This is a genomic window from Flavihumibacter sp. CACIAM 22H1 (genome assembly GCF_001601815.1).
Lineage (GTDB): Bacteria > Bacteroidota > Bacteroidia > Chitinophagales > Chitinophagaceae > Flavihumibacter.
The window spans coordinates 16,470-64,733 of the sequence record NZ_LUKG01000012.1 but is presented as its reverse complement, the minus strand read 5'-3'; the positions used below and the strand labels follow the sequence as shown (position 1 = coordinate 64,733).

General features: G+C 45.4%; 41 protein-coding genes and 1 pseudogene. 30 read left to right on the top strand and 12 right to left on the bottom strand.

The genetic code is table 11. The features are described from left to right. From A1D16_RS05815 to A1D16_RS05795, 5 genes and pseudogenes are all read left to right on the top strand, one after another. Positions 1 to 211: pseudogene (locus tag A1D16_RS05815) on the top strand (hypothetical protein); the annotation flags it as partial. 138 nt (positions 212 to 349) lie between these two features. Further along, complete coding sequence (locus A1D16_RS05810) at positions 350 to 1,087, top strand: GDSL-type esterase/lipase family protein (protein ID WP_290708343.1); 738 nt, start codon at positions 350 to 352, stop codon at positions 1,085 to 1,087. A 12-nt stretch (positions 1,088 to 1,099) separates the two neighbouring features. After that, on the top strand, positions 1,100 to 3,388 hold the full coding sequence (gene bglX / locus A1D16_RS05805; RefSeq protein ID WP_290708342.1) for a beta-glucosidase BglX: 2,289 nt from the start codon (positions 1,100 to 1,102) through the stop codon (positions 3,386 to 3,388). A 30-nt stretch (positions 3,389 to 3,418) separates the two neighbouring features. Then, positions 3,419 to 4,213, top strand: a complete 795-nt coding sequence (locus A1D16_RS05800) for a DUF1080 domain-containing protein (RefSeq protein ID WP_290708341.1) — start codon at positions 3,419 to 3,421, stop codon at positions 4,211 to 4,213. A 24-nt stretch (positions 4,214 to 4,237) separates the two neighbouring features. Further along, entirely contained in the window at positions 4,238 to 4,855 is a 618-nt protein-coding gene (locus A1D16_RS05795; RefSeq protein WP_290708340.1) for an HAD family phosphatase, read from the top strand. Between the two features lie 177 nt (positions 4,856 to 5,032). Here A1D16_RS05795 and A1D16_RS05790 read toward each other — a convergent pair whose 3' ends face one another. Then, positions 5,033 to 5,293 (bottom strand): hypothetical protein, encoded by a 261-nt coding sequence (locus tag A1D16_RS05790; RefSeq protein WP_290708338.1) that lies wholly within the window; start codon positions 5,291 to 5,293, stop codon positions 5,033 to 5,035. Between the two features lie 114 nt (positions 5,294 to 5,407). Between A1D16_RS05790 and A1D16_RS05785 the strand changes: the two genes are divergently transcribed. From A1D16_RS05785 to A1D16_RS05735, 11 genes are all read left to right on the top strand, one after another. After that, a complete protein-coding gene (locus tag A1D16_RS05785) occupies positions 5,408 to 5,956 on the top strand; it encodes a ribosome maturation factor (protein ID WP_290708337.1) in 549 nt (182 codons plus the stop codon). An 11-nt stretch (positions 5,957 to 5,967) separates the two neighbouring features. Further along, positions 5,968 to 7,215, top strand: a complete 1,248-nt coding sequence (nusA, locus tag A1D16_RS05780) for a transcription termination factor NusA (RefSeq protein ID WP_290708336.1) — start codon at positions 5,968 to 5,970, stop codon at positions 7,213 to 7,215. A 56-nt stretch (positions 7,216 to 7,271) separates the two neighbouring features. Further along, the gene (gene infB / locus A1D16_RS05775; RefSeq protein WP_290708335.1) at positions 7,272 to 10,322 is read left to right on the top strand and encodes a translation initiation factor IF-2; all 3,051 of its coding nucleotides are present in this window, start codon (positions 7,272 to 7,274) and stop codon (positions 10,320 to 10,322) included. 99 nt (positions 10,323 to 10,421) lie between these two features. Beyond that, positions 10,422 to 11,780 carry a peptidylprolyl isomerase gene (locus A1D16_RS05770; RefSeq protein ID WP_290708334.1) on the top strand — a complete coding sequence of 453 codons (1,359 nt, stop codon included), beginning with the start codon at positions 10,422 to 10,424 and terminating at the stop codon, positions 11,778 to 11,780. Between the two features lie 67 nt (positions 11,781 to 11,847). Next, complete coding sequence (locus A1D16_RS05765) at positions 11,848 to 14,622, top strand: PAS domain S-box protein (protein ID WP_290708333.1); 2,775 nt, start codon at positions 11,848 to 11,850, stop codon at positions 14,620 to 14,622. Then, the gene (locus tag A1D16_RS05760) at positions 14,553 to 15,614 is read left to right on the top strand and encodes a PAS domain-containing protein (RefSeq protein WP_366206501.1); all 1,062 of its coding nucleotides are present in this window, start codon (positions 14,553 to 14,555) and stop codon (positions 15,612 to 15,614) included. The genes A1D16_RS05765 and A1D16_RS05760 overlap by 70 nt, the downstream gene beginning before the upstream one ends. Further along, on the top strand, positions 15,611 to 16,252 hold the full coding sequence (locus A1D16_RS05755; protein WP_290708332.1) for a response regulator transcription factor: 642 nt from the start codon (positions 15,611 to 15,613) through the stop codon (positions 16,250 to 16,252). The genes A1D16_RS05760 and A1D16_RS05755 overlap by 4 nt, the downstream gene beginning before the upstream one ends. Then, positions 16,249 to 16,929 (top strand): uracil-DNA glycosylase family protein, encoded by a 681-nt coding sequence (locus A1D16_RS05750; protein WP_290708331.1) that lies wholly within the window; start codon positions 16,249 to 16,251, stop codon positions 16,927 to 16,929. The genes A1D16_RS05755 and A1D16_RS05750 overlap by 4 nt, the downstream gene beginning before the upstream one ends. A gap of 152 nt (positions 16,930 to 17,081) precedes the next feature. Then, a complete protein-coding gene (locus A1D16_RS05745; RefSeq protein WP_290708330.1) occupies positions 17,082 to 18,506 on the top strand; it encodes an MATE family efflux transporter in 1,425 nt (474 codons plus the stop codon). 14 nt (positions 18,507 to 18,520) lie between these two features. Next, the gene (locus tag A1D16_RS05740; protein ID WP_290708329.1) at positions 18,521 to 19,570 is read left to right on the top strand and encodes an AI-2E family transporter; all 1,050 of its coding nucleotides are present in this window, start codon (positions 18,521 to 18,523) and stop codon (positions 19,568 to 19,570) included. An 87-nt stretch (positions 19,571 to 19,657) separates the two neighbouring features. Further along, positions 19,658 to 20,491 carry a murein L,D-transpeptidase catalytic domain family protein gene (locus A1D16_RS05735; protein WP_290708328.1) on the top strand — a complete coding sequence of 278 codons (834 nt, stop codon included), beginning with the start codon at positions 19,658 to 19,660 and terminating at the stop codon, positions 20,489 to 20,491. 73 nt (positions 20,492 to 20,564) lie between these two features. Here A1D16_RS05735 and A1D16_RS05730 read toward each other — a convergent pair whose 3' ends face one another. Next, complete coding sequence (locus A1D16_RS05730) at positions 20,565 to 21,230, bottom strand: hypothetical protein (protein ID WP_290708327.1); 666 nt, start codon at positions 21,228 to 21,230, stop codon at positions 20,565 to 20,567. Further along, entirely contained in the window at positions 21,230 to 22,714 is a 1,485-nt protein-coding gene (gene rpoN / locus A1D16_RS05725) for an RNA polymerase factor sigma-54 (RefSeq protein WP_290708326.1), read from the bottom strand. Before rpoN ends, A1D16_RS05730 begins: the two co-directional genes overlap by 1 nt. Positions 22,715 to 22,832: 118 nt before the next feature. Between rpoN and A1D16_RS05720 the strand changes: the two genes are divergently transcribed. Beyond that, a complete protein-coding gene (locus A1D16_RS05720; RefSeq protein WP_290708325.1) occupies positions 22,833 to 23,198 on the top strand; it encodes a hypothetical protein in 366 nt (121 codons plus the stop codon). A 1-nt stretch (position 23,199) separates the two neighbouring features. Here A1D16_RS05720 and A1D16_RS05715 read toward each other — a convergent pair whose 3' ends face one another. The 3 genes from A1D16_RS05715 to A1D16_RS05705 are packed head-to-tail and all read right to left on the bottom strand — an operon-like array spanning position 23,200 to position 26,023. Next, on the bottom strand, positions 23,200 to 24,471 hold the full coding sequence (locus A1D16_RS05715) for a family 10 glycosylhydrolase (RefSeq protein ID WP_290708324.1): 1,272 nt from the start codon (positions 24,469 to 24,471) through the stop codon (positions 23,200 to 23,202). Between the two features lie 14 nt (positions 24,472 to 24,485). Continuing rightward, on the bottom strand, positions 24,486 to 24,941 hold the full coding sequence (locus A1D16_RS05710) for a MarR family transcriptional regulator (RefSeq protein ID WP_290708322.1): 456 nt from the start codon (positions 24,939 to 24,941) through the stop codon (positions 24,486 to 24,488). 56 nt (positions 24,942 to 24,997) lie between these two features. Then, a complete protein-coding gene (locus tag A1D16_RS05705; protein ID WP_290708321.1) occupies positions 24,998 to 26,023 on the bottom strand; it encodes an SPASM domain-containing protein in 1,026 nt (341 codons plus the stop codon). A 44-nt stretch (positions 26,024 to 26,067) separates the two neighbouring features. On the opposite strand from A1D16_RS05705, the gene A1D16_RS05700 reads away from it, so the two are divergent. Beyond that, on the top strand, positions 26,068 to 26,862 hold the full coding sequence (locus tag A1D16_RS05700) for a glycoside hydrolase family 25 protein (protein WP_290708320.1): 795 nt from the start codon (positions 26,068 to 26,070) through the stop codon (positions 26,860 to 26,862). Positions 26,863 to 26,884: 22 nt separating this feature from the next. After that, entirely contained in the window at positions 26,885 to 27,112 is a 228-nt protein-coding gene (locus A1D16_RS05695; RefSeq protein WP_290708319.1) for a hypothetical protein, read from the top strand. Here the strand turns inward: A1D16_RS05695 and A1D16_RS05690 are convergent. After that, entirely contained in the window at positions 27,109 to 28,668 is a 1,560-nt protein-coding gene (locus tag A1D16_RS05690) for a hypothetical protein (RefSeq protein ID WP_290708318.1), read from the bottom strand. The two genes, A1D16_RS05695 and A1D16_RS05690, sit on opposite strands and share 4 nt — an antisense overlap. A 518-nt stretch (positions 28,669 to 29,186) precedes the next feature. Between A1D16_RS05690 and A1D16_RS05685 the strand changes: the two genes are divergently transcribed. Together A1D16_RS05685 and A1D16_RS05680 are read left to right on the top strand one after the other, a co-directional pair. Next, the gene (locus tag A1D16_RS05685; RefSeq protein ID WP_290708317.1) at positions 29,187 to 31,823 is read left to right on the top strand and encodes a zinc-dependent metalloprotease; all 2,637 of its coding nucleotides are present in this window, start codon (positions 29,187 to 29,189) and stop codon (positions 31,821 to 31,823) included. Positions 31,824 to 32,008: 185 nt separating this feature from the next. After that, on the top strand, positions 32,009 to 32,542 hold the full coding sequence (locus A1D16_RS05680) for a hypothetical protein (RefSeq protein WP_290708316.1): 534 nt from the start codon (positions 32,009 to 32,011) through the stop codon (positions 32,540 to 32,542). Here the strand turns inward: A1D16_RS05680 and A1D16_RS05675 are convergent. Beyond that, a complete protein-coding gene (locus A1D16_RS05675) occupies positions 32,537 to 33,325 on the bottom strand; it encodes a hypothetical protein (RefSeq protein WP_290708315.1) in 789 nt (262 codons plus the stop codon). The two genes, A1D16_RS05680 and A1D16_RS05675, sit on opposite strands and share 6 nt — an antisense overlap. Positions 33,326 to 33,426: 101 nt before the next feature. On the opposite strand from A1D16_RS05675, the gene A1D16_RS05670 reads away from it, so the two are divergent. The 4 genes from A1D16_RS05670 (at position 33,427) to A1D16_RS05655 (ending at position 39,873) form a co-directional block, all read left to right on the top strand. Then, a complete protein-coding gene (locus tag A1D16_RS05670; protein ID WP_290708314.1) occupies positions 33,427 to 34,080 on the top strand; it encodes a WYL domain-containing protein in 654 nt (217 codons plus the stop codon). A gap of 99 nt (positions 34,081 to 34,179) precedes the next feature. Next, on the top strand, positions 34,180 to 36,135 hold the full coding sequence (locus tag A1D16_RS05665) for an alpha-L-fucosidase (RefSeq protein ID WP_290708313.1): 1,956 nt from the start codon (positions 34,180 to 34,182) through the stop codon (positions 36,133 to 36,135). Between the two features lie 116 nt (positions 36,136 to 36,251). Continuing rightward, positions 36,252 to 37,457, top strand: a complete 1,206-nt coding sequence (locus A1D16_RS05660; RefSeq protein WP_290708312.1) for a vWA domain-containing protein — start codon at positions 36,252 to 36,254, stop codon at positions 37,455 to 37,457. A gap of 70 nt (positions 37,458 to 37,527) precedes the next feature. Further along, positions 37,528 to 39,873 carry a UvrD-helicase domain-containing protein gene (locus A1D16_RS05655; protein ID WP_290708351.1) on the top strand — a complete coding sequence of 782 codons (2,346 nt, stop codon included), beginning with the start codon at positions 37,528 to 37,530 and terminating at the stop codon, positions 39,871 to 39,873. Between the two features lie 3 nt (positions 39,874 to 39,876). Here the strand turns inward: A1D16_RS05655 and A1D16_RS05650 are convergent, their stop codons facing one another. Next, entirely contained in the window at positions 39,877 to 40,077 is a 201-nt protein-coding gene (locus A1D16_RS05650) for a hypothetical protein (protein ID WP_290708311.1), read from the bottom strand. A gap of 98 nt (positions 40,078 to 40,175) precedes the next feature. Next, positions 40,176 to 40,985, bottom strand: a complete 810-nt coding sequence (locus A1D16_RS05645; protein WP_290708310.1) for a hypothetical protein — start codon at positions 40,983 to 40,985, stop codon at positions 40,176 to 40,178. 188 nt (positions 40,986 to 41,173) lie between these two features. Here A1D16_RS05645 and A1D16_RS05640 point away from each other — a divergent pair, with 188 nt between their 5' ends. After that, positions 41,174 to 41,617 (top strand): hypothetical protein, encoded by a 444-nt coding sequence (locus A1D16_RS05640; RefSeq protein WP_290708309.1) that lies wholly within the window; start codon positions 41,174 to 41,176, stop codon positions 41,615 to 41,617. Positions 41,618 to 41,711: 94 nt separating this feature from the next. Then, positions 41,712 to 43,871 carry a hypothetical protein gene (locus A1D16_RS05635; RefSeq protein ID WP_290708308.1) on the top strand — a complete coding sequence of 720 codons (2,160 nt, stop codon included), beginning with the start codon at positions 41,712 to 41,714 and terminating at the stop codon, positions 43,869 to 43,871. Here the strand turns inward: A1D16_RS05635 and A1D16_RS05630 are convergent. Next, complete coding sequence (locus tag A1D16_RS05630; protein WP_290708307.1) at positions 43,866 to 44,216, bottom strand: ArsC/Spx/MgsR family protein; 351 nt, start codon at positions 44,214 to 44,216, stop codon at positions 43,866 to 43,868. The two genes, A1D16_RS05635 and A1D16_RS05630, sit on opposite strands and share 6 nt — an antisense overlap. 83 nt (positions 44,217 to 44,299) lie before the next feature. Between A1D16_RS05630 and A1D16_RS05625 the strand changes: the two genes are divergently transcribed. After that, positions 44,300 to 44,722, top strand: coding sequence for a nuclear transport factor 2 family protein (locus A1D16_RS05625; protein WP_290708306.1), 423 nt, complete (start codon positions 44,300 to 44,302; stop codon positions 44,720 to 44,722). Between the two features lies 1 nt (position 44,723). Here A1D16_RS05625 and A1D16_RS05620 read toward each other — a convergent pair whose 3' ends face one another. Beyond that, on the bottom strand, positions 44,724 to 47,144 hold the full coding sequence (locus tag A1D16_RS05620) for a TonB-dependent receptor (protein WP_290708305.1): 2,421 nt from the start codon (positions 47,142 to 47,144) through the stop codon (positions 44,724 to 44,726). A 222-nt stretch (positions 47,145 to 47,366) separates the two neighbouring features. On the opposite strand from A1D16_RS05620, the gene A1D16_RS05615 reads away from it, so the two are divergent. Further along, on the top strand, positions 47,367 to 47,852 hold the full coding sequence (locus A1D16_RS05615) for a sigma-70 family RNA polymerase sigma factor (RefSeq protein ID WP_290708303.1): 486 nt from the start codon (positions 47,367 to 47,369) through the stop codon (positions 47,850 to 47,852). Beyond that, a partial coding sequence (locus A1D16_RS05610; protein WP_290708302.1) for a hypothetical protein occupies positions 47,845 to 48,264 on the top strand: 420 nt, incomplete at its 3' end. The genes A1D16_RS05615 and A1D16_RS05610, both read left to right, overlap by 8 nt.

Sequence of the window (48,264 nt, the reverse complement as noted above, 5' to 3'; positions counted from 1 at the left end):
CATCCATATGCCAACCGGCAAATTTGCTCTTTCAGGTTTTCGTGTTTTTGGTAAAGGAAAAGGAGCAGTGCCCGAAAAGGTGAAAACATTTTTGGTGTTACGGACAGAGAAAGACAAACGCAGTGCTTATATAAAATGGTCGCCTGTAGATAATGCGTATGCGTATAATATTTATTATGGGACGATCCGGATAAATTATACAACTGTATAATGGTGCACGAAGGAAACGAATACTATTTTAAAGGAATGGATAAAGAGAAAATTTACTATTATAGTATCGAAGCAGTTAATGAAAATGGTGTTTCGGAAAAAACTTCGGTACAAAAAGTAAATTAAATTTTATTCTGTTATGCAACCAGTAAACAGTTATTTAACGCGTTGGGCAGCCTTTGTATTACTGCTTTTTATAAATAAGGCAGTAGGTGCACAGGAGCTGCCGCCCCTGGTGGAAGAAGGGAAAGCACCTGTATTGTCCTTCCATTCCGGCAAAGCTTTTTATAAGGATATACAGGATTTCAAGGCGGCAGATAGTGTAAAAATGCCACCAGCCAATGCAATTCTTTTAATCGGAAGTTCTTCGTTTACCTATTGGCGTGATGTGTCGGCTTATTTCCCCGGTTATACCATTCTTAACCGTGGTTTTGGGGGGTCAACCCTGCCCGATCTGATCCGTTACCAGGATTTTATCATCTATCCGTATAAACCAAAACAAGTGCTTATTTACTGTGGCGAAAATGATTTTGCCTCGTCCGATTCAGTAGATGTAACCACGGTAGTAAACCGGTTCAAACAATTGTTTTGGGATATTCGGGTACGCTTACCCAAGGTGCCGATCAGTTATGTGGCTATGAAACCCAGCCCTAGCCGGTACCGGTTATTACCCAAATACATAGAAGGTAACCGACAGATCAGGACCTTCCTGGCCACCCAGAAACTGACCTCCTTTATTGACGTGTTTCCTGCTATGCTGGGGCCGGATGGTCGTCCGATTGGCAAACTATTTACTGCAGACAGTTTGCATATGAATGCCGAAGGGTATGCCATCTGGCAGAAGATAATCAGACCGTATTTAAAAAAAGGCAACTAAAAAACTAACACTATGCGACCCGCTATTACTGCTTTACGCCCGGTTTTATTCCCCGCAATGGTATTGCTGTTACTACAGCATCCTGTTTTTGCTCAACAGAAAATGAACCAGTTTATAACTGGGTTGATGGCAAAAATGACGGTTCAGGAAAAGATTGGCCAGTTGAACCTGGTAGTTGGTGGTGAAGCTACTACGGGTTCGGTGGTTAGTACAGGTGTGGAGGAAAAGATTAAACAGGGAAAAGTGGGCGGAATTTTTAGTGTGTCCAGTCCGCAGCGGATCCGTCGTATCCAGGAACTGGCGGTTCAGCAAAGCCGGCTCAAAATTCCAATCATTTTTGGGATGGATGTGATCCATGGCTATCGTACCATATTCCCCATTCCATTAGGATTGGCTGCGTCCTGGGATATGCAACGGATTGAAGAATCGGCCCGCATAGCAGCCCAGGAAGCCACAGCAGATGGGTTGAACTGGACCTTTTCACCAATGGTGGATATTTCTCGCGATCCCCGCTGGGGAAGAATTTCAGAAGGTTCCGGAGAAGATCCCTTTTTGGGTTCAGCAATTGCTGCGGCCATGGTACGAGGTTACCAGGGTAAAGACCTTTCGGCCGATAATACCCTGCTGGCCTGCGTAAAACATTTTGCGTTATATGGTGCCGCAGAAGCTGGTCGGGATTATCATTCGGTTGATATGAGCCGTATCAGAATGTTCAATGAATATTTTCCTCCCTATAAAGCGGCTATTGATGCAGGCGTAGGTACGGTAATGAGCTCATTTAATGATGTGGAAGGCATTCCTGCCAGTGGTAACAAATGGCTGCTTACTGATGTGCTGCGCAAACAATGGGGCTTCAAAGGCATGGTGGTATCGGATTATACCTCAGTAAATGAAATGATCGATCATGGCCTGGGTGATCTGAAAGCCGTATCGGCACTTTCCCTGAAAGCCGGCCTTGACATGGATATGGTAGGGGAGGGATTTCTGACCACCCTGGAAGCCTCCCTGAAAGAAGGAAAAATTACGCTGGCTGAAATTGATCGTGCCTGCCGATTGGTGCTGGAGGCAAAATATAAACTCGGGCTATTTGAAGATCCTTTCCGGTATTGTAACGAGGCGCGGGCACAACAGGAAATTTTTTCTGCCAAACACCGGGGCATTGCCCGCGCAACTGCGGCACGCTCATTTGTACTCCTGAAAAACCAGGGAGTATTACCCCTGGCCCGGAAAGGAAAAATTGCATTGGTAGGTCCACTGGCAGACGCTAAAGAAAATATGGTAGGTACCTGGTCTGTATCGGCCGATGTATCCAAAGCTACCTCTCTGCTGGCCGGTTTAAAGGAAGTGGCTGGTACAGGGGTAGAAATCGGTTACGCGAAGGGGGCTAATGTAACGGAAGATTCGGCGTTGGAAGCCCGTACCAGTGTATTTGGCAAACCCTGGCAGCGCGATGCCCGCCATCCCGACACCCTGCTTGCAGAAGCCGTAAAACTGGCCCAGTCTGCGGATGTGATAGTAGCTGCCTTGGGAGAACTGGCTGAATTTACGGGCGAATCGTCCAGCAGAACGGATCTCAACCTGCCGAACAGCCAGAAAAAACTGATAGATGCCCTGTTGGCCACCGGCAAACCGGTAGTGATGGTATTGTTTACCGGCCGGCCGCTTACCATTGTGGAAGAAGATAAAAAGCTTCCCGCCATATTAAACGTGTGGTTCGGTGGTTCGGAAGCCGGGTATGCAATTAGTGACGTATTGTTTGGAGATGTAAACCCATCTGGTAAGCTGCCGGCCACTTTCCCGCGGAATGTAGGACAGATTCCTATCTATCATAGCTATAAAAGCACAGGCCGTCCGCTTGTAGGAGATGAATTTCAGAAATTTCGCTCCAATTACCTCGATGTTTCCAATACGCCGCTTTATCCGTTTGGCTATGGACTAAGTTATACCAGGTTTGATTACAGCCCGGTTAAACTGAGTAAAACCCGGTTAAAAGGTGCTGAAAAACTGGTAGCATCCGTTCGGGTTACCAATAGCGGGAAATATGCCGGTGAAGAAGTGGTACAACTTTACCTGCGTGATCTGGTAGCTACCAACACCCGGCCACTGAAAGAATTAAAAGGGTTTCAGAAACTGCTTTTGCAGCCGGGCGAAACAAAGGAGGTACGTTTCGAAATTACCACCGAACTGCTAAAATTTTACGATAATAAACTCCGCTACGATTGGGAACCAGGTGAATTCACTGTATTTATAGGAACTAATTCGCGTGATGCGGCGGCGGCCAACTTCACCTGGTTACGCTAACCCGGTGCAGAAATAATGTACCTTCGCCGTATGAACCGTTACCGGCTTTTTTCAATTGTTCCGATTGCCTTGTTGGTATTCGTCTGTTCTTTTTCACAGCATGGAAGCGATGAAAAAAAATGGATTGAACTCTTTAATGGCAAGCATATCCGAAACTGGATCGTGAAAGTCAACCACCATGAAGTGGGGGTGAATTTCGGAAATACCTTTCGGGTAGAAGACGGGTTGATCAAAGTGCGGTATGATCAATACGGGGCATTTAATAACCAGTTCTCACATCTTTACTTTAAGCGTCCATTTTCACATTACCACTTGCTGGTGGAATATCGGTTTACCGGTAAATTCAAAGAAGATGCACCGGGTTACACCTATCGTAACAGTGGTGTGATGATGCATTCCCAGGATCCCCGGACCATGCTGAAGGACCAGGATTGGCCGATTTCCATAGAAATGCAGTTTCTGGGTGGCCTTGGAGACGGTAAACCTCGCCCCACTGGAAATCTTTGTACACCCGGAACAGATGTAGTTTATGAAGGCAAAATTGATCCCCGGCACTGCATAGATTCCCGCTCCCATACCTATGATGGCGACCAATGGGTAACCGCAGAAGCCATAGTGTTGGGCGATAGTCTGATCAAACATATTATCAATGGCGATACGGTGCTGCAGTATTCCAAACCCCAGGTGGGCGGCGGCGTTGTAACCAATTTTGATCCCAAGTATAAAGTGGATGGAACGCCGTTGAAAAAAGGGTATATCGCATTACAATCCGAGGGACAGGAAATAGATTTTCGAAGGGTGGCGATCCGGATCTTAAAGCGCTAAACCAGGATGCCGTACCTTAGTAATATGGAAAAAATAGAAACCATCATCCTGGATCTGGGCGGCGTTTTGCTAAATATCAGCTTTGAAGCCACCGAAAAAGCCTTTGAGTCGATCGGACTTACCAATTTCCACCAATATTTTTCGCAATACAAAGCTTCCCCCCTGTTTGAGCAGCTGGAAACCGGTGTTGTTTCGGAGCAGGAATTCTATTCCTATTTCCGTAAGGAAACCAAGTTGCAGGTAGACGATGAAGCCATTACGAAAGCATGGAATGCTATGTTGCTGGATTTTCCGCCGGAGAGGATTGAATGGTTACGGGGACTGGAAGATCGTTACCGGGTGTTTCTATTCAGTAATACCAATAGCATTCACCACGAAGCATTCCAGTTGAAATTCAGTGCCGAGTTCCCTGGTAAACCCTTTGACCTTCATTTCGAAAAAGCCTATTACTCACATATACTTGGAAAGCGCAAGCCCTATATCGATGCTTTCCAGGCATTGATCAGCGATGCGGGTATTAACCCAGCGACCACCGTTTTCATAGATGATACCAAAACCAATGTAGAGGCAGCTGAAAAAGCGGGTATGAAGGGGATTTTTTTAACCAATGGGCAAACTGTGTTGGAGTTGGGGTTGGGGTAGGTGGAAAGGAGATGCTGGTTGGTTCAGACAGGTACAGACCTGCAATAGGCCTGTTTTTTATTTAATTATTGTAGATGGTTTTGAGGGTTGGCACAACAAATTTTAGCAGCATATCCCGTCTTACTGCCTAATATGACCCAATAAAATATTAAAATATTATTTAATAATATCCTGCCCTTATTCCCCTCTCACCTCCTCGAATTCAATATAATCCCCTTTCGACGGGGCAGGGCGCTGGCTGTGCGAGGCATTGGGTGAACCGGTAGAATTGTTTGGCTGGTATTGCCCCTGTTGTTGCATGCGGGCTTCCATTTCTTCCTGGGCGGCTTTGAATTGGCGACGAACGGACCTGGTAGCACGGGTAACCGGAATAACAAATCCAACAATGAATTTATAAGCGATGTAGGCCAATAACAGTAATAATACAGTTTTTAACATAGCCGTGTAAAGGTACAACCTCTGGCCAGATCATTTTTGTTAATCTTGCCCTTCCGATCAGGCGCAGCACCGGGGAGCAGCACATTTGGATCGTATGCATGTTTTACCTTACATTTGCATCGGAAAAAGAAGCAAGAGAAGGGAACGGAAGCGTTCCCTTCTTCTATTTTCGAAATTGACAAATCAGGCAGTGTGGTAAATGAAACGTATATCCAGGCAGTAGCGCAGTTCATGAAGGAACTGCTGGAAGGAGACGAGGATTGCTTTTTGGTGGAAGTGAAAATCAAACCCACCAATAATTTCAAAGTATTCCTGGATGCTGATTCGGGCATTTCCATTGCCAGGTGTATCAATTTTAACCGGGCGCTGTACAAGAAAATTGAAGAAGCGGGCTGGTTTCCGGAAGGTGATTTTTCGCTGGAAGTATCCTCGCCGGGCCTGGATGAGCCGCTGAAACTTTGGAGGCAGTACAAGAAAAACATCGGCAGGATGGTAGACATCACCCTCCTGGATGGCAGCCATCTCACCGGGAAATTGCTGGAAGTAACCGAAGATGGTTGTGTAGTGGAAGAAACAAAAGGGAAAAACAAAAAAAAGGAAGTGATTACCCACTCCCTCTTATTTGAGCATATAAAACAAACAAAAATTCAGGTAGTATTCTAAATAACACTACTATGGCAAGTATCAATTTGATTGAAGCATTCCAGGATTTTAAAGAGGCGGAGAACATTGATCGTCCGACTATGATGAAAGTAGTTGAAGACGTATTCAAAACCCTTCTCCGGAAGAAATATGGAAGTGATGAGAATTTTGACGTAATCGTGAACGCTGAAAAAGGGGACCTTGAGATCATTCGCCGCCGGATGATTGTAGACGATGGCGCCGTGGAAGACCCACTGGCCGAGATCGCCTACTCGGAAGCCCGGAAAATTGAACCCGATTACGAAGTTGGGGAAGAATTGTACGAAGAAGTGGAGATCCTGGATTTTGGCCGCAGGGCTATCCTGGCTGCCAAACAAACCCTTGCCAGCCGGATCAGTGACCTGAAAAAGAATGTACTGGTAAAAAAATATGGCGATCGGGTCGGAGAAATCATTAATGCAGAGGTTTACCAGGTTTGGAAAAAGGAAATTCTGCTGCTGGATGAGGAAGGAAATGAGCTGATTCTGCCCAAAAGCGAGCAGATTCCGCAGGATTATTTCAAAAAAGGGGAGACCATCCGGGCCGTTGTAAAAAAGGTGGAATTAAAAAATAATTCACCCGTAATCATTTTATCGCGCACCAGTCCGTCTTTCTTAGCTAAATTGCTTGAAATTGAGGTACCGGAGATCTTTGATGGATTGATAGTTATCAAGAAAATTGTCCGCGAACCAGGCGAAAGAGCCAAAGTAGCGGTAGAATCCTACGACGACCGCATTGACCCGGTAGGGGCCTGTGTGGGTATGAAAGGAAGCCGCATCCATGGTATCGTTCGGGAATTAAAGAACGAAAACATAGATGTGATCAACTACACCAATAATCAGCAGCTCCTCATCCAAAGAGCCCTGACACCGGCCAAGATTACCAGTATGGAACTGGACAACGAAAAGCACCATGTGAATGTCTTCCTTAAACCTGACCAGGTATCCCTGGCCATTGGTCGTAAGGGCGTGAATATCAAGCTGGCACAGGAATTGACCAGCCTGACTATTGACGTATTCCGCGATAATGAGGGAGAACCCGAAGAATACGATATCGACCTGGATGAATTCAGCGACGAAATCGAAACATGGATCATTGATGAATTAAAACGCATTGGTTGCGATACCGCACGCAGCGTTTTGGATCTTACAGTGGACGAACTAGAGAGAAGAACTGACCTGGAGCGTGAAACAATTGAAGATGTGAAGAAAGTGCTTCAGGCTGAATTCGAAAAAGAATAAGTTTCGAACAAAGAAAACAAAATAAGGTCTGCATGGGGCAGACGCAATAAGTACGAATGGCAGAAACAACAACACCTAGATTGATGGCCGCCGCCAAGGAATTTAACGTTGGGAAGGACACCCTCGTAGAATTTCTGGTGAGCAAAGGTTTTGATCGCGATGAACTGAAACCCACTTCCAAACTCACTGAGGACATGTACAATGCCTTGCAGCGAGAGTTCCAGGGAGATAAAGTGGCTAAGATCAAGAGCGATCAGATCGACCTGCCCAAAGGCAGTGTGCAGGAAAAGAAGAAGAAAGAAGAAGAAGAATTGCTCTTCCGTAAGGAAACTAAGAAAACAGAAGCCCCTGCCGAAAAACCGGCGGTGGAAGAAGCTGCACCTGCAGTTGAAGCTGAACAGCCTGTAAAGGAACAGCCGAAAGAAACGGTGAAGGAAGAGCTGACCCTGCCCGTTACACCGGTGGTGGCGGAAGTTCCTGCACAGCCGGAACCAATTGCTCCGAAAGAAAAGCCTGAACCTAAACAGGAGGAGCCGGCACCCGCAGAAGAGCCCGTTAAACCCAGCAGCCCGGCTATTGAAGGGCCGAAGATCATAGACAAAATTGACCTGTCTGCCATTGACTCGTCTACCCGTCCTAAGAAACTGGTAAAAAAGCAGGAGCCCAAAGAAGCACCTAAGGCACCAGAAAAAGAGGCGCCTAAAGAAACGGAGCAGCCGGTTATTGCTAAAAAAGAAGAAAACGCCCCGGTAAAACAACCCGAAACACCGGTTACCGGTCCTGAAGAAGCGGTGCAACAGCCGCCGGCAATTGAAAATATACAGGCAGAACGACTAACCGGGCCGAAAATCATGGGTAAAATCCAATTACCGGTAGATAGTGATACGCGGCCGAAGCCGGCAGCTGCCGGTCCGGGTGGAAATGCCAGCCAGGATGAAAAACGCAAGCGGAAACGTATTCCGATTGATAAAAAAGGTGAAAATATTACCCGCCAGCAGGCCAGTGGCCAGCAACAGGGAGGTGGATTCCGTGGTGGTCAGGGGCAAGGTGGCCAGGGACAAGGTGGTAACCGCTTCCAGCGCCCCGGCCAGGGTGGCCATCAGGGCGGACGCGGTGGTCAGCAAGGCGGTGGCAACCGCGGTGGTGCACACCAACGGAACCAGCCACGCGAGGTAAAAGAAATTGATCAGAAAGAAATCCAGGAAAAAATACGCCAGACACAGGCTAAAATGGCCGGTGGTAGCGGAAACCAGAAAGGCGGACGGGGTATGAAAACCCGTCGACTGCGCGAAAAACGTGCCGGTATGGCCGAAATGGAAGGCGCGGAAGCACAGGATATGTCACTACAGGTAACCGAGTTTATCAGTGTAAGCGAATTGGCTGCCCTGATGGACGTAAGTTATGCCGAGGTGATCGGAAAATGTATGGGACTGGGTATGATGGTATCCATCAATCAGCGCCTTGATGCAGAAGTAATTGAACTGGTAGCCAGCGAATTCGGCTTCAACGTGGAGTTTATCGGGGTGGATGATGCCGATGCCATGGATGAAGAGGAAATTGTGGACGATCCGGAAGATCAGAAACCGCGCTGGCCGATTGTTACCATCATGGGCCACGTTGACCATGGTAAAACATCCCTGCTCGATTATATCCGGAACGCCAATGTGGTAGGTGGTGAAGCCGGCGGTATTACACAGCACATCGGTGCCTATACCGTAGACCTTCCGAATAACAAAAAAATCGCCTTCCTGGATACACCCGGGCACGAAGCCTTTACGGCCATGCGTGCACGTGGTGCCAAGGTTACTGATATTGCGGTAATTGTGGTGGCAGCCGACGATGCGGTGATGCCGCAAACAAGGGAAGCTATTTCCCACGCCCAGGCAGCGGGTGTACCAATGATTTTTGCCATCAACAAAATCGATAAAGACGGCGCTAATCCGCAGAAAATATACGAGCAATTAGCTGGTATGAACATCCTGGTAGAAGAATGGGGTGGTAAATTCCAGAGCCAGCAATTGAGTGCCAAAAGCGGGTTGAATGTAGACCTGCTGCTGGAAAAAATTCTGCTCGAAGCCGAATTGCTGGAACTAAAAGCCAACCCCGACCGGGAAGCCAACGGTACCATTATCGAAGCATCACTGGATAAAGGACGCGGATACGTGGCTACTGTACTGGTTCAGAATGGTACCCTAAAACAGGGCGACCTGGTAGTATCGGGCCAGTATTTTGGACGGGTTAAAGCCATGTTCAATGAGCGGAACAAAAAACTGGACGCAGCTCTCCCTTCTACCCCGGTATTGATCCTCGGGCTGAATGGTGCGCCGCAGGCAGGTGAAACCTTCCGCGTATTTGAAGATGAGTCCGAAGCAAAAGAAGTAGCCAGCAGAAGAGCACAGATTCTGCGCGAACAGGGAATACGCACGAAGAAACATATTACCCTGGATGAAATCGGACGACGACTGGCACTGGGTAACTTTAAACAGCTTAACCTCATTATCAAAGGTGACGTGGATGGATCGGTGGAAGCCCTTTCCGATTCCCTGATCAAACTCAGCACGGAAGAAATTGCCGTAAACGTGGTACACAAAGCCGTAGGCGCTATTACCGAAAGCGATGTATTGCTGGCAACCGCTTCCGATGCTATCCTCATCGGCTTTAACGTGCGGGCCTCTACGCAGGCAGCCCGCTTGGCTGATAACGAAGGTGTTCAGATCAAAACCTATTCCATCATCTATAACGCCATTGAGGAAATCAAGAGCGCTATGGAAGGCATGCTGGAACCCAAGGTGCAGGAAAAAGAAGTGGCCACCGTGGAAGTACGCGAAGTGTACAAATTCGACAAAGCAACCGTTGCAGGCTGTTTTGTTACAGAAGGAAAACTCAAACGCGACAGCAAAGTCCGCCTCTTCCGCGATGGGGTACTTATTTATCCCAGAACAGAAGGCGCCTTTGCGGAACTCGGCAGCCTGAAACGATTTAAAGACGATGTAAAAGAAGTGAACAATAATTACGAGTGTGGTCTTACACTTAAAAATTTCAGCGATATCCAGGTGGGTGATACCATTGTGGCAATCGAAGAAGAAGAAGTGAAAAGAACCTTGTAAGAGCAGACGCTGCTCAGACTCTTATCGCTTTGTTAAATAATAGAACCGTTAACACAGGAGCTGGTCTCCTGTGTTAACTTTAATAGGATTACCGAGATTATGCAGAAATTCCTTTTTACAATACTCCTGGGGCTGTTAGCAACAGGTAGTCAGGCACAAACCCGTAAAGTGGTGGCGGATAAAATTGTGGGTGTGGTAGGTGATAAAATCATTCTTCAATCAGATATAAGAAATGCTATACTGGATGCACAGCGCCAGGGGCAGCAGGTACCTGAAAATGCAGAATGTTTTATTATGGAGCAAGCCCTGGCTCAAAAAGCAATGGTACTGCAGGCCGAAAAAGATTCCCTGGTAGTTAGTGAGGAAGAAATTGATGGAATGCTCGATAACCAGATCCGCCAGTTTATTGGAATGTACGGTTCCAAAGAAGCCCTGGAGCAGATTGCCGGCAGAACAGTTTACCAGATCAAAGAAGATTTTCGCCAGAATTTCAGGGAACGCCGCCTGGCCGAGCAAATGCGGAATAAAATTGTTGCCAGTATCAAAATTACCCCCACAGAAGTAAAAGAGTATTTTGATAAAATTCCTACCGACAGCTTAATGTTCTATGAAAGCGAGCTGGAGATCGGGGAAATAGTTGTGTACCCGAAAGCCAGCCGTGATCTGGAATTGTATGCTATTGAAGAACTGAACGATTACAAACAGCAGGTTGAGTCAGGTAAGGCCAAATTTGAAACACTGGCAAGTTTATATACCGATGATCCGGGGAGCAAAAATACCGGGGGTATGTACCAGATCAACCGCACGGAAAAACAAATGGATCCTACCTTCATTTCCAATGCGTTTCGCTTAAGAGAAGGCCAGGTTTCGCCTGTTTTTAAATCCAAATTTGGCTATCACATCATCCAGATGGTAAACCGGGCCGGCGACGATGCTACGGTACGCCATATTCTCCGTATCCCTGCCATTACAGATACCGAAGTGGCTGAATCTGTAACCAAACTGGATTCTGTGCGTAATGACCTGCTGGCCAATAAATACGATTTTGGGGCCGCTGTTTCGAAATACAGCGAATCCGACGAATCCAAATTTACCGGCGGTATGAAACAATGCGGCCAGGGTTCTTATTGCACCATCGACCAACTCGACAAAGATATGGTGGTGGCTTTAAAAGGATTAAATCCCGGCAGCTTCAGTGAACCATTGGTCTATACCGATGAAAGAGGTAAAAAAGGGGTACGGTTAATTTACCTGAAAACCCGTACCGAACCCCACCGCGAAAACCTGAAAGATGATTATAACAAGGTAGCGGATCGTGCGCTGGAAATTAAAAAGATGGAAGCCGTTGATAAATGGTTTAAAAGCAAGATCCCCACCTTTCACCTGGTTATCGATCCCCAATTTACTGCCTGTACCCAACTGGGTATTTGGATGAACAGCATCACGAAGAACCAGTAATACAATATTCTAATGAAATCAGCAGATGGTCTGTCTTCGGGCAGACCTTTTTTGTGTAATTTTAAGAATGCACACCCTCGCTGCCATGCCTCCCTTACAACAGGAACAAACCAGCTACCAGCTTTTTTCCGATGAGCAATCGAGGGTAATAAGTATTTGTCCGGGTTTAATAAGCCAACTCTCCAATGCCCTGCAGGCAGGAAGAAACCGATTGGATGATTTACTGCACCTCGATTCAAAAGCAAGCGCCTTACTCCGCTTTGCCACCCAAACCAGGCAACCCGTTCATTTCAGGGCATCGCTTCGGATGGATGCCGGAATTTTATTTCCCCTGTACTGGACCATTATTCCGCAAGCCGATGGCTATCAATGGTATGGTTTCCCGGTTTCTGAAAAAAATGAGTCAGAAAACCGGTTGAACGAAATTGAACGCACTTTATCCTCCCTCCACGATATAGTTTTTGAACTGGATGATAAAGGCCGGTTCACTAATTTTTGGGTGGACGATGTGAATAAACTCTTCCTGCCACCTGCTGCATTTTTAGGAAAGGAGTTGGAAGAAGTACTGGCTGGCTTTCCGGCCCCAGTTGGGGATAAACTGCTGGATGCCTACCGGCAGGCCAGAAACAGTCAGCTGAAATTTTCAGTTGAATATGCCTCCCCCGACCAGGCCAATTGGTTTGTATGCCGCTTTATGCCGGTACGCTTTGCCGACAAATCATTTGCCGGAATGATTGTAGTGATAACCGATAGTACACAACAAAAGCAACTGGAAAATAACCTGCGCGAAAGCGAACTCCGCTACCGCGACTTATTCGAGAACGCCAACGATATTATTTATACCCTGGACCCCGATATCCGTATCCGCTCCTTTAACCGGAAAGCCGCCGAATTACTGGAATACGAACAGGAAGAAATAATTGGCCAGTCGCCTCATATTTTTTTCGCACCAGAAAAACTGGAACAGGCTATTGAGCAGGGCAATATCAAAAGAGAAGGATATAAGATTGTTACATTTTACGAATCAGAATTAATATCTAAATCAGGTGAACGCATCCCGGTAGAAATCAGCTCCCGGCTAATTTTCAGAAACGGTGAACCGGATGGAATACATGTAACGGCAAAGGATATACGTAGTCAAAAAAATGCGGCGCTTAAATTGGCAAAAAGCGAAGCAAAATTTCGTTTCCTGGCAGAGTATTCGAGAGACCTGATTTGCCTGCACCGCCCCGATGGTGAATATATTTATATATCGCCCTCGGTGCAATCTATCCTGGGTTACGATCGCGATGAATTAATAGGAAAATCGCCCTATTCATTTTTTCATCCAGACGATGCCGAAAACGTGGTACGTAAGGCGCATGAGAATAATAGCAAAGGAATTGACGCCCCATCTATTCAATACCGGTATCGCAGGAAAGATGGGCAATATGTTTGGCTGGAATCGGTTTCCAAACCAATTATGGAAGATGGAGAATTGATCTATATTCAAACCAATAGCCGGGATATTACCGACCGTAAAATTTCTGAAGAAAAACTACGGCAAAGCGAAGAATGGTTTAAGGCACTTTTTCAGAATTCGCTGGATATAGTATGGGTGGTTTCAAAGGAAGGGTTGCTTTTGAACGCATCTCCCAGCTTCGAAAAGCAACTGGGTTTTACAATTGAAAACTGGCTGGGTAAACCCATCCGGGAGCTGGTACATCCCGACCATATTATTCATTTTGACAATGCCATTAAAAAAGTGCTGCTGGCTGAAGACCCGGATCTGATACTCAGGATCCGGCTCCGGAATATGGAAGCTACCTGGCTGTGGATGGAGCTAAAAGCCGCATCAGGGTTTACTACGTCCAGTATCCCGGGTATAATTCTGAGTCTTCGGAATATTACCGAATACATTGAGATTGAAAAAACCTTACAGCATTATTCCGACCAGATCACCGGCATGTTGCATAGTATTACTGATGGGTTTATTGCCGTGGACCGCAGTTTCAAAATTACCATGTTTAATGCAGTGGCCCAGGAAGCCCTGCTGCATAACAATAACCTGGTAGTAGGTTCCAATTTGTGGGGACTATTTCCAAATACCCTGGAATCGGTTAGTTACCACTCCCTGCAAGAAGCAATGCGGCAACATTCAACCATTCGGTATGAACAACGCATAGATGTGCTGCGCAGTTGGTTTGATGTAAGTGCCTTTCCCTATGATGAAGGACTTTTTATTTATTTTAAAGATGTTACCAACCGGAAAAAACAGGAACACCTGCTGCAACTGGAAAAGCAGGTGCTTGAAATGCATGCCGGTTCTACGGCCAGTTTGCAAGAACTGGCGGCCCATTTATTGAAAGGAGTAGAGCTTATCAGCGATCGGTTTTATTGCGCAGTTTGCCTGGCAAAAAATAACCTGCGCGATGCGGTTTTGCTGGCCGCGCCAAGTTTGCCTCAGTTATTCTGGGACTTTACGCAAAGCACGCCGCTTGATCCGGAACTCACTACCTGCGGAAGAGCCATTGTTAGTCGCCAGCCCGTGGCTATCAACGATGTGGTCAACTCTGACCTGGCAACCTCTACCAAACAAGGAGCCGAAGTACTGGGAATCAAAGCAACCCTGTCCATTCCCATGATCAGTTCGGGCAATGAAGTACTGGGAACCTTTTCCATTTATTTCCTCGATGCCCGGCAACCTACTGAAGAAGAAATGGCCGTTTTAAGCCGTCTTACCCATCTGTTAACGATGATTATTGAAAACAAACAGGCGGCTGAAAATTATGGATCAGTAATGAACGCTACCTGCTTGCCACCAAAGCCAGCAATGAAGCTATCTGGGATTGGGATGCGGTAGAGCAGGTCTCTTTCTGGGGAGAAGGATTCAATACCCTATTCGGTTATCCCTCTATGTTTTATACAGGTTCCTCGTTAAACTGGGAGAATAAGATTCATCCCGACGACCAGGACAGAGTACTAAAGCTGATCAATAAATATACATCGGGCGAAAAGAAGGGCTTGTATAAGGCCGAGTATCGGTTCCGCAAGGCGGATGGAACCTATGCCAATGTGGTAGATAAGGGTTATTGCTTATATAATGAAGAAGGGAAAGTAATTCGCATGATCGGTTCAACGGAAGATATGACCGAGCGAAAACTACTGGAAGAAAAATTATTGCAACAGGAAATACATAAGCAGCAACAGATTGCGCAGGCCGTGGTGGACGTACAGGAAAATGAACGGGCAGAAATAGGTAAAGAACTGCATGATAATGTAAACCAGCTACTTACAACGGCCAAACTGTTTCTTGAACTGGCCCGGAACGATGCTTCTATGCAGGAAAGCATGCTGAAGAAAAGCTCCGATACCATCATGAACGCTATTAATGAAATCCGCAAAATCAGCCGATCCCTGATGCCGGCCAGTATCAGTGACCTGGGCCTGATTTCCTCTATTAATGATTTGGTCGACAATATCAATTTATCTCGCCAGTTATTAGCAGAGTTCAAATACGACAGGAATATAGAAAAGCGTTTGAAGGCAAAAGAAAAGCTGATGTTTTTCCGGATCATCCAGGAGCAGGTAAACAATTCGTTGAAACATGCCGAAGCCAGTCACCTGCTGATCAGTATTTCCAATCACCGAAAAACGACCCGGTTAGAGATAAAAGATAACGGTAAAGGCTTTGACCAGGACCAGGCCCGGAAAAAAGAAGGGATCGGAATGTTGAATATAATGAGCCGTGCTGCTATCTTTAACGCGAAAGTAGAAATTATAACGGCACCCGGAAAAGGATGCCATTTAGTTATAGATTTGCCTTATTCCTCTAAAAAAACAATACCAGAATGAAAAAAGTGTCAATCCTTATCGTTGACGACCACAAACTTATCCGTGAAACCTGGAGTTTCATCCTCGGCAGCGATGAGCGTTTTGAAGTTATTGCAGATTGTGGAGATCCGGATGAAGCTATTAAAGTGGCTGCTGAAAGAAAGCCGAATGTGGTGCTTATGGACATCAATATGATTCCTATGAGCGGTTTCGATGCAACCGAACAAATTAAGAAAGTAAGCCCGGAAACCCGCATTATCGGGGTGTCTATGCACTCACAGCCCGCCTATGCACGAAAGATGCTTCAGGTTGGTGCACATGGATATGTAACCAAGAACAGCAGCCGTGAAGAAATGGTGAAAGCCATTCTGGAAGTGGATAAAGGCAACAAATATATCTGTGATGAAATCCGCAATATTATTTCTGAACAGCTTACTGAAACAGAGCCGCAGGGCCCGGATATTCAAAGCCTTACAGAACGGGAAATCCAGATAATCAGTTTTATCAAGAAAGGGCATTCCTCGCGCGAAATAGCCGCTGAACTGGATATTTCTTTAAAAACGGTAGAAGTTCACCGGCATAATATTCTTAAAAAACTCAAACTTAAAAACACGGCAGCACTGGTAAATTTTATCAATAGCAACCCTAGTTTATATTGAGTTTTGCCGATAAAGCGATTGCGTTTTTCAACGATCTGAAACCTCCGGGTAGATTAGCTCCCGGAGTTAAGCCGCTTTACCCACATAAAAATGCCGGTATTCAGGAGCTGATCCGCCAGTTTTTTAACCGGTATTATGCGGATGAACAAAAGCGGTTTATATTAATCGGAATAAACCCAGGCCGCTTTGGCGCCGGAATTACCGGTATTAATTTTACAGCCCCCAAGCAACTGGATACGGTTCTTGGAATACCGCATAACCTCGGTGATTCATCGGAACTTTCTGCAGAATTTATATATGCTGTAATAGAAGCTTTCGGCGGACCTTCAGCGTTTTATAAACAGTTTTACCTGGGTTCGGTAAGCCCCGTTGGATTTATAAAAAACGGGAAAAATCTGAATTATTACGATGATCCGATTTTGTTGGAACGCATCCGCCCCTATGCTGTTCAGCAACTAAAAAAACAACTGGAGTTTGGAATAAACCGATCTATTGCTATTTGCATCGGGGGCGATAAAAACCTTCGCTTCCTGCAGGGCATCAACCAGCAATACCGGTTTTTTGAAGAGCTTAAAGCTGTGCCCCATCCCCGTTTTATACTGCAATACCGCCGCGCTGATAAGGCGGATTTTATTCTTCAATATTTGGAGGAACTGGCGTATTGCATAAAAAAATAATACTAGATTCGTGTTCTTATACGTCGAATTATGATCTGCTAATATTACCGGCATGGCCGGTATCGACTCCGAAGGGTCAGTTTTTTTGCCGGTGCTTACAACCGGAATTTTTTTAGCCTGCTTAGGCTATTCTTCATTTTTATTTCCTGATAATGCGAAACAATACGTTTTCGGTCCGTCGGCTGGGTTCGATCTGGACCTTTTTGAAAGCTGCTCTCCAAGGCGAAGAGCAGGATTATACCAGCGGCAGTATTCGCCGCGCAGTTTTTTTACTGGCTATTCCCATGGTTATAGAAATGGGTATGGAAAGTGTATTTGCCATAGTAGATCTGTATTTTGTTGGAAAGCTGGCCGATAGCCAGCATGCTATCCAAACAGTGGGGTTAACAGAATCGGTATTGTCTCTGGTATATGCCATGGCAATTGGTATTAGTATGGCAGCTACCGCCATGGTAGCCCGTAGAGTAGGGGAAAAAGACCTGAAGGGAGCTGCTCATGCAGCTATGCAATCCCTGCTGGTAGGAGTTGCTATGGCGGTGTTGGTTAGCGGTACCGGTTTACTACTGGCTCCAGATATTTTACGATGGATGGGAGCTGAACCGGAAACCGTTCAGATAGGAACACCGTACACCCGTTTAATGATGGGCACCAGCCTGGTAATTACGCTCTTGTTCCTGATTAATGGAATTTTTCGAGGGGCGGGAAATGCCTCTATGGCCATGAAAAGCCTGATGATTGCCAATATTGCCAATATTTTACTTTGCCCGCTATTGATCCTGGGCTGGGGACCTATTCCTGCAATGGGATTGATAGGAGCTGCCCTGGCTACCACAATTGGAAGAGGAATAGGTGTGGCGTATCAGTTGTACCATCTTTTTGGCAGGAGATCACAGATTAGTCTTCAGTTAGCACAGTGGATGCCGGACTGGACCACCATCCAATCGCTTTTTAAAATTGCTGCCCCCGGCACTGCGCAGTTTATAATTGGCTCCTGCTCCTGGATTTTCCTAGCCAGGCTGGTGGCGGAAACCGGGCATTCAGCTGCGTCAGCCGGTTATCAGACCGCAATCCGCATTATGGTATTTTTTATTCTGCCGGCCTGGGGTATGTCTAATGCAGCAGCCACGTTGGTAGGGCAAAACCTGGGGGCACAAAAGCCCGAACGGGCCGTGGAATCTGTACATGCAACGGCCCGCTATAATGCTATTTTTATGGGATTGGTAATGTTGGTATTTCTGTTTGCCTCAGAATGGGTCGTAGGCTTTTTTACCCAGGATCCGGAAGTAAACCGCATTGGTACACAGGCGCTGCGGATCATGAGTGCGGGCTTTGTATTTTATGGTATCGGAATGGTGATGGCCAACGCTTTTAATGGCGCCGGCGATACCAAAACCCCTACCCGTATCAACCTGGTCGGGTTCTGGTTTTTCCAGATTCCGCTGGCTTATTTACTGTCTAAAACTGCCGGACTCGGCCCACAGGGTGTATTCATTGCAATACCTGTAGCTGAAACAAGCATTACCATTGCTGCCTGGTTGCTTTTTTTGAAGGGGCGCTGGAAACATGTAGTGATATAATGGTAAATTAGGGGATGAGTTATTTAAATTCAGATAAACTCCGACAGGTAATATTTCTATTGATGCTGCTCTTATTGGGCGGCATCCTTTTTTTTGAACTAAGGGCCTTTATTCCGGCCGCATTGGGTGCTTTTACCTTGTTCATTTTAATGAACCGTTGGATGCGCATGCTAATCGTAAAAGGATGGAAGCCTGCATTGGCGGCGTCGGTACTGATGCTGCTGTCTTTTATGATTATTGTATTGCCTATTGCCGGTGTAATAAGTATGTTGGTGAACCGGCTGAAAAAATCAGGCCTTCATTTGCAACAAGCCATCGGTGCACTGGAGAAATTTATTCAAAACCTGGAGCAGCAAGTGGGTTTTCAACTGGTCAGCGACCAGTCGCTGGCTAAATTGGGCGAAATTGCAGCCAAGGAATTACCACTGATACTGGGCGCTACCTTTAATACCCTCACCACGCTTATTGTCATGTATTTTATCCTGTATTTTATGTTGATGGGTGGCCGGTCATCCGAATACAATATTTTTCAATGGCTGCCGATGTCCAAAAAAAACCAGCACCAGTTGCAGCAACAGATTAATTCCCTGGTTTTTTCCAATGCGATCGGTATTCCCCTGATTGCTCTTATACAGGGTATTATAGGGTTGGGTGGCTACCTGCTGCTGGGGGTAAAAGAGCCCTTTCTTTGGTTTGCGATTACCTGCATCGGCTCCATGATCCCGATTATCGGAGCAGCAATCGCTTATATTCCGCTGGCCATCATTTTTTTTGCTGCCGGAGATACCTGGCGGGGAGTGGCCATGCTGATTTTTGGGTTTGGGGTTATCGGTACTTCCGATAATATTTTCCGATTCTGGCTGCAGAAAAAAATCGGCGATGTACACCCGCTCATTACGGTTTTTGGGGTAATCCTGGGCATTGATCTCTTTGGTTTTATAGGGCTGGTATTTGGCCCACTCCTGATTTCCGTATTTATTTTACTGATCCGGATTTATCAATTGGAATTTACTGCGCCGGTTGCTGACAACCGCATTTCCTTTACAGAGGAGGAAGCCCGCTAAAGGTTGTTGACTGCTTATTTTGGATTTCAGGTAAAAATACGCACACTATTTGCGAAGTACTCTCCGTTAGTATAATCCAATAGTCCAATGAATAAACTACGTTCCAATCGTATCCTGAAAACAGTTGTTTTCACAGGGGTTTGTGCCCTGCATCTGATGGTTCCACTAAATGTTACCACCAGCATGGCAGCCGGCTTTAAGCTAACCGGATCGGTGGCTGAAATTACAGCCTGCCTGGTTCCTGCAGATTCACAATCATCTGATAAACAATTCATTGCTACAAAACCTCCAAGAACTCAGAAGGCTGTTGCAGACCCCGTCTATTCCATCGCTGACTCCCTCTACTCGGCACTTGGCCTGGCCAGGAAGGGTTTGTCGCGCCCCGCTTTCCGATATGCCTGGAAAGGGTATAATAAGCTGCTTGATAAAGGTCGTGTTCGCCGTTCTGATATATTATCGATCTGTGATTTCAGCCAGTCTTCCAAAAGAAAACGACTGTATGTAATTGACCTGGAGGAAAAGAAATTATTGATGCAGACATTTGTGGCCCATGGAAGAAATTCGGGCGCTGAATATGCGCGGAATTTTTCGAACCTGCCCGAATCGCACCAGAGCAGCCTGGGTTTTTATGTAACCCGCTCCACCTATTTTGGTGAGCATGGTCTGGCGCTTAAAATTGACGGACTGGAAAGAGGCATCAACGACAAAGCTTTTGCCCGCAATATCGTAGTGCATGGTTCAGATTATGTAGGGTCAGATTTTTTACGCTCGAATAAAATGAATGGAAGAAGTTATGGTTGCCCGGCCGTGCCAAGAGAACAGGCAACCAGGATTATTAATACCATTAAACAGGGAAGCTGTTTATTCATCTATCACCCTTCTAAGAAATACCTGGCCAATTCAAAAATATTGAACGTTTAGCTTGGACATAGACAAAGGCTGGCTTGGACACCCCTAAGCAAGAGCTCAATCCGTAGATTGGGCTTTTCTTTTTTTACTGGATGACCAGAACTGCTATGGCAACAGATACCAGCCCGGTAAGAAAACCTGCCAGTAAATCCTTAGAGCTGTGTTCGCCCAGCAAAAGGCGGGCAGTACAGGTAAGACCAGTTATCAGTATCGCAATCATTAAGGGCAGAGTCATGGGGATAAAACTGTTCCAGGCCATATAGGTAAAAAATCCGGCCAATACTCCCATGGCTATACCATGTAAACTGATCTTTATAAAATTATTGGCAGTAAGGGCGATGATACTGGAAACAAAGCTGGCACACAATACCTGAACAAGTTCGGGTGGATTGTCGCCCTGGTTTTTAGCCACATAAAAAATCCAGAAATAAAAAACCATCGATGCTATGATGGGGATGATCCGTTCTTTCTGTGTTCTTAACCGTATACTGCTGGCAAAACCCAGTCTTTGTAAAAGGAATACCGTAAAAGCAGGGAAAAATGCTGTGCTGACAAAAACAGACACCAGTTTTATTTTTTTGTAGAATTCGCTATCGCCCATAAAGGCAAAAGGATGCAGGTAAAGCAGAAACGCGGTTATATAAGAAGGTATAAATATCGGATGAAAAAGTATAGAAATAAGGTGGGCCAGCAGGCGCAATAATTTATTGCCTCCCGTGCCTTGTTCTGCTTCAATAGTAAATTGATTCATTATAACTCCTTTCTGAGCCGCGCTACCGGAATATTTAATTGCTCCCGGTATTTCGCCACTGTTCTGCGTGCAATGTTATAACCTTTTTCCTGTAATAATTCGGTTAATCGTTCATCGCTGAGGGGTTTGCGTTTATGCTCGCCCTCGACGAGGTTACTCAGGATTTTTTTAACCTCCCGCGTACTTACCTCTTCCCCGCTATCGGTACTAAGGCTTTCACTGAAGAAGAACTTCAGCCGGTAGGTGCCGAATTCGGTTTGAACAAATTTACTGTTGGCAACCCGGCTAACGGTAGATATATCCAGGCCTGTCCGCTCGGCAATATCTTTCAGGATCATCGGGCGCATGGTGGTTTCATCGCCGGTCAGAAAAAATTCATATTGATACTCCAGGATGGTTTGCATGGTCATCATCAGGGTCTGTTGCCGCTGCTTGATAGCATCAATAAACCATTTGGCCGCATCAATTTTTTGCTTGATAAACATTACGGCTTCTTTTTGCCGTTTATCTTTTTTTGAACCCCGGTCATATTCTTTCAGCATATCGCGATAGCCTTCGCTGATGCGGAGATCCGGCGCGTTTTTACTGTTCAGGGTTATTTCGAGTTTGCCACCCGTATTATAAATAAAGAAGTCCGGTACTACATAACTTTCAGCTTTGTTCACTTCCCCTACATTTCCCCCTGGTTTAGGGCTCAGGCGAATAATTTGCTGAATAATCTGCTTGAGTTCCTCGTCATCGATATTAAGTCCCCGCTGGATTTTATCGTAATGTTTTTTGGTAAACTCATCGAAATAGTGCGAAAGGATTTCTATGGCACCCTGCACAGCCCTGCCTTCATTTTTTTTGCGTACCAATTGTAATAGCAGGCATTCCTGCAGGTTGCGGGCAGCCACGCCAGCCGGGTCAAATTGCTGGATAAGTTGAATCAGTTCTTCAATTTCCTCTTCCGAAGCATCTACATTCTGGCGAAATGCCAGGTCGTCCTGGATAGAAGCGGTTTCCCTTCTCAGGTAACCATCGTCATCAATGCTGCCCACGATCTGCTCTGCAATTTTTCGCTTCCTGTCGTCCAGGGTTAGCATACCTAGCTGATCGGCCAACATATCATGCAGCGAAGATTCTATTTTAAAAGGTGTGGTTTGCTTATCATCCAGCTCCGGGTAATTATCGTCTCTCAGGCGGTAATCGCCCACTTCATCGTCTCCTTCCGAAACATATTCGCTGATATCGATATTATCGTATTCTTCCTCAGATCCTTCCGATTCAAACTCTTCTTCCGCTGTTTCAAATTCATCGCGGGGCTCTTCAAAATTTTCTTCGTTCATTTCATCGCCCTGCTCCAAAGCCGGATTTTCTTCCAGTTCCTCCTTTATTCGCTCCTCCAGGTTGGCGGTAGGTACCTGCAGCAGTTTCATCAGCTGAATTTGCTGAGGCGAAAGCTTCTGAAGCAGTTTCTGTTGTAAACTTTGTCCTAATGCCATTCGTTATGTTCAGGGTTTATGCGGTTTTTTTTGAAAATCCGCGCTATCCACAAAAATCAGGCCGTAAATTACAAAATTAGTTGGAGCACCTGTGAAAGGAATCCTTAAAATATTTATAATGCTGCTATCCAGCCTGCTGGTTTTGCCTGCAAAGGCCCAACAGGCAAGGCTTTTGCCTGTTTCGATAAATCTTTCAGAGATTGCTCAACCCTCGGTACAAAAGGCGGTAAAATCAGTAAAAACTCCTGTTTTTAGGGAGTTGACCCGGCAGCCGGTCCAATACGGAAATGCCTTGCTGGTCAGCAGGAATGGGCTTTTTTCGCCGGCCAATACCTACCCGGTAGGCGGTATTGCCCCCGATTTTATACTGAAACACTGGGGCGTTTTTTGTATAGGCGAGTACAGATTGCAACAAAAAACCGGGCTTCCGCTCCGGTTTAGAATAGGTTCGCTGGATTATGTAAACCAGCTGGAAGGCAAATGAGTTAATACGGAAGTTGCCCGGGGTTGGGGGCTATCCAGTCCATTGCCGGGATTACAGCCGGTTGCCGGTAGTAATTGTTGCGTAAACTATCATTCCAGCCATTCGGGTTTTTTTCAAAACTTTTACTGCTGAAGTAAATAACCCCCTGCATATTGGGTGTATTACGCACTGCCTGAATCATTCTTGGTAACTGATTTGGATCTTTCCAGGCGGCGTTGGACCCTGCCCGGTATATCCCCAACCCTATATAACAATGTTTTCCATAAGTGTTTTTACTCCACCAGTCCAGTAGTACTTCAAAAGGAGCAGCCTTATGTCCAAATTCCCAATAAAGTTGGGGGGCTACATAATCTATCCAGTCTTTTTCAAGCCATAACAGGATGTCGGCATAGAGGTCGTCATAATTGGTTTGCCCGGCTTTGGTTGCGCTTCCACGCGGATCCTTATCCGCGTTTCTCCATACGCCAAAAGGGGAGATGCCGAATTTTACCCAGGGTTTTTCTGTTTTGATAGCGATGGCCAGGTGGCGGATAATGGAATCCACATTGCTTCTTCTCCACTCATCGCGCGACATACCTTCGCCGAATACCTTAAAGGTTTTAGCATCCGGAAACTCTTTCCCCGCAATACGGTAGGGGTAAAAATAATCGTCAAAATGAACCCCGTCAACCGGGTAGCGCTTTACCAGGTCTCGCACAATATTTACTACAAATTGCTGCGCGTTTTTATTACCGGGGTCAAAGTATTTCGTGTCTCCATAATTGAGGAACCAGTCGGGGAAGCGGCGGGTTATGTGATCCTGTGCCGTAATGGATGTTTTGGTATTAAATACCGCGCGGTAAGGATTTAACCAGGCATGAAACTCCATTCCCCGGCTATGGGCTTCGGCTATCATAAACTGAAGCGGATCATAATAAGGAACCGGTGCCTGTCCCTGTTTGCCGGTCAGCCATTCGCTCCAGGGTTCATAGGCAGAGGGAAACATTGCATCGGCAGCAGGGCGAACCTGCACAATTACAGCATTTAGCCCGTTTTTTTTGTGCAGATCGAGGAGTTGTAGGTATTCTTCGCGTTGTTTAACCGGGTTGGTAGTGCCTTTGGTGGGCCAGTCGATATTGGCTACAGTAGCTATCCAGGCTGCCCTGAACTCAGTTGTTCCGCCTGCATTGGTTTCAACAGGAGCAGGAATGGGGGCCGCCGGTTGCTGAGCGGTTAAAAGGGTGGAATTCAATAGGATTGCTATTGCTGATAGCAAGGAATTTTTTAACTGCATGATCTTATTTTCGGTTAATCCTGACTGTTGCGAAGCTTGTCAAGTAATTTATTTAGTTCAAGGGCATCCGATTCGCTGAGGCTTTTCAGAATGCTGTCCCAGTCACTTTCGTGCCTGTCCATTTCGGCCAGTAAGGCCTGTCCTTTATCTGTAATGGTAACATCCACAAGCCTGCGGTCGGAACTGCAAATTACTTTGGATACCAGTTCCTTTTTAACCAATCGGTCAACTATACGGGAAGTATCGCTCATTTTATCGAGCATCCGTTGTCTTATTTGCAAGGTGCTGAGTGGTTCCCCTGCTCCGCGCAGAATCCGCAGTATATTAAATTGCTGGGTGGTAAGATCGTATTGATCGAGGTGCTTGCGGGTATTTTCCATCAGCCAGTTATAAGTATAAATCAGGTTGATCATAGCTTTCTGGTGCTCGTTCCTGAATTTTCGTTGATTAATGTCTTTGTTGATACTCATAACAGGTATGTTCAGGTTTAAAATTACATAAAAGTGCACTAAGCGGTTTTCTAATCCTATCCCCAGACCCTGGTGCCTTCCGAACAATTGGCGCAAATATCGATATTAGCCCGGCTTTTCAACAATCCGGATCGGAATTTCTGGTAAGTTGGGTCCTGCCAGATTTCATGGAAGGAGGCTTTTTTTAAATCGCCCAGCCGGTGTTGCGCATCTTTATCAAAGCAACAGGGTACCACCAGCCCGTCCCAGGTGATCACGGTTGCATGCCAGGCCCTCCAGCAATGATTGAGCAGCTGATTTTTAAAGGCATAATTCCCGTCCTTGTCTTTTTTGTAGCGGCTGTATTTTTCATTGGCAGGAATAAGTTGGTTGGGATCATTGGCGTAATCATACACCTGGGCAGTTTTGAGCCAGAGTGCATCCACGCCTATTTGTTTGGCTAATTGCCCTGCTTCTTCAAGCTGGTGTTCGTTGGGTTTTACTACCAAAAACTGGAATACTACAAAGGGTTTGCTACTGCCGAGTGTTTTTTTTGCTTGCACTATATTGCGCGCTCCTTCCAGTACTTTATCAAGTTTGCCGCCCACCCGGTACTGCTGGTACACTTCCTGGGTAGTGCCGTCAATGGATATGATCAGCCGATCGAGCCCGCTTTCTACAGTTTTTCGGGCATTGGCTTCCGTCAGGTAATGAGCATTGGTAGAGGTAGCTGTGTAAATACCTTTATCGGAAGCATATTTAACCATTTCCAGGAATGCAGGGTTAAGGTAGGGCTCTCCCTGGAAATAAAATACGAGGTAAAAAAGTTCTTTATAAAGCTGGTCAATGGTATTGCGAAAAAAATTGCTTTGCAGCATACCGGTAGGGCGCGTAAATGCGCGGAGGCCGCTGGGGCATTCCGGGCACCGGAGATTGCAGGATGTTGTGGGTTCAACGCTTATCGAAATCGGCACGCCCCATTGAATAGCTTTCCCACTGTACTTGCTTAGGTAATAACTACTCAATACCTTAACAGCATTCCACGCCCGGCGAAGGGTAAGCTTTCTGGCAAGGTTCAACGAATCTCGAAAATTAAACGGCATCCGTCAAAGATACAGCCCTTCACCCGACCTGTGCCACCGGTTGGGTGAAGGAAATACCTATTTTTGCGCGCGATGGCAAAGAAAAATCGACCCGGCCACCCGGACCGAAGTATTTATTGGCAATTCTGGCGATTGGTATCATCGGATTCCTGGGCTGGTGGTGGTTTGCCGGCTCAGCACCGGATTTTGAACATTATGACGATTTTGGCATTGAAATTCCTACCAATTTCCAGATTCATGGAATAGATGTATCGAAATACCAACAACGGATAAACTGGGAAGCCGTAAAAGCAATGCAGGCAAAAGAAGTAAAAATTGGCTTTGTTTTTATTAAAGCCACAGAAGGGCTGGGAAATATGGATCAGCAGTTTCGCAGAAATTGGGAAAATGCCGGTGAAGTAGGCATGCCAAGAGGGGCCTATCATTTTTTCCTGGCGCCCAAAAGCGGGGCAGAACAGGCGGAAAATTTTATTCGCCGGGTTGAGCTGCAAAAAGGAGATCTTCCGCCGGTACTGGATGTGGAACAGACCTACGGTGTCTCAGGGCCAAAATTGAGAGTAGGGGTAAAAGCTTTCCTGGATCGCCTGGAAGCCCACTATGGCGTTAAACCCATAATATATACCAACGTTGATTTTTACAACCGGCATTTAAAAGATGAGTTTGATGAATATCCTCTTTGGGTAGCACATTACCTGCAAAAAGACAGGCCGCGTATAGCACGTAACTGGGCTTTCTGGCAGTACAGTGAAACGGGCCGGGTAACCGGTATCAGGGGTAAAGTGGATTTTAATGTATTTAATGGCGATTCAACAGATTTTCGCGACCTATTGATAGAATAGTAGTTTTGATAAAACTGGTACTATGAGTGAAATGGAACAGGATGCCCGCGACCTTTTGTTTAAAACACTGATGACCTTGTCTGTAGGCGCCCTATGGATGTTGGTTAATATGGCTATCGGCTTGTATGCAGGCTGGTTTTTCTTCGAACACAGCCCTAAATTGGGTAATTATATCTGTTATGCATTTTTCCTGGGAAGCCTTGGATGGATGCTGCGTTATTTCTACAAACTCTGGACAAAAAAAGCCTAATACCTTCTTTTGCGCTGGGCGTGGTACTTGGCATTAATAATTTCAGCCATCGGTTTTTCGTAGACCTTACTTTCCACCCAGGAAATTATATCCAGGTAGGCAAAAGCCCGGGTTTCAAAACGGCTTTTTTCGAGATGTTTGATTTTATGCAGGAATTTTTCCAGTTCCGGTTTCATTTTGCGCGGCGAAACTCCAAAGGAATGACGAATGAAACGGAACATTTCTTCTTCCACCACCGTCAGGTTTTTCATTTTCGCCATAAAGCGATACACCGATTTTATCAGCGATTCAATGATTTCATCATTTCCCAGTTCATAGTGGGCCAGCATATGCATGAGCCGTGCATAACTTTGCAGGTCGATGCGTAAATCGGCTGAAGTGTCGTTGATGATTTTCTGTAAAAAATCGATACAGGTATTATAATCACCGCTGCCAAAGTAAAGAGTGGCCAGTTTATAATTGAAGACGACGATCCGGTGCGGATCAACATACAGCGCATATTCGTCCAGGTTGGCAATAACTGTGTCTACCAGTTTTAAACCTTCCCGGAAGGTGCCGGTCATGAGGTGCCAGTTCAGTTTAGCACTGTTGATATAGATACTGGTATGGATTCGGAAATTATCGTGTTGTTCTGCAATGGCGGTATGCGAAAATGCCTCAAATTCTTTGAGTACTTTTTCAAAAAGCTGAAAATTCCTAAGGTCGAAATGTGCATTCAGCAGGTTGTGCATGCCCTTAATATAATGCCCTATCTCAACTTTTTTCATCACTTCGTTTTCATCGAAGAGATCCAGCCATTTTTGCGCATACCGGTAATACATCAGAAAATCCTGGCGTATAAAGGCATACCAGGTATAGCTCTGGTATAAATAAAGACGCTCATAAAAATCGGTTAGCTGAAACGCATCGGCCGGCAATTGCTCTTTAAAGAACTCGCGAATGCCGGTTTCGTCTTTTTCATTTCTTGCATGCCCGTGTTTGGTATACCAGCCATACAGCCGTAGCGCCAGGTTCGATAAACGGGTTACCCGGTCTATATGACTGCTGATTTCCAGTGCTTCCTGGGTTAGCTTTTCTGTTTTTTCCTGAATGCTACGGGTAATATGGAGGGTTTCGATTTTTTTCTCCAGTGAAATTACCTGTGCCAGGTAGTTAAATTTTCCATTGGCTTTGGCTATTTCCCGCGCTCTTTCCAGGATTTTAAGCGCCTGGTGTTTTAATCCCTTATTGTATAAGATACGGGCGTTGTCGAGCTGCTCGGAAAGTTGAAGCTCCAGCGTATCCGTACTTTTCAGATCTCTTAAACTGGCCAGTAATTGTTTATAAAGATGGGTTTTGGTATTATTCAGCTGCGGTTTCTGGATAGAAGGCAGTTTTTTCAGCAATAACCGCTCGTCGTATTCGGTAAGTTTATCCAGTGCATCGAATAATTCCACGATTTTCAGGTCTTCTTTTGCCGAACTGCGCTTGATATATAGTTTAAAATGCCTTTTTTCTGCCTTGTGAAGAGATTTTATTAATTGAAAAAGAGAGTCGGTAGATCGGTTGGACATCATTAACTATTTTTCTGCAAATCCTTGATGGATAAGGGTTTACCTGCAAAAATATCCTTTTTGGAGTAATAAACCGGTTCAAATTATGATTTTTGGGAAGAAAATTCCCGCGCTACTTTTACATCATCAAACGGGACAAAAGAAAACGACCCGGCTTCACATCGGAAAGCAAAATAAATGAGAAGCAATCGTTAGAGGAAAATGGCAAGCAATCGTTAGAAGCAAAGCATCGTAGAGGTCGTTTATCCCGAATCCTGCAAAGGAACAAAAGAAGATTCGAAGATTTTTTTATATGGCAAGCAATCGTTAGAGGTCGACTGTGTCTACAGTGGACCTTCTTTTTTTTATTGCGGTGTGAAAATAGGGGTACTGTTTCATATTACAAAGGATTTGGTTAAAATTTTTTAACATTCGGTTAATCTATCCCCGCTTCCCGCCATTTATCCCGCCCACTACAACCTTATATAATTTTTCTCCCCGACATCGAATTTTTAGGCATATTGTAGCTCTAAATAGTTTTCATGAGAAAAATCGCTTTCCTGATTCCGGCTGCTATGCTGTTGGCAGCAGGGTCATTTGCACAAAAAAAAGGGAAAAAAAATCCCGAGCCGGCAGTTGCTGATACTACCAAAAAAGCAGCTCCCACACCTCCGGCAAAACCTTCCGTAAAGGACAAGACCAAATCAAGTAAAAAACACGAAGGGTTGTTTACCCTGTACCAGGATACTGCTACAGGGTCTGTTCAGCTCTATATCCGCAAAGATCAGTTGGGGAAGGAATACCTCTACCAGAGTTTTTCCATGGGCGGGCCTACCGAACTTTTTCTTCACCAGAATATGATCCGGGCTACATTCCCTTTCAAAGTGGAAAAGTCATTTGATAAGCTGGAGTTCAAACAAATGAACACCAATTTCTATTACGATAAAAACAACGCTGTTAGCAAAGCGGCAAATGTGGACGTGAGTGATGCGGTTATTATTGCTGAAAAAGTGGTAGTGGAAGATAGCCTGGGTTACCTGATTGCCGGTGACGGTTTATTACTGGGCGATAAGCTCGACCCGGTTAAACCTATGCTGCCTCCCGGGTTGCCTCCTGGCCTCGTTTTTAACCTGGGTGGACTGAATCCTGGTAAGTCAAAATATGGAATTGTTCGTTCTTTCCCCAATAATACCGACGTACTGGTTGAACTGGCGTACGATAATCCCATGCCCTTTAATGGTGGTGGAAAAGATATTACCGATGCCCGTTATGTGCGGGTGAAACTGCAGCACTCCTTCCTCGAATTGCCGCAGAATGATTTCCGCGCTCGCCGCGATGATCCAAGGGTGGGTTATTTCGGAAGTGAAATAGATGATCTTACCTCTTTATCTCCCACGCCTTATAAAGACATCATCAGCCGGTGGAACCTGGTAAAAAAGGATCCAAATGCCGCTATCAGCGAGCCTGTTGAACCAATTGTTTGGTGGATTGAAAATACCACACCGGTTGAACTGCGTCCGATCATTAAAGAAGCCGGTGAAAAATGGAACGAGGCGTTTGAAGCGGCTGGTTTCAAAAATGCCGTAATAATGAAAATTATGCCGGATGATGCGGACTGGGATCCGGCCGATATCCGGTACAACGTAATTCGCTGGGTAAGCTCGGCCAACCCGCCTTATGGTGCTATCGGACCAAGCTTTACCAATCCGCGTACCGGACAGATTCTGGGTGCAGATATTACCGTGGAATGGAGATCCGGAGCTGGTGCCGTAGTACAGGACGACCTGTTTAATGCAGGTGTAGGCACAGCAGTTAGTTTGCCTTGGGAAAATCCTGAAGCAGCCATCGAAGCAGCTACCAATAAACCATTTGCAGTGCATGGTATGAAACAGCACCTGAATTGTTCAATTGCCCAGGAACTCGGCATGCAGTTCCAGGCAGGTATAGCAACCATTGCCACGTTAGATGATGAAGAGCGTCAAACTGCAGAGGTTCGTGAATTACACAAACAATTCCTGTATTACCTGATTCTGCATGAAATGGGGCATACCCTTGGTTTGAACCATAATATGAAGGCCAGCCAGATGCTGAGCCCTACGGAAGTGCATGATCTGTCTATCACCCGTAAAATTGGTTTGCAGGGTTCTGTTATGGATTACCCTTCCTTGAATGTAAACAGCAACCGCGCTAAACAGGGAGATTATTATACCACCAAGGTAGGACCCTACGATATCTGGGCTATCCAATATGGATATACACCCTTTACTGCGGCGGAAGAAGAAACTGAACTGAGAAAAATCCTGTCTCGTAGTACAGATCCCCAACTGACGTTTGGGAATGATGCCGACGATATGAGAGCGCCAGGTAAAGCCATTGATCCCCGTGTAATGGTAAATGATATGAGTAATGATATGGTGGCATATGCGGAAGATCGGCTGAAACTGGTGAACACAATGTTGCCGAAACTGCAGGCCCGTTTTGTAAAGCCCGATCAGAGCTATGCAGAACTTCGTACCCGTTATTATCAGTTGATGGGACAACGGGCACAAATGCTGAATTCCGTAAGCCGTTATATTGGTGGTGTATACGTGGACCGCAGTTTCCCCGGACAAAAAACCAATACGAAACCATTTACACCGGTGCCCGTTGCTTATCAAAAGAAAGCAATGGCCCTGTTAAATACCTATCTGTTTGCTCCCAATGCCTTTGCAGCGGATGCACCGTTGTTTCCTTACCTGCAGATGCAACGCCGCGGTTTTGGTTTCTTTAATGGAACAGAAGACATTAAGCCACAAAATACCTTTGCTGGTCTTCAGCTGAATACACTGGCGCATATACTGCACCCTGTTACACTTTCCCGTATCAATAACAGTGGACTGTATGGTAATACTTACAGCGTGGCAGAGGTAATGAGTGATTTATCCAAGTCTATTTTCCAGGCCGATCTGAACGGTTCAGTAAATCTTTACCGCCAGAACCTGCAAACCGAGTTTGTAAAAGGCGCTGCTGCCATTGTTGAGGCAAAAGCCGGGTACGACAATGCGTCAAAAGCCGCCGCTTTACATACACTTAAAAAAGTGAAAGCATTGCTTGCCGGAGCTACCAGCCCCGATGAGCAAACCAGGGCCCACCGTGCAAACCTGGTATTCCTGATCGATAAAGCGATTTCTGTTAAGTGATTTTTATGGAAGAACTGCAATGCGGCCCGGTGAACCCGGGCCGCATTTTTATTAATAGTAAACACTTAGATGTGGCGCTTGGAACCTCGTGTCAACGTCCATTCGTCGAAAAAACCAGCAGGAACAAGGGTTTTCAAACACTAAAGCAGGTAGGCGGCCGTTAGGAGCATAGAAAATCCCTACCCATGAAACGTATAATGGCGGTTCTGGCCCTTGCCAGTATTGGTTTTGGCTCCTGCGAAAAAATTGATAAACTAACCCAGTTTACAGTAACTGATAGAACAGAATTAAAAATTGAGGCCGGTGCTGCCACCCTGCTTCCCTATGATGTTTATACACCACCTATTTATTCTGAAGCAAGCCGCGAACTAACCATGAACAATTCCAAGGCCGACATGCTGGAATCAGTAACCTTACAGGAATTCAGGATGGTCATCAGCGTACCGGTAGGGCGTAGCTGGGATTTTTTAAAAGATATTGAAGTATTTATAGATGCCGACCAGTTACCTGAAAAAAGAATTGCTTTCGAAAAAGATATTACCGACCATATCAACGGGGTATTATTGCTAAAATCAGATAATGTACAACTGGCAGATTATCTCAAAAAAGGCACCTATATCATTAAAACCAGGTTAACTACTGATAAAATTATTACGGAAGATCTGAACGTCAGTATCACCACAAAATATGCAGTAGATGCGAAAGTCCTGGGTTTATAACCCGGGACTTTTTTTTCTGCCCTTCCAGAACTGGTAAAGCAGTGCCAGTAACAGTATGCCAATTCCGGTTGCAGAAACACCGGCCAGCAAAGGCTGATCACCCTGTTTAAAATAAATTCCGTACAAAGCCCAGGTAATTACCAGGGGGTAAGCCAGGTCCTTACGGCTGAAAAGCAGGAACAGGCCAAGTAATACAGCCACCACCATCATAATTGCTGCCCAGCTAACCGGAGATAAAAATCCGCCTTCCCACCCCATTGAAACCAGTAGAGCAGTTGTATTGGCAATGGTTGCCACACTGATCCAGCCCAGGTAAACACTAAACGGAACCTGCAGCAAAAAATAAGCAGTGCGGGACAGCGAATTATTTTTTTCACCAAGCTTTCGATAGATGCCAATAAGCGTCAGCAAAAAAAGAAGCATTACCAACAGGGATAGTTCTATTTGCAGGTAATGCCATAAAAATATCCAGCTGCAATTGATAAGGCAGGTTAATAAAAAAAGGATCAGCAGGCCAGGTAGCAGTTCCTTTACCGTTGACTGCTGTTGGTTTGAAAATGAAAACCAAAGCGCATAACCGCAAAAGCAAAGCAGCAATAAATAAATAACCGACCAGATGCTAAACGTAAAGCCTGCTGGCACAAAATAATTTGGATACAGATCGGAGATGGCCCCGGTACTCATTTGATTAATGGGTAATAATACGGCCATTGTATTAACGACCAATACGGCTACCATAGCAAGAAGTGCGGCAATGGATCGGGTTTTAAGTGGAGCAGACATGCTGTTAGAATTAATTGGTTCGCTATTGCAACAACCAGACCGGCATCTGGTTGATTTTTAGTTTCCAAAATTTTGGTTAGATTTCAGGATAAACCCAAACCATGTCTCCAAGGGATTATATTCTGCCTTATTATACCCTCGTACATCATCTGCAGCAGTCCATGGGAGCCAACCGGGAGGAATTAATGGTTGCTTTACAGGCCGCCGGGGCAGACCTTAGTTTGCGCAGCTTCCAGCGATTACTGGAATCTCTTCGGGCCGACCTGGGTATTCAAATTTCTTATGATGCCGGCTCCAATAAATACGTACTGGATGAAATGCCGGGGGTGCAATTGGGGAATTTTTTCCGCTATTGTAAGTGGATGCTGGAAGCAGGGTTTGTGCTGGACCGCTTAAAAACGCGTGCAGACGAATCCAGTGCTGTATTTATAAGCCCGGCAGATGGTACAGCCGGCGCGGAATGGTTGCAGGTATTGGCAAAGGGCATTGAAACAGGGCATTTATTGAAAATTACCGTGCAACAAAACAAAGGAGAAGACAATAAATCCTATACTCTTTTGCCGGTGGCCATAAAAAAAGAGGAAGAGGAGTGGATATTGTTGGCCTGGCAACCCAAAAAAGAAAAATGGCGCCAGATTACCATGGGCAGAATCCTTGAATTACAGGAAAAAGCACCTGGAACAGATTTAATACCCCCTCAGTTGAAAGAAGCGCTGCGGTTATTCCGGTCGTCCGAAAAATCCGGTAAAAAATAAAATAGCGCCTGTTGCCGGTGAATTTAGAGGCAGCATCGGATGAAATGCAGGATAATTTCCTAACCCGAATGGTTGAATTTCGTTAGCTAATCCCTGAATATGAATATCGGCCGTCTTTTATACCTGCTTGGAATTTCACTTGCAGTTGCCAGTTGCACCGGAATTTCTAAAGTTGCCCCACCCCAACCTTATGGGGTATTACCAACGGAGCGTCAATTGCATTGGCAGGAATTGGAATCCTATGTGCTGATCCATTTTACGCCAACTACATTTGAAAATAAGGAATGGGGTTATGGAGATGCCGATCCGTCTATTTTCAACCCTTCTGCATTTGATGCCAGCCAAATTGTAAAAGCTGCGGCGGCCGGCGGCTTCAAGGGACTTATTCTCGTTGCCAAGCACCATGATGGTTTTGCCCTGTGGCCAACCAAAACCACCAGCTATTCGATCAGTAAGAGTCCCTGGAAAAACGGGCAGGGTGATATGGTTAAGGAATTTGAAACAGCTACCCGTAAAATGGGGCTGCAGTTTGGTGTGTATTGCTCACCCTGGGACCGTAATTTTCCTGCTTACGGATCCTATGACTATGTAAAGGCTTATCGGGAACAACTTCGTGAATTATATACCAATTACGGTAACCTGTTTATCACCTGGTTCGACGGGGCCAATGGCGGAGACGGCTATTATGGCGGTGCCCGGGAAAAAAGAAACATCGATCGAACCTCCTATTACGGATGGGATAGCACCTGGCAAATGGTACGAGACCTCCAGCCTGGTGCGGTCATCTTCAATGATATGGGAGATGTTCGTTGGGTGGGAAATGAAGAGGGACATGCAGCTGAAACTTCCTGGGCCACCTTTACCCCACAGCCATTAGACGGTAAAACAGTTGCGGCACCCGGGGAGCTCAAATACTGGCTTTCCCCGGAAGGAACTCGTAATGGCGAATTCTGGAAACCTGCTGAGTGCGATGTGCCGCTTCGCCCGGGTTGGTTTTATCACCCTGAACAGGATCATCGGGTTAAAACCCCTGCGCAGCTTTTTGACCTGTATTTCAAGAGCGTGGGAAGAGGTGCCGGACTGGACCTGGGGTTATCTCCCGATACCCGGGGATTATTACATGATAATGATGTGGAGTCGTTAACAAAATTCGGCCAGTTGCTGAAAGCCTGTTTTGCCGAAAATCTTGCCAGCAAGGCCAAGGTAACGGCCAGCAATATTCGTGGAAACTCAGCGGATCAATTCGGGCCAAAGCAATTGCTTGATGAGGACCGCTATTCTTACTGGGCTACGGACGACAGTGTTACCAGGGCGGATGTTCAACTTCAATGGGAAAAACCGGTAACCTTCAATATTGTCCGGATTCGGGAAAATATTAAACTGGGGCAACGGGTTGAACGCATAGCACTGGATGTAAAAGCGGATGGGAACTGGAAAGAAGTAGCCACCGCTACCAGCATTGGTGCAAATCGCCTTATCCGCCTTCCCGAATTTATCAGTACAACAGCCATAAGGATCCGGGTAGTGGAATCGCCGGTTGCGCTGGCACTGAGCGAAATTGCGGTTTTTAAAGAGCCGGATCAGCTACCGCCGGTTTCCTATGAAAGAAAAGCCGTTCCGGGAGCCTTCAGTAAAAAAAGCTGGAAGCTGGTAGCCGTTTCTGCAGAAAGTAAACTACCGGAAGGGGCCGCCCTGCATGCATTTGATAATGATCCTTCCACTATCTGGCATACCTGGAACAGTGAAAAAGATATGAAGGCCGCTCCCCAGGAAATAACAATTGATATGGGAAGCTTGCAAACCGTTAAAGGCTTTACTTATCTGCCAAGGGTTGGCGGCTCCTGGGGAGTAGTAGGGCAATACGAATGGCAGGTTAGCAGCGACGGAAAAAGCTGGAAATCAGTAGCTTCCGGCGAATTTGCGAATATCAAAGCCAACCCTATTGAACAGGTCATATCCCTTCCCGCTCCGGTAAGTTGCCGATATTTCCGCTTTATCGGGAAATCGAGCGTTGAAGACAATTATATTTCCGCGGCAGAACTGGGCGCATTTTAAAATTTACCGGCTGGTTGCTACCGGGTGCGTTCAGCGGATTGTTAAAACTTCGGTAAAGGCTTGAAGTATGGTATGAAAAAAATCGGAGCGCTTCATCTTATCCGAAAACCACCATCATGCCAACACGCTTATTAAGAACCAGCCTCCTGGCAGGAGGGCTGTTCGTCTGCTCCGGAATTATTTATACCGCTATCAGTAAAAACAAGCCCCGGGGCGATAATAAGCCCCAGGTCCAGGTTTTGCCGCTTGCCAGCGATCCGTTACCACCGCATCCTACCAGAAAAATACAGGTGGCTATTTTGCTGGATGTGAGTAATAGTATGGACGGATTGATTGCGCAGGCAAAAGCACAACTCTGGAATATGGTCAGCATTTTAGGAAAATCGAGCTGCGATGGCTATACCCCAAAAATTGAAATTGCCTTATACGAGTACGGACGTTCTTCCAATAAACCATCGGCAGGATATGTAGAACAGATTACCCCGTTTACTACTGACCTCGACGAAGTTTCTCGCCAGTTATTCCGGCTTTCTACCCTGGGAGGGGATGAATATTGCGGACAGGTTATGTATTCTTCCCTGAATGAACTGAAATGGGAAGATGGGCCGGATCATTATAAAGTAATTTTTATTGCCGGAAATGAAGATTTTTTACAAGGCAACCTGCCCTTTACCAAAGCCTGTACATTGGCTAAACAAAAGAAAGTGGTCGTAAACACGATTTATTGTGGCGACCGCCTGCAGGGAATGCAGGAGCACTGGAACCTGGGAGCAGAATGCGGCAATGGAAGCTTTACCCATATCAATTCGGATGCAGCCATTGACATGGTGGCCACGCCCTATGACGACCGGTTGTTTGAACTTAACAAACAGCTCAATACTACCTATGTCGGATACGGCTCACTCGGCCGGGAAAGCAAGGCTAAACAGGAAGAAGCAGATGCGCAGAATTATTCAATGAGTAAGGAAGTGGCCGCCGACAGGGTTGCTGTAAAAGGAAAAAAGTCCCTTTACAAAAATACACAGTGGGACCTGGTAGATGCCCAGGAAGCCGATCCGCAGTTTTATAATAAAGTAAACAAAGAAACGCTGCCGGAATCCATCAGAAATAAGTCAAGAGCTGAACTTAAGACCTATATAGAGGAACAAACTGCCAAACGCAATCAGATCCGGAAAGAATTGGAGGCAGTTCAGGCAGACCGGGAAAAATTTATTGCGGCTGAAAAAATCAAAAAAACCGGTCAATCCGATCAGACGCTGGCTACAGAAATCGAAAAAATTATCCGCAACCAGGCACGCAGAACCGGTATCCAAATCCAATAACCATTTCTATGTAACTTGCAGGCTTGCCGCTGGAATACCTGAACGTCTAAACCAGGGCAGTACGAATTTGATGAAGCAAGAATACCTGAACGGATTGAACGAGCAGCAGCGGGAAGCTGTGTTACATAAAGATGGCCCCCTGATGATTGTAGCGGGGGCCGGAAGCGGAAAGACCAAAGTGCTGACTACCCGGATAGCGCACCTGATGGCGCATCACCGCATTGATGCCTTTAATATCCTGGCACTAACTTTTACCAATAAGGCGGCCAAGGAAATGAAAGAACGGATTGAAAAAATCCTGGGCAATGCCGACGCAAGGAATCTTTATGTGGGTACATTCCACTCGGTATTTGCCCGGATTTTACGAAGTGAAGCACATCACCTCGGGTATCCTAATTCCTTTACTATCTATGATACCGATGATGCCAAAAGCGTGGTAAAAACAGTCATCAACGAATTGAACCTCGACGATAAACTCTATAAACCCAATATTGTTTATAACAGGATCAGTTCTGCAAAAAATGCATTGGTCGGCCCGGGTGAATATGCACAGGACTATTATATTCAACAGGAAGATAACCGTTCCAACAGGCCGGCAATTGCGCAGATTTATGCGGCTTATGCAAAACGCTGTTTCAAAAACGGGGCAATGGATTTCGATGACCTGCTGATAAAAATGTATGAGTTATTGAAAAATTTTCCTGAATCACTTTATAAATACCAGCATAAGTTTAAGTATATCCTGATCGATGAGTACCAGGATACCAATCCTGCACAATACGAAATTATCAAACTCCTGGGTGCGGCTTTTGAAAACGTATGCGTGGTGGGAGACGACGCCCAGTCTATTTATTCCTTCCGCGGAGCAACCATTCAAAATATCCTGCAATTCCAGAAAGATTATGATGATGTAAAAGTTATTAAGCTGGAACAGAATTACCGCAGTACCAAAAGCATTCTGAATGTTGCCAACGAGGTGATCAACAACAATAAGGGCCAGATTCCGAAAGAGCTGTGGACAGAGAACGGCGATGGAGAAAAAATTCGGCTGGTTCGAACCATGAGCGACAATGAAGAGGGAAAGTTTGTGGCCGATACCATCCAGGAACAAAAGCTCCGAAACCATTTCAGCAACCGTGATTTTGCCATCCTGTACCGCACCAATGCGCAAAGCCGTGCCTTTGAAGAAAGCCTGCGCAGAATGGGGATTGCTTACACCATGTATGGCGGTGTTAGTTTTTATGCGCGTAAGGAAATAAAGGATTTTGTTGCTTACCTGCGCCTGATCGTAAATAGCCGTGATGAAGAGGCACTGAAACGTATCATCAATTATCCCGTGCGGGGAATTGGCAAAACCACTATAGATAAAATAATGGTAATTGCCAATACCAACAATATTACCATGTGGGAAGTACTGGAAAATGCCGCGCAAGCGGGTTTTAAAGCGGGTACCCTGGAAGCCATTGAACAATTTGTTACAATGATCAAAGGATGCCAAACCATGCTTGCTGTAAAAAATGCCTATGATGTTGCATTTCATGTAGGTAAACAGGCCAATATTGTGAAAGAACTGTTCAATGATAAAACAGTGGAAGGTCTGCAGCGGTATGAAAACGTACAGGAATTATTGAACTCTATCAAGGAGTTTACAGAAACCCCCAGCAATGAAGAAGGTGAGGTGGGAGATAAAGGACTGGCGGCCTACTTGCAACAAATCACTTTGCTAACCGATGCGGATGAAAAAGACCCCAATGCCGATACGGTTAAATTAATGACCATTCATGCCGCCAAGGGGCTTGAATTTCCGGTTGTGTTTGCGGCTGGGTTGGAAGAAATGCTTTTCCCCAATGCCATGAGCATTAATACCCGGGAAGAGCTTGAAGAAGAACGCCGCTTGTTTTATGTGGTAATTACCCGCGCTAAGCAAAAACTCTGGATCACCTATGCCAATACCCGGTATAAATTCGGGCAATTACAACAGAATGAACCCAGCCGGTTTATTGATGAAATTCCCCAGCAATACCTGGATCGCAGTTTTGCGGGAGGAGGAATCCGTAATCAGGGAGCAGGTTTTGCACAAGGCAGTGCATTTGATCGGATGAGAGGATATGGCGCCAGTGAGCAGGCAGAAAAACTCTATGGCCCCCCACCTGCAAAAAGAAAAGATACTGTGCCGGCTTATGTACCACCGAAAACTACCCCTAAAGTGGTGGAACATGTTCCTTCTGCAGATTTTGTACCCAGTGATACTACCCATTTGCAGGCAGGCCAGCAAGTAGAACACCAGAAGTTCGGCTTCGGAAAAGTAGTAAAAATGGAGGGAAGCGCTCACAACCCTATCGCTACCGTTCAGTTCGAAAATAACGGCGAGAAGAAAATCATGCTGAACTATGCGAAACTTCGAATTATAGAATAAGGATCAGATGCATTTACTGCACCGCGCAACTACTGAGGTTCTGCATTTTGCCAATGCCCGGGCGGAGGCAGCACTGGCCTTATCTTTTCCGCTAATTACGGTAATGGATCCGGTAGCAGCCGGTTGAATGGGCTGTAAAATAGCGCGGGCAGCCAGGCCGGCCGTCAGCACCAGTAATACACCGAGTAAATAGAATAATTTCATACAATAGGTTTATGGGCGCAAAGTTAGCGAGGGGACTGGTTGCCTCCTAGCATTTTGTTAATGAACTGTTGTTTTTACCGGATGAATGGTAGCATTTTTTAATAGTCATAGGTATATCGGATCGCTGGCTTGTCCTGGCCGTTGATTTCAAGGTACTGCACCTTTTCGCTGGGAAACCCGTCGGGCCTGTATGTATAGGTTATATGAAGCACTTGTTTTACAGAACCATCGGGCAATAACTCTTTGATTCTTTTGGGGTTGTTCTTATGAAGTATCAGCCCGGGAAGAAATTGTCCCCATACATGATCCGGTATCGGGTTCCAGTGAGTGTCATAGGCTTCAAAAATAGTAGAGGAAATCAGTTCGAATTGGTTCGTGCCGGTTCTCTTGTGTTGGTTCACTATTTTGATCAGGTTGCCGTTGGGATCGTATTGGTAAAGGGCACGCACCTCGCTAATTTGTTCGGGCTGCATAATTGTTTCGGTTATTTCCGTCAACTGGTTTTTATTGTTATAGGTATAGGTATGGGTAGCAAACCTGTTTCCATTGGGGTAATAAAAACCGGCTGTTGAAATACGATAGCCTTCATAACTGAATACCACTTTAGTGCCTCCATTATTAATGCCTTCTTTGATTTTGCCGTTCACAAATTCATAATTGAGGGTATAGGTTTTTATAACAGGCCCGTCTGGTGAATAAATCCAGGTTGATTTATAGGAACTAACCTGGTTTTGCTGGTTATAGGTATAGATCATATGGTCGTCTGGTCCGGAGGCAAGTTTTTTGACGCGCTTGTAAACTACTGGTTCAGGTAAGGGATTAATTGCGTCATCTCCGTTTTTCCTGCAGCTGCCTATAATCAGTGAAATGATCAGTAATAAAAAGGTGGCGGTGGAATACTTTTTCATATTTAAGGTTTAATGAAACTGTATAGCTGACAGGATATTGATTTATGAACGCATCCATTTTGGATAAACGGTCAGATTACCGATGTAGTCGGGCGCATTTGTGAAAATTGAAATTTTCCGCTTGTTGCATGCAACGAAAAAGGCGGTGCAGGGTTCAGTTCATTAACCTTAACCATTAACTTATCCAAATGAAATGTATTCTTTACCTGCAGTTGTTGGTGTTGCTGGCAGCTTGTAGCAAATCCGGAACAGTGCCAATGCCGCCTGCAGAAACAAAGCCTGTAGCGGGCATGGTTCGTTTCAGTGTTTTTGCCGACCCCGATCTTCGCCCAACAAGACCAGCCGCCGCTGAGGCAGGTATCCGGTTATCTATTATGCAATCTTCCTTCTCCGGCATTCTTCCGGAAATGGTATGGGATACATTGCTGCCCCTTCGCCAGATTGCCGGTTTCCCGGGGCCCGATGAACCTATCCTGATTCATAAAAAACTGGTATTTGACCCAGGTAAAAAACATGTTATTTACCTCACTGCCCATAAAATGTACAGGATACGGCAGGAAATAAAAGTGGAAGAAATTTCAAAGGGAGTAGCAGATTTGAGCAATTTGCTGGTGCTGAAAATTGGCCTCTGAGCCAGCTTGCTTGGTTAAAATTCCCGGCTCTTGCCCCTTGCTAAAGAAATGGATGTTTCCGTATTTCAGCGTACCTTCAGGCTGAAATCTAAACATGAACTGTAGCGAGAGATTTTTACTTAATTTTTTCCTTCTTTTATTTCTACCCATAGCCGGAATAGCCCAGTCGAACCTGGCGGAGGCGAATGCTTTGTTGGATGCAGAGCAGATCCAATACCGTAATTTTCTGAATCAGTTCAAGGGAGAAGAAGGAATAAGGATCAGGCTTCGGGAATTTGCGTATTATACCACCGATAGTTTACAGGCTGCTTTCTCTGAAAGAAAAGAAGAGAAGCCGCATGACCGCCTTAACAGCATTATTAGTTTGCGGTATTTTCTTCAAACGCTAAGGGGTAGCCTGGTGCAGAACCAGTACGATGTATATGATGTTCCGTATGTATTAGAGAAATTTCCCCAAATAGCGCATAATATAGTAAACGGAGAATCACTGCAGGAGATTATGGCCGGATTTGGCGCCAAGCGAACGCAGCTGATGGCAGATGCTTTTCGCCTTTACCCGGTAGGAAAGCGGTTGCAGCAACTGGCAGACGTTAGGCGGGTGGCGGTAAGCCTGGAGAACCTGATTTCATTCCTGGAAAAAAGGCCCGCATTCCCTTATATGGATACGGCCCTGGTATACATCGCAGAAAGATCTCCATTAGCAATTGTTCAATACATCAATCAGCAGACAACACCACTGGCTGACCATATACGTAATTCAAGCAACCCTTTATTGCGTGAGTTGGTAACTATTGCGGGTAACAGAAATGTTGGGGAACTGGCACATTTTGCCACCGGTCTTATAAATGGAAAATATACAGTGGATGAATTGTTGTTATTGCGTAGCTCCAATGTAAATGGGTACTATCAAAAACTGGTGGACGATATTCAGGAAATCCGGAAGAACCGGCACCCTGGTTCCTCCCTGGGCATGCAACCGGCTCTACGAACTGCACTTCATGACAAAGCTATGGCATTTTATATTAAGCCGATCAATGATTTACACGAGAGCGGAAATACAACCCGGTTTGCCAGTATTCAACCGCTTCGCAATATTGATCTGTATTATTTGATCACCACCGGCGAAGATGAATTGTATACCTCCAGTTTCCTGGGTATTTACAAACAACTAATGCTGCAGTTGCCTGCGGGAAGAGCCGATAGTTTGTTTGAATACGTTGCATTTGACCAGTTCCGGAAATTTATCCGTATTTGTTCCCACTATAATGTGCTGGCTGATTTTTTGTCGAATATGCCGGAAGAAGAGCGCAAAAATCTCTTATCCCGTTTTGTATCTGGTATTGAGTCGGGCATGGAAAGCGGCATAGAGGAAGCCATGGATGTAGCCGATGCATTTATCAGCTTGTCGTCTGATTCACTGGCAAATGAAGTAGTAGGCGATTTGCTGGAAAAAAATCTGCAGCGTTGCAGGGCTACAGATAATTTTTACGGAATCAGGTTGTACAGCATACTCGGACAGATTTATCAGGTAGCAAATCATGCAGAATCAAGACAAGAATTGTTTTCCCGGCTTGGTAATTATGAGTTGCTGCCTGTTAAATCAATTGTTGGAGTAGATAATATTATACACCAACTAGTGCTGTTTTATGGAGATGAAGACGGCAAAGCCAGTTATGCCAATTTTTTAAGTTTATTCAAAGACAGTTCTGTTTGGATGATTTCCAAAATGCCCAAATGGGTAGAGATCTGTTCCAAAAATTCGGTTCAGCCCGTACATATTTATGCCAATCTTCCACTCGACCATACCTTTCGGGAAGATGAAAAAGCCCAGCAGCAACTGCTAAGTTATCTTTCCAACCAGCAAATAAGGCCAGGCGTAATTATACACCGGGGGCATAGTTATCACCTGCCTACAACGCTTAGTTACCTGCAGTCTTATATGAAATTGGCCATTTTGGGCTCCTGCGGCGGGTATAAAAATTTATTAACCGTTGCAGGGAAAAGTCCGAATGCGCAGATTGTTGCTACCAAACAAATCGGTTCTAAACTGATTAATGACCCCATGATCCAGGAGTTAAATGCCCTTTTCCTGCAGGAACAGGATATTTTTTGGCCCGAGCTTTGGAACAGGTTAGCGGAGCAATTCAATAAATCAGAAGCTACTAAAAACCTGTTTTCGGAGTATGTGCCTCCTTACCGGAACCTGAGCCTATTTGTAATTCGCCTGTTTAATGAAGACGCCGCGGTGTTATAACGCCTTTTTCAAGGCTTCAACAACAGCTTTTGTATTGCCAATAAAAATTTCTTTTCCTACTATAGCAACCGGTCGCTTTAGAAAAGTATATTCTTCCAGTATTAAACGGCGATAATCAGCTTCCTGTAATGTTTTTTCATGTAATCCCATGCTGCGGAACTTAAGTGCTCTTCTACTGAACAAGGCTTCATAACTACCGGCAAGTTGTTTCATTTCATCCAGTTGCTCTGGGGTAATAGCAACCGTTTTAATATCCTGCAGCACCGTTTTTTTCTTAGCGGCATCGACTTCTTTCACTATTTTCTGACAGGTATCGCAGTTGGCGAGGTGGTAAATTTTTTTCATAGTTTTCAACTGGCAAAATAACAGTAACTGCGGCAATTTTGTTGAATGCCGGAGCTTTTCTACCTTTCCTTAAATTCCTTCATATGAAAATCTGGATCAGCCTTTTATTGGTTTTTTCTGCAGTTCAGGTAGTTGCACAGCAAAAAGATGAGCTGGCTATCCGCAAATTATTAACGGATCAGCAGGCTGCCTGGAACAGGGGCGATATTGAAGCTTTTATGAAAGGGTACTGGCAATCCGACTCACTTTTGTTCATTGGTTCAAAAGGGGTTACGTATGGTTATTCCAATACCTACCAGCGGTATAAGAATACCTATGATAGTCCGGCTAAAATGGGTCAGCTAAAATTTGAGTTTCTGCATTTTTTACCGCTCTGTTCCGATACCTGGATGATCGTTGGAAAATGGCAGCTTACCCGAAGCGCAGGAGATGTTGGCGGGCATTATACGCTGATCTTTAAAAAAATAGCCGGAGAATGGGTTATTGTTTCGGATCATACCAGTTGATTTAGCCACCTGCACGTACCCGGTTTTGCTCCTCGCTGCTGCTGCCGGAACGTTTTCTGCTTTCTCCTAACTGTTTACCAAATCGCCAGTTGAAGCTAAGGGTAGCTACCCTGGAATCGCGGCTTTGATTAAATCGTTCGCGAACCTGCTGGTAACGGATATCCCCCTTTATAGGTTGTGTAAAGAAGATGTCGCGTATGTTTAGTCGAATGTTTGCCTTGCCTTTTAGTACCTGTTTTCCGATGCCGGCCGATACCTGTCCAAATCCATAGATCAGAAATTGAGCATCCCTGTTTTTTGCTTCATAAAAACCCGACAATTCAGCCGACCAGCCTTTTTTGAAAGTGAATTGATTATTGATATTTCCATTTCCACTAAATGTTTCGCTATTGAAGTCCTGGTTACTGCCCGATCCGGTAACTTTTCGGAAGATGCCGGTGCCGGAGATACTGGCTGACCACCACCCGGTTGGTTTCCATTGGGCAGTAAGGGTAAGATTCAGGTTTTTCATTGTAGCAAGATTGCCTTCTGTTAGTATGGTAACCCGCCCCTCCGTTTTAAACAATTGTGAAAAATATTGTTTGGTACTAGCATATTCCAGTGAACTGCTCAGCCATCCTTTATAGGTATGCGATAACTGCATATTCCAGGTGAACTGCGGTTGGATATATGGATTTCCTACCTGGTAAGTGTATTCGTTAATAAAAAACAGGAAGGGGTTGAGTTGCTGATAAGCCGGCCGATCAATTCTTCTCCCTGCCTGCAGCGTAAGGGTATGATTTGAGTCCAGCTCATGGGTGAGATAAAGGGTGGGGAATAAATTTGCATATTTTCTGCTGAAGCTGGAGTCGTTTTTTTCAGGGTTTCCCAATTGTTTGCCTTTGTACTGTGTATGTTCAAATCGTACACCACCCTGAGCCGACCAGGCGCCTATTTTTTTTGTGCTGTTTACGTAAGCTGCATAGATCGATTCTTCGTAGAGAAACTGATTGGTTTTACCATAGTCAGGCGTCCAGTTAGTACCATTGGAGTTATAATAATTGGCCTTGTTATTAGTTTGAACAAGGCTTGTTTTAAGGCCTGCTTCCATCTTCCAGTTGGTGAAAAGGGTAGTGGTATAGTCTGATTTAGCGGTGTATATGCGGATGGTGGCCGGTAGATCACCCTTCAGGTACCCGTCGCTCACAACTGCCTGGTTGGCCAGGGTTATGGTATTGTGAAACAGTTGACGATTGGTCATATCGTACTGCATATAGTCAAGATCGGCGGTAAGCTCAGTGGTTGTATTAATAAGCCGACGGAAATTGAGGTTAAGCATCCCGTTTAGCCATTTATTGGAATTGTTACTGGTAGTTTGGACAATAGAATCCACTACTTTGTCAGCGTTCATCAGGTAACCGGTACTACTGCTTTTGTATTTCCTGGGAGAAATAAATCCGGAGCTACTGATACCCAGGGTGGTTTTTTTACTGAGATAGTAATCAAGGCCTAGTTTTAGGGTATTGTTTAGCCCGGTTATGCGCATAAAACTAGGCTGATCGAAAAAGCCGGTATAGGGTTGGCTTTCCGCACCCAGGTAACTTCTCCTGATAAACAGCTGGTTGAAATTTTTATTGGCATGCTGGCTGTAGCTCAGGAAGAGATTAATTTTTTCGTTCCGGTAATTAAGTTGGAGGCCATTACTTGTTTTGGCATAAACGCCCTGGCCAATAGACAGGTTGAGGCTGCCATTCCATCCCCGTTGTTTATTTTTTTTGGTTTTGATATTAATTATTCCGGAATTGCCCGCAGCATCATATTTAGCCGGAGGGTTGGTCATGATCTCAATTTGATCCAGTTGATTTGCCATCATCGTATTCAACAGGTTTACCAGGTCTGGCCCTGCCAGGTAACTTGGTTTTCCGTCAACCAATACCAGAACACCGGCCCTTCCTTTAAGGCTGATATTTCCGTCCCTGTCTACGGTTATACCAGGCGATTTTTCCAGTACTTCGAGCGCAGTAGCGCCTGCACTGGAAAGGATAGCATCTACATTTACAAGCGTTTTATCGGGTCTTACCTCAATCATTCGTTTGGTAGCGCTGATGGTTACCGCCTGCAATTCTGAATTGTTTTTTACCAGGGTTAAAATGCCAAAATCCTGTACGGGCTTTGTTTGATCCAGGCTAAATTCAGCTGAATTAAAACTAATATGCCCTATGGCTGAAACACGCAACAGGTATTGACCATAGGCAAGCTGGTTTATTTCAAACCGACCCTCTTTTCCCGCAATAGCAAGTTTTACGAGCGAGGAATCGCCGGGTTTTAGGAGGCTAATGGTGGCTCCTTCCAATGCCGTACCTACAACGCTGCCCTTTTCCTGTGCACCTAGTTCATTAAATCCTGCCAGCAGCAGCAGGCAACTGATGAAAAAAAGTTTCATGCAATCCAATTGAACTACAAAGCTTCCCTGGGCCGGTGGCATAAAAAATTGAAATGGGATAACGGGTCGAAAATTCCTGCCAATGCATGAGCGGTGAAAATCAGGTATAAAAGGAAGGGAGGGGGATTTTATAATAAAAAGGCAGCCAGCTGTAATAATTGAACGTAAACGGTTACTTATATGCTGATAGTTGACGGTAGATTTGCGCATCTATAGGTAAGTATGAAGGAGGAATTGTTTTTATCGGAGATAAAAGCCAACCAGGGTATTATTTATAAAATAGTATCCCTCTACGCTGCAGACCCGGAAGAGAAAAAAGATCTCTACCAGGAAATTCTGTTGCAATGCTGGAAGGGCTGGTCCTCTTTTCGGGGAGAGGCGAAATTCAGTACCTGGTTGTACAGGATTAGCCTCAATACGGTGTTAACCAGTATCCGCAAGAAAACCCTGGTTGTTTACCAGGATGAAGTGCCGGATCAGGAAGGAGTAGATCCCGTACAGTTTGAGCAGGAGGATTCTAAAGCCTTGCATACAGCCATCCGGCAATTGACGGATGCTGACCGCGCTATTGTTTTATTACACCTGGAAGGTTATTCCAATTCAGAAATAGCGGAATGGATGGGGATTTCAGCGAATGGACTTGCTGTTAAACTCTACCGTATCCGTCAGCGATTATCCACTTTATTAAATGTTCCTGATCATGAATGAACAACAAAAATGGCAGGATTGGAAACCGGAAGACGAAGACCTGGATAAGCTTTTGTTACCCGGACGAATTCAACAGTTTCAACCACAGCATCCACTTTTGAAATTGAAAAAGGGATTGCAGATGAATATAATTTCTGGACTTGTTATCCTGGTATTTTATTTGGCTATTTTATGGCTGTTTCCATACTGGCAAATAAGCCTGGCTATGTTAATTACCATCTCTTTTACGGTGTATGTATTATGGACAGCCTGGAAATTATACAGGTCTATTCAATCGACGGTTTCTGCCACCCGGCCGGTATTACAGGAATTGAAGCAACATTTAGGGGAAATTACCAAATGGGGCCGGGTGCAACAGCAACTCGGGTTATTCGTATACCCCTTTGCAGCAGCTGGCGGGTATCTTTGTGGT

Coding starts and splice junctions, on each gene's coding strand:
- A1D16_RS05755 (WP_290708332.1), top strand. CDS start 15,611: ATGAAAAAAGTGTCAATCCTTATCGTTGACGACCACAAACTTATCCGT.
- A1D16_RS05670 (WP_290708314.1), top strand. CDS start 33,427: ATGTCTCCAAGGGATTATATTCTGCCTTATTATACCCTCGTACATCAT.
- A1D16_RS05695 (WP_290708319.1), top strand. CDS start 26,885: ATGAGTGAAATGGAACAGGATGCCCGCGACCTTTTGTTTAAAACACTG.
- A1D16_RS05635 (WP_290708308.1), top strand. CDS start 41,712: ATGAACTGTAGCGAGAGATTTTTACTTAATTTTTTCCTTCTTTTATTT.
- A1D16_RS05745 (WP_290708330.1), top strand. CDS start 17,082: ATGCGAAACAATACGTTTTCGGTCCGTCGGCTGGGTTCGATCTGGACC.
- A1D16_RS05655 (WP_290708351.1), top strand. CDS start 37,528: ATGAAGCAAGAATACCTGAACGGATTGAACGAGCAGCAGCGGGAAGCT.
- A1D16_RS05715 (WP_290708324.1), bottom strand. CDS start 24,471: ATGCAGTTAAAAAATTCCTTGCTATCAGCAATAGCAATCCTATTGAAT.
- A1D16_RS05665 (WP_290708313.1), top strand. CDS start 34,180: ATGAATATCGGCCGTCTTTTATACCTGCTTGGAATTTCACTTGCAGTT.
- A1D16_RS05765 (WP_290708333.1), top strand. CDS start 11,848: ATGCACACCCTCGCTGCCATGCCTCCCTTACAACAGGAACAAACCAGC.
- A1D16_RS05730 (WP_290708327.1), bottom strand. CDS start 21,230: ATGAATCAATTTACTATTGAAGCAGAACAAGGCACGGGAGGCAATAAA.
- A1D16_RS05615 (WP_290708303.1), top strand. CDS start 47,367: ATGAAGGAGGAATTGTTTTTATCGGAGATAAAAGCCAACCAGGGTATT.
- A1D16_RS05795 (WP_290708340.1), top strand. CDS start 4,238: ATGGAAAAAATAGAAACCATCATCCTGGATCTGGGCGGCGTTTTGCTA.
- A1D16_RS05620 (WP_290708305.1), bottom strand. CDS start 47,144: ATGAAACTTTTTTTCATCAGTTGCCTGCTGCTGCTGGCAGGATTTAAT.
- A1D16_RS05640 (WP_290708309.1), top strand. CDS start 41,174: ATGAAATGTATTCTTTACCTGCAGTTGTTGGTGTTGCTGGCAGCTTGT.
- infB (WP_290708335.1), top strand. CDS start 7,272: ATGGCAGAAACAACAACACCTAGATTGATGGCCGCCGCCAAGGAATTT.
- A1D16_RS05800 (WP_290708341.1), top strand. CDS start 3,419: ATGAACCGTTACCGGCTTTTTTCAATTGTTCCGATTGCCTTGTTGGTA.
- A1D16_RS05705 (WP_290708321.1), bottom strand. CDS start 26,023: ATGCCGTTTAATTTTCGAGATTCGTTGAACCTTGCCAGAAAGCTTACC.
- A1D16_RS05710 (WP_290708322.1), bottom strand. CDS start 24,941: ATGAGTATCAACAAAGACATTAATCAACGAAAATTCAGGAACGAGCAC.
- A1D16_RS05650 (WP_290708311.1), bottom strand. CDS start 40,077: ATGAAATTATTCTATTTACTCGGTGTATTACTGGTGCTGACGGCCGGC.
- A1D16_RS05625 (WP_290708306.1), top strand. CDS start 44,300: ATGAAAATCTGGATCAGCCTTTTATTGGTTTTTTCTGCAGTTCAGGTA.
- A1D16_RS05685 (WP_290708317.1), top strand. CDS start 29,187: ATGAGAAAAATCGCTTTCCTGATTCCGGCTGCTATGCTGTTGGCAGCA.
- A1D16_RS05735 (WP_290708328.1), top strand. CDS start 19,658: ATGAATAAACTACGTTCCAATCGTATCCTGAAAACAGTTGTTTTCACA.
- A1D16_RS05660 (WP_290708312.1), top strand. CDS start 36,252: ATGCCAACACGCTTATTAAGAACCAGCCTCCTGGCAGGAGGGCTGTTC.
- A1D16_RS05790 (WP_290708338.1), bottom strand. CDS start 5,293: ATGTTAAAAACTGTATTATTACTGTTATTGGCCTACATCGCTTATAAA.
- nusA (WP_290708336.1), top strand. CDS start 5,968: ATGGCAAGTATCAATTTGATTGAAGCATTCCAGGATTTTAAAGAGGCG.
- A1D16_RS05645 (WP_290708310.1), bottom strand. CDS start 40,985: ATGAAAAAGTATTCCACCGCCACCTTTTTATTACTGATCATTTCACTG.
- A1D16_RS05630 (WP_290708307.1), bottom strand. CDS start 44,216: ATGAAAAAAATTTACCACCTCGCCAACTGCGATACCTGTCAGAAAATA.
- A1D16_RS05740 (WP_290708329.1), top strand. CDS start 18,521: ATGAGTTATTTAAATTCAGATAAACTCCGACAGGTAATATTTCTATTG.
- A1D16_RS05675 (WP_290708315.1), bottom strand. CDS start 33,325: ATGTCTGCTCCACTTAAAACCCGATCCATTGCCGCACTTCTTGCTATG.
- rpoN (WP_290708326.1), bottom strand. CDS start 22,714: ATGGCATTAGGACAAAGTTTACAACAGAAACTGCTTCAGAAGCTTTCG.
- A1D16_RS05680 (WP_290708316.1), top strand. CDS start 32,009: ATGAAACGTATAATGGCGGTTCTGGCCCTTGCCAGTATTGGTTTTGGC.
- bglX (WP_290708342.1), top strand. CDS start 1,100: ATGCGACCCGCTATTACTGCTTTACGCCCGGTTTTATTCCCCGCAATG.
- A1D16_RS05770 (WP_290708334.1), top strand. CDS start 10,422: ATGCAGAAATTCCTTTTTACAATACTCCTGGGGCTGTTAGCAACAGGT.
- A1D16_RS05690 (WP_290708318.1), bottom strand. CDS start 28,668: ATGATGTCCAACCGATCTACCGACTCTCTTTTTCAATTAATAAAATCT.
- A1D16_RS05810 (WP_290708343.1), top strand. CDS start 350: ATGCAACCAGTAAACAGTTATTTAACGCGTTGGGCAGCCTTTGTATTA.
- A1D16_RS05720 (WP_290708325.1), top strand. CDS start 22,833: ATGCTGCTATCCAGCCTGCTGGTTTTGCCTGCAAAGGCCCAACAGGCA.